The organism is Alcaligenes sp. Lyrl_28, assembly GCF_051948705.1.
GTDB lineage: Bacteria > Pseudomonadota > Gammaproteobacteria > Burkholderiales > Burkholderiaceae_B > Alcaligenes > Alcaligenes ammonioxydans.
The window spans coordinates 1-46,253 of the sequence record NZ_JAYJLG010000009.1; the positions used below are offsets into that span (position 1 = coordinate 1).

32 protein-coding genes are annotated in these 46,253 nt (G+C 57.8%); 11 read left to right on the top strand and 21 right to left on the bottom strand.

The genetic code is table 11. The annotated features are described in order from the left end of the window. Window positions 1-104: 104 nt before the first annotated feature. Window positions 105-2,363, bottom strand: coding sequence for a xanthine dehydrogenase family protein molybdopterin-binding subunit (locus VF694_RS15930; protein WP_003802268.1), 2,259 nt, complete (start codon window positions 2,361-2,363; stop codon window positions 105-107). A 396-nt stretch (window positions 2,364-2,759) separates the two neighbouring features. On the opposite strand from VF694_RS15930, the gene VF694_RS15935 reads away from it, so the two are divergent. Continuing rightward, complete coding sequence (locus VF694_RS15935) at window positions 2,760-3,236, top strand: (2Fe-2S)-binding protein (RefSeq protein ID WP_003802266.1); 477 nt, start codon at window positions 2,760-2,762, stop codon at window positions 3,234-3,236. Continuing rightward, window positions 3,233-6,085: a c-type cytochrome gene (locus VF694_RS15940; protein WP_440164894.1), complete on the top strand. Its 2,853-nt coding sequence runs from the start codon at window positions 3,233-3,235 to the stop codon at window positions 6,083-6,085. Before VF694_RS15935 ends, VF694_RS15940 begins: the two co-directional genes overlap by 4 nt. 392 nt (window positions 6,086-6,477) lie before the next feature. On the opposite strand, the gene VF694_RS15945 is transcribed toward VF694_RS15940, so the two are convergent. The 6 genes from VF694_RS15945 to VF694_RS15970 all read right to left on the bottom strand — a co-directional run bounded on the left by VF694_RS15945 (window position 6,478) and on the right by VF694_RS15970 (window position 12,797). Beyond that, a complete protein-coding gene (locus tag VF694_RS15945) occupies window positions 6,478-7,026 on the bottom strand; it encodes a DUF924 family protein (RefSeq protein ID WP_003802262.1) in 549 nt (182 codons plus the stop codon). 45 nt (window positions 7,027-7,071) lie between these two features. Further along, the gene (locus VF694_RS15950; protein WP_003802260.1) at window positions 7,072-7,851 is read right to left on the bottom strand and encodes an ABC transporter ATP-binding protein; all 780 of its coding nucleotides are present in this window, start codon (window positions 7,849-7,851) and stop codon (window positions 7,072-7,074) included. After that, window positions 7,848-8,615 carry an ABC transporter ATP-binding protein gene (locus VF694_RS15955; RefSeq protein ID WP_131070872.1) on the bottom strand — a complete coding sequence of 256 codons (768 nt, stop codon included), beginning with the start codon at window positions 8,613-8,615 and terminating at the stop codon, window positions 7,848-7,850. Before VF694_RS15955 ends, VF694_RS15950 begins: the two co-directional genes overlap by 4 nt. Further along, the gene (locus VF694_RS15960) at window positions 8,612-10,507 is read right to left on the bottom strand and encodes an ABC transporter permease (RefSeq protein ID WP_059318872.1); all 1,896 of its coding nucleotides are present in this window, start codon (window positions 10,505-10,507) and stop codon (window positions 8,612-8,614) included. Before VF694_RS15960 ends, VF694_RS15955 begins: the two co-directional genes overlap by 4 nt. Before the next feature lie 67 nt (window positions 10,508-10,574). Next, window positions 10,575-11,750 carry an ABC transporter substrate-binding protein gene (locus VF694_RS15965; RefSeq protein ID WP_100214854.1) on the bottom strand — a complete coding sequence of 392 codons (1,176 nt, stop codon included), beginning with the start codon at window positions 11,748-11,750 and terminating at the stop codon, window positions 10,575-10,577. A 459-nt stretch (window positions 11,751-12,209) separates the two neighbouring features. After that, entirely contained in the window at window positions 12,210-12,797 is a 588-nt protein-coding gene (locus VF694_RS15970) for a hypothetical protein (RefSeq protein ID WP_440164895.1), read from the bottom strand. 185 nt (window positions 12,798-12,982) lie between these two features. Between VF694_RS15970 and VF694_RS15975 the strand changes: the two genes are divergently transcribed. Then, entirely contained in the window at window positions 12,983-15,418 is a 2,436-nt protein-coding gene (locus tag VF694_RS15975; protein WP_440164896.1) for a penicillin acylase family protein, read from the top strand. Window positions 15,419-15,464: 46 nt separating this feature from the next. Here the strand turns inward: VF694_RS15975 and VF694_RS15980 are convergent, their stop codons facing one another. Next, entirely contained in the window at window positions 15,465-16,598 is a 1,134-nt protein-coding gene (locus VF694_RS15980) for a GGDEF domain-containing protein (RefSeq protein WP_240209530.1), read from the bottom strand. Between the two features lie 114 nt (window positions 16,599-16,712). After that, window positions 16,713-17,627 carry a LysR family transcriptional regulator gene (locus tag VF694_RS15985; protein WP_440164897.1) on the bottom strand — a complete coding sequence of 305 codons (915 nt, stop codon included), beginning with the start codon at window positions 17,625-17,627 and terminating at the stop codon, window positions 16,713-16,715. 106 nt (window positions 17,628-17,733) lie between these two features. On the opposite strand from VF694_RS15985, the gene VF694_RS15990 reads away from it, so the two are divergent. Both VF694_RS15990 and VF694_RS15995 read left to right on the top strand, forming a co-directional pair. Beyond that, complete coding sequence (locus tag VF694_RS15990) at window positions 17,734-19,323, top strand: sulfatase family protein (RefSeq protein WP_440164898.1); 1,590 nt, start codon at window positions 17,734-17,736, stop codon at window positions 19,321-19,323. A 37-nt stretch (window positions 19,324-19,360) separates the two neighbouring features. Then, window positions 19,361-20,332 (top strand): Bug family tripartite tricarboxylate transporter substrate binding protein, encoded by a 972-nt coding sequence (locus VF694_RS15995; protein WP_003802244.1) that lies wholly within the window; start codon window positions 19,361-19,363, stop codon window positions 20,330-20,332. Window positions 20,333-20,639: 307 nt separating this feature from the next. On the opposite strand, the gene VF694_RS16000 is transcribed toward VF694_RS15995, so the two are convergent. From VF694_RS16000 to VF694_RS16010, 3 genes are all read right to left on the bottom strand, one after another. Continuing rightward, on the bottom strand, window positions 20,640-21,614 hold the full coding sequence (locus VF694_RS16000; RefSeq protein WP_003802242.1) for a Bug family tripartite tricarboxylate transporter substrate binding protein: 975 nt from the start codon (window positions 21,612-21,614) through the stop codon (window positions 20,640-20,642). Between the two features lie 21 nt (window positions 21,615-21,635). Next, window positions 21,636-22,529, bottom strand: coding sequence for an MBL fold metallo-hydrolase (locus tag VF694_RS16005; protein ID WP_039943477.1), 894 nt, complete (start codon window positions 22,527-22,529; stop codon window positions 21,636-21,638). Between the two features lie 218 nt (window positions 22,530-22,747). Next, complete coding sequence (locus VF694_RS16010; RefSeq protein WP_003802239.1) at window positions 22,748-23,503, bottom strand: GntR family transcriptional regulator; 756 nt, start codon at window positions 23,501-23,503, stop codon at window positions 22,748-22,750. Window positions 23,504-23,699: 196 nt separating this feature from the next. Here VF694_RS16010 and VF694_RS16015 point away from each other — a divergent pair, with 196 nt between their 5' ends. Next, on the top strand, window positions 23,700-27,308 hold the full coding sequence (locus tag VF694_RS16015; RefSeq protein WP_440164899.1) for a BTAD domain-containing putative transcriptional regulator: 3,609 nt from the start codon (window positions 23,700-23,702) through the stop codon (window positions 27,306-27,308). A gap of 83 nt (window positions 27,309-27,391) precedes the next feature. On the opposite strand, the gene VF694_RS16020 is transcribed toward VF694_RS16015, so the two are convergent. Beyond that, entirely contained in the window at window positions 27,392-28,996 is a 1,605-nt protein-coding gene (locus VF694_RS16020) for a phospholipase D family protein (protein WP_440164900.1), read from the bottom strand. 153 nt (window positions 28,997-29,149) lie between these two features. Between VF694_RS16020 and VF694_RS16025 the strand changes: the two genes are divergently transcribed. Beyond that, entirely contained in the window at window positions 29,150-30,073 is a 924-nt protein-coding gene (locus VF694_RS16025; RefSeq protein ID WP_059318868.1) for an EamA family transporter, read from the top strand. Window positions 30,074-30,076: 3 nt separating this feature from the next. Here VF694_RS16025 and VF694_RS16030 read toward each other — a convergent pair whose 3' ends face one another. The 8 genes from VF694_RS16030 to VF694_RS16065 all read right to left on the bottom strand — a co-directional run bounded on the left by VF694_RS16030 (window position 30,077) and on the right by VF694_RS16065 (window position 40,830). Further along, window positions 30,077-31,501 (bottom strand): NAD(P)H-hydrate dehydratase, encoded by a 1,425-nt coding sequence (locus VF694_RS16030; RefSeq protein ID WP_440164901.1) that lies wholly within the window; start codon window positions 31,499-31,501, stop codon window positions 30,077-30,079. Window positions 31,502-31,748: 247 nt separating this feature from the next. Beyond that, entirely contained in the window at window positions 31,749-32,771 is a 1,023-nt protein-coding gene (locus VF694_RS16035) for an XdhC family protein (protein WP_440164902.1), read from the bottom strand. Between the two features lie 24 nt (window positions 32,772-32,795). Continuing rightward, window positions 32,796-34,466, bottom strand: coding sequence for a TRAP transporter large permease (locus tag VF694_RS16040; protein WP_039943474.1), 1,671 nt, complete (start codon window positions 34,464-34,466; stop codon window positions 32,796-32,798). Window positions 34,467-34,477: 11 nt separating this feature from the next. After that, window positions 34,478-35,086: a TRAP transporter small permease subunit gene (locus tag VF694_RS16045; protein ID WP_039943468.1), complete on the bottom strand. Its 609-nt coding sequence runs from the start codon at window positions 35,084-35,086 to the stop codon at window positions 34,478-34,480. A 204-nt stretch (window positions 35,087-35,290) separates the two neighbouring features. After that, the gene (locus VF694_RS16050) at window positions 35,291-36,469 is read right to left on the bottom strand and encodes a xanthine dehydrogenase family Fe-S subunit (RefSeq protein ID WP_440164903.1); all 1,179 of its coding nucleotides are present in this window, start codon (window positions 36,467-36,469) and stop codon (window positions 35,291-35,293) included. A gap of 3 nt (window positions 36,470-36,472) precedes the next feature. Next, entirely contained in the window at window positions 36,473-37,309 is an 837-nt protein-coding gene (locus VF694_RS16055; RefSeq protein WP_059318866.1) for an FAD binding domain-containing protein, read from the bottom strand. Next, the gene (locus VF694_RS16060; RefSeq protein ID WP_059318865.1) at window positions 37,306-39,708 is read right to left on the bottom strand and encodes a xanthine dehydrogenase family protein molybdopterin-binding subunit; all 2,403 of its coding nucleotides are present in this window, start codon (window positions 39,706-39,708) and stop codon (window positions 37,306-37,308) included. Before VF694_RS16060 ends, VF694_RS16055 begins: the two co-directional genes overlap by 4 nt. Before the next feature lie 24 nt (window positions 39,709-39,732). Then, on the bottom strand, window positions 39,733-40,830 hold the full coding sequence (locus tag VF694_RS16065; RefSeq protein WP_336580163.1) for a TRAP transporter substrate-binding protein: 1,098 nt from the start codon (window positions 40,828-40,830) through the stop codon (window positions 39,733-39,735). A 381-nt stretch (window positions 40,831-41,211) separates the two neighbouring features. Between VF694_RS16065 and VF694_RS16070 the strand changes: the two genes are divergently transcribed. The 4 genes from VF694_RS16070 to VF694_RS16085 all read left to right on the top strand — a co-directional run bounded on the left by VF694_RS16070 (window position 41,212) and on the right by VF694_RS16085 (window position 44,723). Next, window positions 41,212-41,526 carry a non-heme iron oxygenase ferredoxin subunit gene (locus VF694_RS16070; RefSeq protein WP_003802212.1) on the top strand — a complete coding sequence of 105 codons (315 nt, stop codon included), beginning with the start codon at window positions 41,212-41,214 and terminating at the stop codon, window positions 41,524-41,526. 31 nt (window positions 41,527-41,557) lie between these two features. Continuing rightward, window positions 41,558-42,835: an NAD(P)/FAD-dependent oxidoreductase gene (locus tag VF694_RS16075; RefSeq protein WP_440164904.1), complete on the top strand. Its 1,278-nt coding sequence runs from the start codon at window positions 41,558-41,560 to the stop codon at window positions 42,833-42,835. Between the two features lie 66 nt (window positions 42,836-42,901). After that, on the top strand, window positions 42,902-44,191 hold the full coding sequence (locus tag VF694_RS16080; protein ID WP_003802208.1) for an aromatic ring-hydroxylating dioxygenase subunit alpha: 1,290 nt from the start codon (window positions 42,902-42,904) through the stop codon (window positions 44,189-44,191). Window positions 44,192-44,204: 13 nt separating this feature from the next. After that, window positions 44,205-44,723, top strand: a complete 519-nt coding sequence (locus VF694_RS16085) for an aromatic-ring-hydroxylating dioxygenase subunit beta (RefSeq protein ID WP_003802207.1) — start codon at window positions 44,205-44,207, stop codon at window positions 44,721-44,723. Window positions 44,724-46,253 lie beyond the last annotated feature (1,530 nt).

Consider the following 46,253-nt stretch of genomic DNA (forward strand, 5'->3'; position numbering starts at 1 on the left):
GTAAAGAAAGGTACTCATTAATCTGTCCTTGGATTGAAACCGTCAGGTCCAAAGCCCGGTACTGCTAAAAGGCCCTGAACCCGATCCCTGAAAATTGCTGCTGCCTACACCGTTTGGGGCGTAGCAGCCAGCGCGGCCCGGACCACATCCGGTGTAAAGGGCACCTGCCGAAAACGTCGGCCAGTTGCATCAAACAAAGCATTGGCAATCGCCGAGGCACAGGGCACGGAGGCAGACTCGCCCGACCCCATCGGCGGTTCAGACTGCCTGTCCATCAAAATCACCTCAATGGGCGGGATGCGCGGGAAATCGATAATCGGGTATGCCCCCCACTCCGCGCTGACCACCCCTTGCGCGTCAAAACGCACCTGTTCATACAGGCTGCGGCTCAAGGATTGAATGACATTGCCGTGAATCTGGTGACGCACTCCCGCAGGATTGACCATCTGGCCCGTGTCCTGACCGACGTAAATCTGCTGAACCTCGATCACTCCCGTATCCTGATGCACTCGCAGGTCCAGCAACCAGGCCGACCAGGCTGCGCCAAAACCGGGAAACTTGCTGTGTATATAACGGGCATACGCCAGGCCACGACCATACAGATAGCCCTGCGCATCGGGCTGCCCGCGCGAACCACGATGTCCAATCTGCCACTGGCCTTTGTCCGCGACTGCCTGCAGCAGCTCCTGGGCGCGCACATCCTGATCCAGATAGCGCAGGCGATAACTCAGCGGGTCTACACCCGCCTCCACCGCCAGCTCGTCCAGAAAGCAGTCATGCGCAAACGAATTGGGCATGGCCGACACGCCGCGCAACCAGGAGGCACGCACAATCGCGGGCATGTCCTGGCACACAATGCGCTGCTTGGGATAGCTGTAAGGCGGCACCGCCGTGCGATCGCCCATCTCCAGTTGCCGGGGCGCCGCCGACTCCCGACCGGTCAGCAACAAAGCCAGATTCGGCGCATCATTGGAGGGGTAATGGGTCACGAACTCGTAGTGACGCAGTTGCCCCTCAACATCCATGGAACCGACCACGTCCATCAACTGAGCCGCACCTTTAGGCTCCCAACCGTGCTCCTGTTCACGCGTCAGTTGCACGCGTACCGGCGCCCCCACCGCCTGTGACAGCAAGAGGGCATCGGCACACACGTCGTCAGCGCAATTGCGACCATAACAACCCGCCGCTTCATGACGGATAATCTCCAGATCCGCCTCGTCCTCGCCCAGCAACTGGCTCAAGTGAACGCGCAACATATGCGGGTTCTGTGTGCCCGACCAGATCCGACTATGGCCTGGCTGATAGTGCGCCACTGCGCAAGAAGGGCCTATCGACGCATGCAACTGAAAAGGCCAGACATAAGTACGCTTCAAGCGTTTGCCTTCGGGCGGCAATGCATCAAAGTCCGGCCCTTTATCGACAAGCAAGCGCTCCGTCATGGGCTGACGACGAATCAACTGCTCCAGATTATTCATATCCTCCAAAGGAGGAATCGCTTTCCAGCGCACTTTCAATTCACGGGCGGCACGCATGGCGTGTTCTTCACGAGCCGCGACCACCCCAATAAAGTCGCCAATCACCACGACACGCACATCGTCGGCAATATGACGGATGGACTCCTCGTCCACGGATTCCAGGCTGCAACCGATGAAGTCGCCACTATCACGTCCGGTATAAGGAGGGCGCACAACACGGCCATGCAACATGCCGGGTACACGCACATCGTGTACATAGACCCACTGCCCCGCGACCTTGCCCGGAATATCGACACGCGCCTGGGCGGTCCCGACAATGCGCAATTGCTCGGCCGGTTTGGTGGGAGTTTCCTTATCCAGATAGGCCCGCAGTTCCTGACCTTCCAGCAATTGCCAGTACGTCAGGCTGCGCCCGTCCGGAGCAATGACTGTGCCGTCATCCACACGCAATTGATCGGCGGGCAGCGTCCAGCGTTGCGCGGCTTGTGCTAGCAGCAATTGACGTGCCTGAGCCGCCGCCTTGCGCAGCGGTACAGCATGAATCTGAATGGACGCGCTGGCGATGGTGGGACCCTGGTTGGGCACTGCATCGGTATGCCCCAGCACCATTTGCACACGGGCCATGGACACATCCAGCTCATCTGCCACAATCTGGCTCAGTGCGGTCTGAATACCCGTACCCAGATCCACATGTCCATGAAACGCGCGCACCCACCCCTGCTCGGACACCGCGACAAAAACATCGTCGTGCGCCTGCAAATATTCGGACACCACGCCGGGCTGACCGGGCGAAGGCTTGGGAGGCCGTACCGGTGCCGCTAAAATCAGCAAGGTGCCGCACGCCCTGAGCAAATCCTGCTGCTGGTGACGCGGCGCATCGTAAGACATCACTCTCTCCTGGCTGGGCTCTTTATAGAGGGTCTGGCACGGGACAGTCCGGGTTCGGCCCCTGACAATCCACCCAAGCGCTCGACAAACCTTCAATTACTAGCGTACACGCCCTAATAAAACAAATAAACCGCAACAGATCTTATTTTCCACAACTACTATAAAGATAAAATCAAGGGCCCAATAATCAGTGTAAACCCTATACTAAATGAGATTTCGCGGAATTTTTCATGACTTCCCACAAGGCCTTTGATTGATACCTCAAGGGAGTAGTAGAATCTATTTACTCAATAAATTAAAGTGTATACACTTAATTTAAGCATATCAATACCGAACTGATAAAAGCACCGCCCATCCTGTCCGACAACAAGGTGCGATCTACCCAAGGTGAAACCCATGAACCCTTGTACTCGCCCGCACACTTTGCGGGTCAATCAAGAGACCCACATCATCGAGGTGGAACCCGATACCCCGCTGCTTTATGTGCTGCGCAACGATCTGGAGCTCAACGGCCCCAAGTTTGGTTGCGGGCTGGGCGAGTGCGGCGCTTGCACCGTTCTGGTCGACGGCGTGGCCGCCCGCTCCTGTGTAGTGCCCGTCAGCCTGGTGGAGAATCGCCAGATCACCACGCTGGAAGGCCTGACCCACAACGGACAAGCCAATGATGTTCAGCAGGCATTCATTGATTGCCAGGCGGCACAATGCGGCTATTGCCTCAATGGAATGGTCATGACTGTCCAGGCTCTGCTGGACCGTAATCCGCAAGCCACGGAAGCACAGATTCGGGATGAACTGCGCTATAACCTGTGCCGTTGCGGCACCCATGTAGAGATCATGCAGGCCGCCCTGCGTGTTGCAAAGGCCCGGCAATGAGTCATTCAGTACAGGACTTTTCCCGAGCGCTGTGGCCCGAGCTGCCCAGTGACACCCGCTTGCTGCATGGCGTTGTTGTGCGCCCTCCTTACTGGTCCTACGAAAACGGCCAGTATCTGGGTGCGGAATTACAGACCGTCGACAAACAGGCCGCCCTGCACGTGCCCGGTGTCGTGGACTGTGTACATATCGGTAATTTCCTGGGCGTGCTGGCTGTTCAAGCCGAGCAGGCCCAACAAGGCGCCGCCTTGCTGGATGCTCGCTGGGTCACGCCCGTCGCGGCAAGCCAAGCCGCTCTGCCAGCGGATGACGCCCGCGCGCCCACGCTTACCTCCCCCGACCAAGGCTATGAGTGGCAGTCTGCCCTCGAGCACCCGCATACTGCCTGGGCCCGCGCTTGCTATCACAACAAGCAGCTTTTTGTTTGGGCGCACACCCGGCGCCCCGCGGCTCTGCTGATAGAACTGCAAGCCTTGAGCGGCCTGCCAAGTGAGCAGATCCATCTGCACGATACGGCCGACAATCAAGCCGATGCCTACGACTGCGCGATGGATGCAGCGCTCATGGCCTTTGGCCGCCCCCAGGCCGTGCAAGTTCGGGCCAGCCAAAGCGAAACCAGCATTCGCCTGAGCGTCTATCAAGGCGCCGCCGAGCCAAACGATCTGACTGCCCACTTGCAGGCGTGCCGTTGGCAATTGAACACCTTGTCCGGTGTGCGTCCTTCCCTGGCCGCCATTCTTTGCGGCCAGCAAGGCTTGCCCAGCAGTGGCCTGGCAGTACAAAGCGACTACTTTTCCGCCCCCCTTCCTAATAGTGATGGCGCTGCCGCCAGCAGTGACCCCGACAGTCTGGCCCAGGCCACCGTCTTTGCCCAAGAGTCACAGTTCGATCAGGCCTGCCACCAGTTGGGACTGGACCCCTTGGAGGCACGACTGGAGCATGTCCGCAGCCCGCAAGGGCGCGAATTGCTGCAACGCGTTGCGCAACAGTCAGATTGGTCCGGACCCCTGCCGGCTCACCAGGGGCCGATACGCAAAGGTCGCGGGCTGGCCTACAGTCATACTGTGGAACACATCCCTGGACAGGCAGCCCGTGAGCAGTGGTCAGCGTGGGCTGTAGACGTGAGCGTCGACACCCGCCAGGGGACGTTAAGCATAGACAGGCTGACCGTTGGACACGACAGTACGGAACAGGACAACCCGGAACGAGTACCGGAATCGGCCCCTGCCCTGGCTGACAGATTGGGGCGGTGGGCGCAGCAACTGCTGAACCAGGATCTGGGCAAAAGCGGTGCTCATAGCAGCAAGCCCCCTGTCACGGAAGCGATAAATAAATCTGCCGGCAAACCTACCGTCCAACTGGTCAAACGAGAAGCGGCCGTCGGCCAGCCCTTGGCCTGGAATCAGGGCGTGGAGCTACCCGCTGCGGCCGCCATTGCCAATGCCATTTTCAATGCCAGTGGCATCCGCCTGACCAGTGCTCCTTTTAACGAACAGTCTCTGGCACTGGCTTATCAGGCCACCACCAGCGCCAGCAGTAAAAAACGCAAAGCCTGGTGGGGAGCCTTAGCCGCGGTGGCAACCGGCACCATCCTGAGCGCCCTGCCCTGGCGGCCCGCCATTGCTCCAGTAGGGCACGTGGATACATCCATCTTTTCGGAGCGCGCCATCGAGCGTGGGCGGCTGGTTGCCATTGCGGGCGACTGCATGGTCTGTCACACGGCTGAAGGCGGCAAGCCCAATGCGGGCGGCCTGGGTCTGGAGACCCCGTTTGGAACGATCTACACCACCAACATCACCCCAGACAAAGAAACCGGCATTGGGGGCTGGAGCTACAAAGCCTTTGAACGCGCCATGCGCGAGGGCATCCATCAGGATGGTCGTCATCTGTACCCGGCCTTTCCTTACACCGCTTTTGCCAAAATCAGCGACGAGGACATGCAGTCGCTCTACGCTTATTTGATGACACAAGAGCCGGTCAAGGCCAAGCCACCCGAAACCAAACTGCCTTTCCCCATGAATATGCGGCCTTTGGTAGCGGGCTGGAATCTGCTGTTTCATCGAGACCCCAATGCGTATGTGCCCGACCCGACGCAAACCGTGCAATGGAACCGCGGAGCGTACCTGGTCAACAGCAGCGGACACTGTGCCGCCTGCCATAGTCCGCGCAATATGCTGGGCGCAGAAAAAAGCGGTGAAGCAAATTTCCTGGCCGGCGGTTTTGCGGACAACTGGGAGGCACCTGCGCTCAACAGCCTGTCCAAAGCCCCCATCCCCTGGACAGAACAGGAGCTGTACCAATACCTGCGCACCGGCTACTCCCCCCGTCATGGCGTGGCCGCCGGGCCCATGGGCCCGGTAGTCGCAGGACTGGCTGAACTGCCTGAGTCGGACGTGCGTGCCATGGCCCATTACTTGAGCAGCCTGAACCCGGTCGATCCTGAACAGGAACAAACCCATGCTGCGCAGGCTGCATTACTGGAGCAAAACAGCCGCAGCAATCAGGAAGTGATGGTGATGCCGGGCGAAAACCTGTTCAACGGCGCTTGTGCAGTTTGCCATGACCCGCGAGGTGGCCCGGTGCTATTTGGCGCCCGTCCGTCTCTGGCCCTGAACAGCAATCTGCACAGTGAGCACCCCGACAATACGATTCAGGTACTGATGCACGGCATTACCCGTCCGGCGCAGCCCACCCTGGGTTCCATGCCCGGTTTCAAGAACAGCATGAATGATGAGCAGATGGAAGACCTGCTGAACTATATGCGGGCGCGTTTTGCACCGGACAAACCGGCCTGGACGGGATTAAAAGACAAGATTGCGACCATACGAGAACAGAAAGGTCACTTGTAGACAGGGCGTGTCCGTCGATTGTGTTCAGACACACGGCAGATGAAACAAAGGCGGCTTCAAGCTTTCACTTGGCCGCCTTTGTTTTGGGCTCATTGCCGTCAAACTGGATAAAACCAGGAACTCTCAAGGCAGGCTCTCGACCAGCACGCTGAAGGATTGATCGGGAGCTTGAGTTTACGTAGATATTTGGGTTTGGGTTTGGGTTTGGGTTTGGGTTTGGGTTTGGGTCAAAGCATGGGCCAACAATCGAAACTTGTGTTCCCAGCAAGCCTAAGCTCCAGCGCCAATCACAATCCTGGCTCAGTTCTAGGCCCAGCCCAAATCAGCATCAGGCCCCGAATCCAAACCAAGACCAAGACCAAGACCCCAGCCTAGCCCAGACTCAGCACCCATCAACCCGAAAAACCACCAGTCTCCAGAAACTTTTGTTCTTCCGCTGTCGTAGTACGCCCCAGAATCGAGTTGCGATGCGGAAAGCGGCCAAAGCGCTCCACCACATCCAGATGCTCTTGGGCATGATCCAGCCAGGGACGGCCAATTTCCTGATTCAGGCGCACGGCCTCTTGCTGATCGGCCAGATTCTCGGCATGGGAATACGGCAGGTAGCAAAACACACGACGCTCTGCCGGAATGTGTTTATCCAGCCCCTTGGCCACCATCTCCTTGGCAATCGCCAAACCCTTTTCGTCGGTCGCATACATGCGAGGAGTGTGCCGAAAGGCGTTGCGTGGGAACTGGTCCAGCAAGATCAGCAAGGCGTAGGCCCCTTCTGCGGTCTGCGCCCAATCGTCCAGCTCGCCCTTGGCCGCACGCTCATGCCAGTCCAAAAATCGTTCGCGAAACTCCTGATCGAAGTCATCGGACTTGCGAAACCATTTCTCTGGCCCTGATTCGACCCAGAAGGCTATCACTGCCTGAGGATGGGGACGTGCATCTGCCATGGTGTTCTCCTGGAAACGGTACGCCCTCCTAATCGGAGCGTGACCTTAAACAGACAGGTAAGTGCGCCGCACCTGCTCGTTGGCGCTTAACTCCTGCATCGTGCCACTGTACCGTATTTGCCCTTTTTCCAGCACATAAGCCCGATCCGAAACCAGTTCGGCAAAGTGCAGGTTCTGTTCGGACAACAAGATACTGACACCGGCCTGCTTGAGTTCCAGAATCATGTTCACCATCTGCTCCACAATCACAGGCGCCACCCCTTCAGAAGGTTCGTCCAGCAAGACCAGATACGGATTACCCATCAAGGTCCGAGCCACGGTCAGCATTTGCTGCTCACCCCCGCTCATTTGTCCGCCAGGCCTGTCTTGCATCTGGCCCAGATTGGGAAACAGGCTGTACAAACGTTCGGGCTGCCAGTGAGGAGCTGCCGAGCCATCCGGCCAGCGCCGAGCCGGCTGACGGCCCACCTCCAGGTTCTCCGTGACGCTCAGGTCAGTAAAAATACGTCGATCTTCGGGCACAAAACCCAAGCCGGCACGTGCAATTTCGAAAGGCTGCTTATCGTGGATGACTTGACCCATAAACTCGATATGGCCTTTGGCGCGCTCCATCAAACCCATGATGGACTTCAAGGTCGTGGACTTGCCCGCGCCGTTACGGCCCATCAGCGCAACAACTTCGCCCCGCTGCACGGTCAAGGCAAGGTCAAACAGAATATGCGCCGCGCCATACCAGGCATTCAGGCCCTCAATACGCAGCAGGGCTTGCCCGTTCGCCCCATTTTCGCCAGCCCGTTCAGAACCGGCCCACACAGCCTGCGTCATGCTGACTCCTTGCTCTCGAATGTTTTACCTGTACCAAAATACACTTCCTGCACCTTGGGATGCTGACGGATATAGTCTGCATCCCCTTGTGCCACCAGTCGCCCCCGAGCCAGCACAAGCATGCGGTCCGAGTGCTCGAACACCACGTCCATGCTGTGTTCGGTAAACAGCACGCCCATATTGCGTTCGATCACCAGTTTCTTGGTCAGACGCATCAGCTCATTGCGCTCTTTGGGCGCCATGCCGGCTGTGGGTTCGTCCATCAGCAAAAGACGCGGATCATTGGCCAGCGCAATCGCCAACTCCACCCGCTTCACATCCCCGTAAGCCAGCTCGCTGCAGGGCCGCTCGGCCTGGCTCAGCATGCCCACCTGATTTAACAAGTCCAACGCTCGCGCACGCTCGAACTGAGCCGCCCGACGCCAGAAAGAGAAGAGCTTTTTCTGATGCGCCAGCAAAGCCATCTGCACGTTCTCCACCACGGTCAGGGACGCAAAGGTGGCCGCAATCTGAAACGTGCGACCCACGCCCATGGCCGCGATCTTGCGGGGCGCCAGCCCCACCAGTTCCTGGTCGCCCAGTCGCACTGACCCGGCCGTGGGCGTCAACTGCCCCCCTACCATATTGAACGTCGTCGTCTTGCCTGCGCCATTGGGCCCGATCAAGGCCAGAAACTCGCCGGCCTGCACATCGAACTCGATACCGTCCACGGCCAGATTGCCGCCAAACGCTTTTTTCAGCCCCCGTACTTGCAACAAACTCATGACGATGCCTCCGATGCCACGGGACGATGCGCCCAGCGCTTGAAAAAGCCAGCAATGCCCTGCGGGAAAGCCAGAACCAGCAGCAAAATCACGCCACCGAACAAGGCCCGCCAATACTGCGTGACGCCCAGAAAGAAATCCTGCAACAAGGTAAACACCGCTGCGCCTACCACCGGGCCAACCAGCGTTTGCAAACCGCCCAGCAACACCATGACCAGGCCGTCCACCGACTTGTTCACCGCAATCACCTCGGGCGATACGCTGCCTTTGGAGAAGACGAACAAGGCGCCGGCCAGCCCTGCAAATGTGCCCGCAAGAATAAAGGTCAACCACTGCACCCGCTTGACAGGTATGCCGATCGCCTCGGCCCGCAAGGCCGAATCACGGCTGGCACGCATGGCATAGCCAAAGGGCGAGAACAAAATACGCCGCAGCAGGAAGGCGGCAACCGCCACCAACAACAAAGCGAAGTAATAGTAGCGATCACCCGACAACCACTCTGCCGGCCAGATGCCCACCACGCCGTTGGAGCCGCCCGTAAAACTGTCCCACTGATACACGATTGACCACACAATCTGCGCAAAGGCCAAGGTCAGCATAGCCAGATAGACCCCGGACAGCCGCACGCAGAACCAGCCAAAAACCAGCGCCCCCAGACCCGCAACGGCCGGAGCCAGGATCAGGGACCAGCCCATGGACAAGGCCGCAGCCTTGAAAAGCAGGGCCGCCGCATAGGCACCCAGCCCAAAGTAGGCGGCATGACCAAACGAGTTCATCCCACCTGGCCCCATCATGAAATGCAGGCTCAAGGAGAACAGGGACAAGACCAGAATATCCAGGGCCAGCACAGGCGCGTAGGGGAACCAGTCGCTCAGTAAGGGCAAGGCAGCCATCACGACCAGAACCAGCAGCACCATGATCTGGAAGGCCGTGCTCCCGGCCCGCAGAGGAGCTTCAATCGGAGCCGAATTACGGCTGACCGCCTGGGCGCGACCAAACAAGCCCCAGGGCCGGAACACCAGCACCACGGCCATGAAAATAAACTCCACCACCAGCGTCAATTTGGGAAAGGCAAAATCCACGCCAAACATGGTGACAGTACCCAGAGCGATACACAGCGCCTTCAATTCAGCAACGATCAACGCCGCCACGTAAGCACCGGGGATGGAGCCCATGCCTCCGACCACCACAATCACAAAGGCGTCACCGATCACGCTCAAGTCCAGCAACAGATTGGCGGGCTGACGCGGCAACTGCACGGCTCCCCCCAAACCAGCCAGAAAAGCCCCCAGGGCAAAGACGCCGGTAAACAGCCAGGCCTGATTGACACCCAGCGCGCCCAGCATTTGCCTGTCATGCGTGGCAGCACGCACCAGCACGCCCCAGCGGGTACGGGTCAGCAACAACCACAGCAAGCCCAGCACCACCGGGCCGATCACAATCAGCACCAGGTCATAAACCGGAAAGAAGCGTCCTGCAATGGAAATGGAACCGGTCAGGCCCGGGGCCAGTGGCCCGAGCAGATCCTCCGGTCCCCATACGGCAAGAGTCGCATCATTGATGACCAGCACCAACGCAAAGGTAGCCAGTAACTGGAACAACTCGGGCGCTTTATAAATACGCCGCAACAGCACGATTTCCAGTAATGCCCCCAGGGCGCCCACCAGCAGCGCCGCCACAATCAGGCCGGCCCAGAAACCCAGGGCTGAACCGCCCAGAAATTGCACCGTGGAATACGCCAGGTAGATACCCAGCATATACAAGGAGCCATGTGCAAAGTTGACAATGCGTGTCACCCCAAAGATCAGAGATAAACCCGCCGCCACCAGAAACAAAGACGATGCCTCGGCCAGCCCGTTAAGGAACTGCACCCATAAACCCGATAAGGCCATTACTGCCTCGCGTCAGAAGTGGCGCGCCAGACGGCGCGCCGATCTACGAAATACTGCGTTCTTGGAATTATTGATTGGCCGCGGCAGGACGCCACTGGCTGACCTGCTCATCCGTAGGCTGTACATCTTTGCCATCGGCATAACGGATATGGGTCATGATGCCCTTGCCATCTTGCTTGGCCAGCACACCCACATACGCCCCTTGCGTGGACTGATGATCCTGCGTGCGGTAGGTAATGGGGCCAAAAGGCGTCATCACATCCAGACCACGGAAGGCCTTGATCATGGCCTCTGTGTCCGTAGAGCCGGCTTTTTCAATCCCGGCAGCAATCGACACAATGGTGCTGTAGCCAATAATGGTGCCCAGGCGCGGGTGCTCGTTGTATTTGTCCTGATAGGCTTTCAGGAACGCATTGTGTTCAGGGGTGTCGATGGCATACCAGGGGTAGCCTGTCACGATCCAGCCCTCGGGGGTTTCCTCGCCCAATGGGTCAAGGTATTCCGGCTCGCCGGTCAACATGCTGACCACGGGCAGGGCCGGGCTGAAGAACTGACGCTGATTGCCCGCCCGTACCAAACGAGCCAGATCGGAGGCAAAAAGCACATTAAAGACGGCATCAGGCTTGGCCTCGGACAAGGCCTGCACCACAGCACCCGCATCCACTTTGCCCAGCGGCGTGGCCTGCTCGGCCACAAACTCGATATCGGGCTGGGCTTCTTTCATCAAGGTCTTGAAGGTGGCAACAGCCGACTGACCATATTCGTAGTTGGGATACACAATCGCCCAACGCTTCTTGTTCAGCTTGACCGCCTCGGGCACGAGCATGGCCACCTGCATGTAGGTGGAATTGCGCAGACGGAATGTGTAGCGGTTGCCATCGGCCCAGACGATCTTGTCCGTCAGGGGTTCACTGGCCAGGAAAAAGACTTTCTTGTGCTTGGCAAAGTCCGTAATGGCCAGACCGATATTGGACAGGAAAGTCCCGGTCAGCACATCCACCTTCTCACGCGAGATCAATTCCTCGGCAGCGCGTACTGCATCGCCGGGATTGGAATTGTCATCCTTGATGATCAACTGCAACTGCTTGCCGTGAATCCCCCCGGCCTGATTGATCTGCTCAACCGCCAGCTCCATCCCGTTTCGATACGGCCCCAAAAATGCAGGCTGGGACTTGTAGCTGTTCAGCTCCCCAATCTTGATCACGTCTTGGGCAACAGCGGCGCTCCCCAAGGTTTGCAACATCATCGTTCCTGCCAGTGCTACCCCTGCAAATGTCTTGTTCATTGTCTTCTCCGTGGGCTTGTGAGGCGAAACACGACTCAGCAACTTGTCTTGTTTTAGTGATTTAAAGTGTACACATGGTATTTTTGCGAGTAAATCGGCCAAGACCTAGGGATATACCCTTGAACACTTTAAACATAAAACACAACAAGCCACGCAGAAAGCCGATAAAGCAAGGAAACCGAGAAGAAAATGAGCAGAAAAAGCTGTTTGCCCCAGGCTCGAGAAATTGCCGATATACAGTGACTACACTCAATAAGCCCAAGGATTACAACACTAGCACCCCGCTTCGTTCCTGCACGCGCCGAATCATGGATTTCATAAACTGCTCCATCATATCCGGCAATGGGGCATTAATCGGCTAAAAAACCCGGGATGAGGGGGGCGACCCGACACGTCAGCCACGGTTTGGGCCCGATCTCATCCACTGCGTGTCTCATGCACGTTTTGCCCCGCGGAAGGCAAATCATAGAGTTGGGGGGTACGGGTAGGATTGAAGTCCTGCCATTGGCCCTCGCTCCAGGTGCCATCCGCCCATTCGATGGCATAACCACCGCCCTGCTGCATCTGACGCACCAGCGCGGCCTCAACGGCCTGCCCCAGGCGCACCGCCAGCATGACTCCGGAGACTCGGTTCAAGGGTTCTCGGCCAGGTTTGCGGCCTCCCAGTTTCACAATCCCCCCCACCATGGCACCCACATACGCCCCCAGCGCCAGAAAGGCAATCAGCACAAACTGTGGCCAGCCCGTCATGCCAAGCAACCACCAACCCACCGCTAAGCCGAGCACGGCCCCCACCACCCCGCCCACCATGGCTCCCAGCCCGCCGCCACGCGCCGCCTTGTCCAGGGTCCTGTCGCCTCCAATCGGGTATTGGGCATGCTGGCCTCCAGGCTTGAGATAGAAAATCTGCCTATCTCGCTCTTCCACACCCTGGGTTCGCAGCATTCCGGCCACTTGCTGGGCTTGCTCAAAAGTATCGAACTGCGCGGCGATAATGCGTTCCATGACTTGGCTCCCTCAGGAAAATAGACACCCGTGACCCAGCAACTTCTGTTCCTGTCCGTCTTCGGATACTGGGGAAATCCTCTATAAAGCTTCAACTGGAAATATCAATACCTAAAGAATTTTGACGTTATATTCTCAGAATATAAAAAAACGTGCGCCTGCAAGGCAGCTCATGAGGAGACCTGATGTTGACTTCCCCCCGTCGCTTCCCATCCCGGCTAGGCCTGGGTCTGCTGACCACCAGCCTGCTACTGGCCGCCTGCGCCACCACGCCTCCTGCGGATCGCAGTGTCATCATCAAACGCGATCACTACGGCACACCGCATATTTATGCGGACAGCACCTACGGCCTGTTTTATGGCTATGCCTATGCAGTGGCCACTGACCGTCTGTACCAGATGGAAATTGCCAAGCGCTCGGGCTGGGGAACGGTAGCCGAAGTGCTGGGACCGGACTTTCTGGAGCTGGACAAAGTCACCCACACCAATATCGACCCGGACTCCATCCGCCAGCAACTGGCCGCCCTGTCCAACGAGGATCGCGCCATGTTTGAAGGCTATGCCGCCGGGTTTACCCAGCGCGTGCGCGAGGTGAAAGCCCAGCCAGATACCTTGATGCCCAAGGAGTTTCTGGATAAGGGCTTTGAGCCGACCGAATGGCAGCCCGAAGACATTGCCATGGTTTGGGTGGGCCTGATTCTGAACCGCTTCTTTGCCGGGACGGCAGAAGTGGCCAATCTGAATCTGCTGGAAACCCTGAAGGCTGATCAGGGTGCGGAGCGTGGCGAACAACTGTACAAGCAATTGCGCTGGCTGAACGACCCCACCGCCCCCACCATCATTCCCCAGCCCGAGGTCAAGACCGCGCTGGCCGATCTGCCCAGGCATTTGCAAGCCCTGTCCTCGCAAGCGGCGCAAGACTATCTGCATAAGCAAGCCCTGGCCCTGGGTCCCACCGTGGCCGCTGGCACGCCTACGGCCAGCAATGCCTGGCTGCTGGGCCCCGCAAAGACGACTCATGGTCATGCCGTGCTGTACAACGGTCCTCAACAAGGCTGGTACACCCCGTCCATTACCTATAGCGTTGGCCTGCACGGAGCCGGTTACGATCTGACAGGCAGCACCGCCGTTGCCCTGCCCGCTATCCTGTTCGGTACCAATGGCCAAATTGCCTGGGGCTCTACCGTCGGTTCGCTCGACACCAACGACGTCTACCAATTGCGCTTGAAAGAAGGCGACCCGCACCGTTACTGGTACAACAACGCCTGGCGTCCCATGGAGCACAAGCAGGTGCGTATCAAAGTGCGCGGGCAAGACGATGTGATGCTGGATGTATACCGTGCGGCTCAAGGCTATGTCAGCAGTTGGGACCAGAAAAACAACACCGCCTACGCCAACCGCCGCAGTTGGGAGGGTCGGGAAATTGAAACCCTGCTGGGCTGGGCTCATGCGGCCAAAGCCAGGAACTGGGAAGAGTTCATGGCCCAGGCTGCCCGCGTCAGCGCCTCCATTACCTGGTTCTATGCGGATACCAAAAACAATATCGGTGCCGCCGCACTGGGTCTTTTACCCCAGCGCCCGGCCAGGCAGGCCATTCAGTTCCCTGCCGCCGGCGATGGCAGCATGGAATGGCAGGGCTTTCTGAGCTTTGACCACAACCCCAAAATCCTGAATCCGCAGCAAGCTTATATTGCCAGCTGGAACAACAAGGCCTATAGCGCCTTGCTGGCAGACAACTCCAACTTTTCCTATGTGGACCGCGTGCAGGAATTGCTGGCTCCTTTGCAAGCCAAACAACGCCTGAGCGACGAAGAGATCTGGGGTATCGATTCCCTGGGCGCTCGCTCTGACCTGAATGCGCGTTACTTTGTGCCCTTCATTCAGGAGGCGGCCCAACTACCCCACGCCAGTGCCTTGGCTCGTCAAGCTGCCGAACAATTGAAAGGCTGGGATTACAAGCTGCACGTGAGCAACGATGGCAAGCACTACGAAGGCAGTGCCCCGGCCATCATGCAAGCCTGGATGCATGCCGCGGTGCCCGTCTTTCTGCAAGATCGTTTGCCTGACAGCATCTACAAGACCTACACGCAAAACCTGTATCCCGCCATGGATGACCCGCGCAGCGCGCAGCCAGCCGCTGCGGCCAAACTGATCTGGAATGCGATCCAGGGCCCGGCTGCCGGTGTCCCGCAAACAATTGATTTTCTCCAGGGCCGCCCTGCCCCGGAGCTGGTCCTGGAAGCGTTGGAGAAGGCCGTCGTCCATTTGCAAAAGTTGCAAGGCGCACAGCCCGCACAATGGCGTGCCCCGGCAGTTTCCATGCTGTTTGCAGCTCGCAACGCGATCGGGGTGCCGTGGTCTGACCCCGCCTATGAGCATCGTGTGACGCCGTATCTGAACACCGGCAGCGCTCGCTTCCAGTACGTAATGGACCCAAGCGGGGTGCGTATGTGCTCGATCATGCCGCCAGGACAAAGCGGCTTTATCACCCCCAAAGGGCAAGCCGATCCGCATTACTCGGATCAGCTGGACATGTTTGCCTCGTTCAAGTGCAAGCGCGATGCCATCAGCGCATCAGACATAGACAGCGCCAGTGAAACTACCCAGACCTTGCACTACTAACACGGCCATGAAAAACGGGACCTGAACCACATCAGGTCCCCTTGTCCTATGAGCCGACGGTAGGGATCGATTCCTGGGTCACCACCTGATTGCGTCCCGCCCGCTTGGCCTGATACAAAAGCTGGTCAGCCCGCATTAAGGCCTCTTCAATGGCCTGCCCAGGCTGACACGGCGCCAAGCCTAGGCTGGCCGTAATCTGAAAAGGCTCACGGTCGTGGTTATAAAAGGTTTGTCCCTGGACCTGCTGCAAAAGAATATGGGCAAAGCTCAAAGCTTGCGCGTCGCTGCGGCCAGCCAGAATCAAGACAAACTCTTCGCCACCATACCGGGCCGCCAGATCATGGGCTCCCAAATGCGCCTTGAACAAAGCCGCAGTGCGCGTCAGGACATCATCCCCTACCGAATGGCCGTGCGTATCGTTGATCTGTTTGAAATGATCCAGGTCCACCATCAATACATGCAAACGCTCCTGTACCGGGCCCTGCCCCAGTTGGCGGCTAACCGCCCCCCGGTTCAGCAAGCCGGTCAAGGTATCGTGCGTGGCTTGTCGATACAGCCGCAATAACAAGCCAAGGTGAAAGTAATTGGCGGTCAGGGCCACCACCAGCAAGGCGCTCAAGAGCCAGAGGTCCTGCAAGCCTTTCGCGCTGAGCCAGGTCCCCGAGCTGACGCTGGCCAGAATCTGCAGGGCAATCAGGGCGCCCCCCACCAAAGCGGATTCAAGCAGCGTAAACGGAAAAATACTTAACGTGGCCACCAGCAAAAAAGGGATAAAGCCATACCCCAGCACGACATAATGCGCGGCCCCTGACAGGGTCAACAACATATATGCATAAAAGGAAGCTGGCAAAATAAACACCAGGCCACTCAATACATAAATACGGGTAATGCGTTGATGGCCGTGGAAGGCCAGCCAGACACACGCGATCAGGCCCGCCAGGCTCAGGATACGGACTGCCATCAGGTGAGCAGGCCAACTGGGCAAAACCAGCCAGTCCATCAAGGTCCACAGCGGGGTGAGCAACGCGAACAGCAAACCGACCAGAACTACCCGGCTGCGCAAATACTCCATACGGGCATGAATGAAGTCACGAGAATGATACTTCCCGCTCAGTGTGTCGCGCACCGAGCTAATACTGATTGCTTGCAAGTTTTTCCAGCCTTTCAGAACTGTTCCCATCAATCAATTCGCCAATAAGAAACAAAGTAACATAACGGCAATTTTTAGTTACACGGATATAAAAAACAAGCTGTCAGTTCTTTCAGGGTCGGCCAGCGCCGACCCCTTTTACATTCACGCTGCTTGCGCCTGTTGACTCATCCAGCTAATCACTTCTTCCAACATCGGTTCGCCCGAATCCTGCGGGCGCCACAACAGGCCCAACTGACCGTGCAAACGCTGATCACTCCAATCCAGTTCCAGGATGCACAGTTCCGGGTAGACCGGCACCATGCTGCGCGTCATGGGGACTAGAAAATCACTGCCTACCGCCACACGTGCATTGGTATGTGCGTAAGCCGATTCAATGGCACAAGTGGGATAAACCAGACCCTTGGCATCCAGACTCAACTCGAAACTGCGTCGCATAGGGCTATTCCGAGGAGGCAGTATCCAGGGATAGTCCAGCGTTTGCTCCCAGGTAATCTCCTTTTGCTGGGCCAGCGGATGCTCGCGCCAGGCGGCCACGCCCAACGGCACCATGCCTAGCGGCAAATAGGCCATTGCCGGATTGCGCCCGGCCTCATCCACCCGGCCAATCACCAGATCCAGCTCGCCCTGTTCCAGATTGCGGCTCAAGACATCCAGGGTGCCCTCCTGAATGCGAATATGGCACTGGGGATCACGCTGGTGCAAATACACCAATAACTGTGGCAAATAAACTGCGGCCACCATCGGTGAAATACCCAGCGTGAACTGCTGACGAAAACCCTGCCGGTATTGTTCCAGCGTGGCATTCATGCGATCGAGGCGATTGAGCACACCCTGCGCCTGGGAAACCAATGCCAAGGCAGCGGGCAACGGTTCAATACCCCGCGCATGGCGCTCAAATAAGGGCATGCCTATATTGTCCTCAAAATCCTTGAGCCATTTGGACAAGGCAGGCTGAGTCATATTGGATTGCCGGGCGACATCGCTCATGCTTTTTTGTTCACACAAACGAATTAAAACCTGCAAATGCTTCAAGCGAATGCGTTCACTCCAGCTCATGACTTACCTATATGAAAGGGGTATAGATACCTGCCAGTTATTCAATTTAACATTATGGCCACAGCTTCCATAATGGGTATACCCAAAGCTACAAAATAGGCAATGCATGTCTCAATCCGTACCCAATTTTTTACTGATCATCGCCGATCAACTCCGCGCGGACCATTTGGCTTGTTATGGCAATAAAGAAATAAAAACACCCAATTTGGATGCATTGGCAGCCCGCGGCTGGCGTGCTGACCGATTTTACGTCGCCACCCCCATTTGCATGCCCAATCGTGCTTCGCTGATGACGGGCCGCATGCCTTCCTTGCATGGGGCCCGTCACAACGGCGTTCCCCTGCCGCTGGAATCCAATACCTTCGTCGATGTATTGCGCCAGGCCGGCTGGGGCACCGCGTTGGTGGGCAAGGCACATCTGCAAAATATAACGGATACTCCGCCCTTGTACCCACGCCCGGCAGATCCCCCTACCCGGGGCGAGGCACGCGCACCTTTAGCGACCAACGATTACGGACAGGAATGCGGGCAATGGTGGCGTGATCGCGCCGATCACGGTGTGCAACTGCCGTTTTACGGCTACGAGCACGTAGATCTGGCTATCGATCACGGCGATCAGGTCTGGGGCGACTATGGACGCTGGCTGCAAAACGAACACCCTGACATCGCCGCCCTATCTGGCCCTGAAAACGCCATCCCGACCCCGGACTATGCGTTAAGCCGCATTGGACAGGCCTGGCGCACCCGCGTGCCAGAAGAGTACAGCACCACGGCCTGGATTGGGGAGCGCACCCGCGCCATGCTGGATCACTATGCACAGGAACAGCAACCTTTCTTCATTCAGTGCTCCTTTCCCGACCCACATCATCCCTTCACCCCCCATGGCCAGTACTGGGATATGTACAAGCCGGAAGACGTCAGCCTGCCCGACTCCTTCCACCTGGGCTCGCACCCCTTGCCGGCCCACCTGCAACTGCTTCATCAATTGCGCGATGAAGGCAAGGCAGTCAAACATACCCCTACGCTGTTTGCCTGCACCGAGCGCGAGGCCCGGGAGGCCATCGCCCTGAATTATGGCTCCATCACTCATATTGATGCCGAGATCGGTCGCATTCTGGACCATCTGGAGCATACGGGACAGGCGGACAACACCATCGTCATGTTCATGAGCGATCATGGTGACTTCATGGGCGATCATCAGTTATTGCTCAAGGGCCCCTTGCACTACCAAAGCATTATTCGCAGTCCCTTTATCTGGTTTGATCCCCGAGCTGCGCAAACGCAAGGCACCAATGCAGCGGTCTGCTCTACCATTGATATCGCGCCTACCGTGCTGGAGCGTGCAAACCAGTTACCTTACAACGGCATTCAGGGCCGCTCCTTGCTGAAACTCATGCACAATGACGCCCAGACCTGGCGCAGCGGCGTGCTGATCGAAGAGGAAAACCAGCGCAAACTGTTTAATACCCCGATCCGCACCAAACTGCGTTCACTTGTGACGCCACAGCATCGCATCAGCTTGTATGAGGGTGGACAGATCGGCGAGCTGTATGACCTGCACGCCGATCCGCTGGAACAACATAATTTGTGGAATGAACCCGATGCGCAAGCCTTGAAAACCAGGCTTTTGTGTCAATTGATCGATACCATGATGGCTCACAGTGAAACCAGTCCCTTGCCTTTGGCGATAGCGTGAGCTGACTACTCTTAACCATCCTTATCTGGAGACATCTATGCCCACCCTTTCCTTGCTGCGCAACGTAAGCATTTGTGCGCTGATCCTACCTTTGGCTACACCCGTCCAAAGTGCCGAGGTGGCCACCATTGTGGTCAGCTCCGTAGCAGGCGGTCCGCTGGATGTCCTGGGTCGCATGTTGGCCCGCGAGGCCAGCGAAACGACGGGCCAGACAATTGTGGTGGAGAACCGTGCCGGTGCGGCCGGCACCATCGCGGCCGAAGCGGTAGGGCGAGCCAAACCGGATGGCAATACCTTGCTGTTGACGCTCGATACGGTGGCCACGGCCAACCCGCACATTTACGTCAACAGCAAGTTCAAGATTGACGAGTCTCTGGAACTGGTTTCCTTGCTGGGCACTTTTGACCAGGTTCTGGTGGTACCCAGCAAAACCGGCATCAAGTCTCCGGCAGAGTTCCTGGAGCGCGCCCGCGAGAAACCGATGAATTATGGCTCCGCAGGCATGGGGTCGCCCGGTCATTTGATGATGTCTGCCCTGACACAGGACAGCGGCATCAAGCTCGATCACATTCCCTATCGCAGCAATAGCGCGGTGGTCAACGATATGTATGGCGAGCGCCTGGACAGCGGTTTTCTGACGATTGCCGGTGTTTTAGGCCCCATCAAGGAAGGCCTGTTGACGCCCCTGGCAACCTCTGGCGGCAAGCGCAATCCTTTGCTGCCCGAGGTCCCGACCTTGGCCGAAGCCAAATTGCCAGGTTTGGAAAACTTTGACGAGAGCTTCTCGTACCTGGTTTTCACCACCAAGGGTTCGCCCCCAGAGAAGGTCAAGGCCTGGAACGCGCTGCTGAGCGATATCGTCAAGCGTCCTTCTACCGCAGAAACCTTGCGGATGCTGGATATTCAGGCGTACGACTCGTCCAAGGTGTCTGCGGCCCAGTGGGTGCAGCAACGCAGCGCTCGCTGGGAGCAGATCGTGCGCGACAACAATATTCGCTCTGATCAGTAATCATTGAGCTTAGGGCCCCTGATTTCAGGGGCCCTTTTTTATGGGCAGACTAGTGCAAAGACATGACTGAGGGCCTGCTTGCTTCGTTGCCTTGTCTTGAGGTGAAAACACAAGGGATGGTCACGATGCCGCTCATCATCGCTTCCGTCTACACAGCACCACACCACGTTTGAATGGCCTGGGCATGAGCCCTTGGAGGCCGGGTGCGACGTGGCGCCCGACCCAGCACGCTGACCAGGGCAACCATGCGCGGCGTGGGCAAGCGCCCTGCCAAGACACGCCAAGCCCCGGATCAAGCAGCACTCCATCAGTCCAAACTAATCCCAGCCTTAGTGACGATGTCATGCCAGTAATCCGCCTCCGCAGGCAATCCCTTGCGAAACTCCTCGGCAGAAACCTTGGACAGCAGATAGCCCTGATCCAATAGCTTTTGACGAATCTCGGGATTTGCCAGCACGTTCTCCAAGGCAGTTTCAATCTTGCCCACAATGTCCGTATCCGTCCCTGCCGGAACAGCCAGGGCCCACCAGTTGCTGATCACCACATCTTTGTAGCCCAGCTCGTCCAAAGTCGGCACATCGGGTAAGACCGGGAGACGCTCTGGCAAGGCCACCGCCAAGGCCTTCAGACGCCCTTCTGGCAAAAAGGCGGCGCCCAGTCCATAGCTGCTGACAAACATCTGCACCTCATTGCTCAGCAAAGCCTGAATACCCGGTGCCGAACCCCGGTAATGAATGCCCAGCATGTCGCCCTCCATCACCTCGGACAGCTTCCAGGCCGACAACTCGGGGGTGGTTCCCGCTCCTGGTGTTCCATAATTCACCTGGCCTTTGCGCTGCTGAACATACTCCCGGAACTCGGCCATGTTGTTGACCGGCAATTGCCCATTCACATAAACCAGCGCCGCCGCATCGGCCACCTTATTGATCACATACAGATCCTTGAAAGGGTCGTAACCCATGTTCTTGTACAAGAACTGATTGATCACAAAGTTATTGGTCGCCGAAAACAACAAGGTGTAGCCGTCCGGCTTGGAGCGGGCCACCATTTGCGTGCCGATATTACCGCCCGCCCCGGTTTTGTAATCCGTAATCACCGTCTGCCCCAACTCGCGGGAGAGTTCGGGCTGCAAAATACGAAAAATAATATCCCCCGCCGCGCCCGGAGGGTAAGGAATCACCACCCGCACAGGGTGATCGGGATAATCCGCCCAGGCCGGCGCCGCCGCCCCCATGCAAAGCGTGGCCATCAGGCCCAAAACTGTTTGTTTGATTACCTGCATTTTGTCTCCCCCGCGTGCCTTTTACAGGTCTATACGCATCAAGTCTGTTGCCAGTCGCAAATCGCCTTTATAGCTCTTGCGAATATCCCGAGCCACCTCGTCCAGACGCTCCGGGCCCATCAGATCAACCGGCAGGTGATTCGCGGCCGCACGTTTAATCACTGGACTGGTAGAGTCGTAATGCCCGAAATGCGTGGCCACTAAACTCTTCACATTGGCACGGCGTGCAATTTCCCCCAATTGCAACGGACTGGTATGGGCAAAGGTGCCCACCCCGGACTCGGCGCGATGTTTCAGGAAGGACTCGGGGAAGGTGCATTCGTGAATCAGCAAATCGGCATCCTGCGCCAAACGGATCATGGACTCGCACGGCGCGGTATCGCCACTGAATGCCACCACCTTGCCTTCGGCTTCCATACGAATGCCAAAACAGTCCGTAATTTCGCTGGGGATATGGTCAACCACGTCAATGTAGATCTTGACGTCCTCATCTTCATACATCAGACCTGGCTCCACCTCGAACACCTCGGGGCGCACAGCCTCGATGTTCTTCTGACGAGCCGGGTAAGCCGCACGGGCCTGGATATCCACGCGAAACGCGCCGTTCTCGAAAGAATGATCCACAAAATCCTGAGTGCCTTTCGGGCCGAAGACCTTGAGCTTGCCTTCGCGGTTAAAAACCCAGCTGGACAGCACAAAAAAGGGCAGTCCGCAAACATGGTCATAGTGCAAATGGCTTAAAAATACCCAAGGCACATCCGCCGGATTGATATTGGCCTTGACCATCTGGCGCGTGGAGCCTTCGCCGCAATCGAACAAATAGTTCTTGCCGTTTTCCAGGGTCACCAAAATGGACGACTGGGCACGGTCGGGATCTGGCAGCGCAGCGCCGGTGCCAAGCATGGTTATCTTCACGTCAAACTCCTTCAAACTGATAAAAATATCCGGCACCTGAACCGTGCCTCTTCCATAAAGTCATAAAGTCATAAAGTCATAAAGTCATAAAGTCATAAAGTCATAAAGTCATAAAGTCCTATTTTTAGGACTTTATAGGAAAAGTGTACACTCCGCGCTCACGACGAATAACTTGGTGTTTTTACCTAGAAGGCGGACAGACGCGCGCCACGCCTGGATTAAGGAGCGTAAAGTCCGGGGGTCAACTCAGTCTGAATGCTGAGATACTTGGCCGGATAAAAGACCTGCGCGGCATAGACCAGTTGATTGTCACGATTCACAATCAAACGAATGACCCGCACTACGGGCATGCCTATGTCCATATGCAAATGACGGGCCAGATCCGCATCGGCTACCCGGACCGTCAAGGTCTGACGAACCGTATGGATCTGCTCACGCGCCAGACGGTTGAGCACCAAAAGCACCGGCTCCTTGCTCAAATCAGGCTGCAAGGTCTGAGCCAAGGAATCGAGCACATAGACCGTATTGAGACTATAGGCCACCCCGTCGGTATAGTTAACGCGGCTGGTCCACCAATAATCATCAGGCAGGGACTGGCCAGTAATCTCGATAGGCAAGGGCCCCCGGCCCTGGCCCAGCTCCACCATCATCGAATCCAGACGCGTCAGATGCTCAATCAGGGCCTGCCAGTTGGTTGGCAACATCAGCCAATGATCCTGCGCAACGTCGCCAATCACAAAGGTGCCCTTGCCTCGGGTGCGTTCGATCAGGCCTTCTTGCTCCAGCTCGTCCAGCGCGGCACGGACCGTGGCACGAGAAACGCCATATTCCTCCATCAGCTCTTCCAGCGTGGGAATGCGGGTTCCCACAGGCCACTCCCCCCGTTCCAGGCGCGCCCGCAAGGTATATTTCACTTTCAGAGAAAGAGGCAATTTGGACTGCTTGCGCAGTGAAGAGCGTGTAGGGTCCACCATACAAATAGGCATGCCAGCCCAAGAAAATAATCAGCCCACATCATAGCCTGCGATGTGCGGGGTCGCCGATAGGGCAAAAAAGGTTTAATGCAGGACAGCCAAGGCGTTTATTTTTGCAAAATTTCGTAAACGAAAATTAAACGGATCGGATACATTATCCCAATCATTGCTTAACTCTTGATACGAGCCCGAGCCCATGGATGTTCTGCCCTCCTCTGCCTCGCACTTGGCCCAAATTTACCTACTCGGCACCTACCGATTACGGGTTCAAGGACAATGTCGCGCCAATATTATCAATTACGATAAAGCGCGGATTCTGCTGTCCATGCTCGCATTGGCGCAGGGCAAACCCATCAGCCGCAGCCGTCTTGCGGAAACAATCTGGCACGAAGACCCCATCAGCGTCGGGCGTGCCCGTTTGCGTCATGCACTGCATGCCTTGCGCCGGGCCTTTGAAGGGTGCGATCAGGTCTTGCACATTACCAATGACACCTTGGCACTGGACCCCTGTCACGCCCAGGTAGACGTACTGAGTCTGCTGCAACACCCCAGCCAGCCAGCCTTAAGCGATCTGGAACGCCTGAACCTGTATCAGGGTCCTTTGCTGGGACAGGTCAAACTGCATCATGGCGAGCAATTGCAAGACTGGCTGCAAGAGACGCAACAAACCATTCGCCAAACCCTGTCGCACTGCCGCGACCGGTATATCGAGTCCGGGCTGGACACGCTGCCCCCCGCGCAAGCGATCAGTTATCTCAAACGCTGGCTGCTGATCTGGCCCGAAGAAGAGAAACTGCATCAAGCGCTGATCCGCCTGCTCAAGCAAGAAGGCCAACACGAAGCCGCGTTGCAAGCGTATGAACAGTGCTCGGTCTTGCTGGCCGATCGTCTGGGGTGCGAACCCAGCGCCCAAACACGCAGTCTGGTCGATCTGCCCGTGCGCTCGGCTCCCCATGCCAAAGCCTTGTCCACCACCGTCCAATTGCGCCTGCGTCCCTTGGCCGCGGTCGGCTTTTGCCTGCGCTTTGAACCCGGCCATCGTCATGCCCGTGAAAAAGGCGGTCAACTGCTCGAGCAAAGCCGCCAGACCCTGCTCCAGTTGATCGAGGATCATGGCGGCTGGGCCAGTGAGGCGGGCCCCAGTCAAGTGCTGGCCTATTTTGGCTACCCGGACCTACTGGAGTCGCCCATCACCCAGGCGGCGACCTTGGCACGGGTTGCGGCCACCGTGCGCATGGATGAACATATCAAGCTGAGCATCGCCATTCATGCAGACCTTGTCATGGACGATCAAAGCCCCTGTCCAGACCCGTGGGGACAATTGGCCCAGGTGGTCTTGCCCTTGAGCTGGGAGGCGGCCCCCGGGGCGCCGCGCGTCACCTTTCAGGCCGCATTGCGCCTGGAGCCCAAAGATGTACAAGGCCCGGTGGGTCGCCACAATGAAGCGCTCTGGCTCAACCTGAGCCCCTCAGACATTGACGCTGTACGGCTGACCAGCCGTGTCTACGGCCGCTCTCAAGAGTTCGATCATCTGGTGCAGGCCTGGTCGTATATAGGCCCCAACCGGTCCCTGCATCACATTGCCATCCATGGCCGAGCCCATATTGGTAAAAGCCTGCTGGTCCAGTCTCTGGCAGATTATGTACAAAAAACCGCTCATCACTGCATCGTCCTCCATTGCCGCGAAGATAAGCGCCGTGTCGCCTGGCACCCCATCCGTCTTTGGCTGCACGAGCAAATTGCCAATTACATCACCGCACAAACCGGTAAACAGCGCGACCCCTTTTCCATTCAAACCCTGCAAGAAGCGCTTGAACTGAGTCCCAAGCAAGCGCAATCCCTGCATGAGTGGCTAAACAGCGGGCCAAACGAACAGGACTTGAACGAGCCCTCTACGGCGCATACCGACCTTCTTTTCAATCTGCTCAGCGGCCCAGGCAGCGCCCCGCGCCGTCGCCTGCTGATTATCGAAAACGTGCAATGGGCCGACCCGCCCACCCAGCGTCTGATCCGACTGCTCTCGCATACCACGCCCCGTCATCCAACCTTGCTGCTGACCACCAGCCGCAAACCGGGCCACGGCATGGAACGCGCCGAACACCTGAATCTACGGGCACTGGACCGCTCCAGCATCAACAGCCTTCTGAGCGGGCAGCGCGGGCAGCGTCTGGCACGCGACAAACGCAGCCGGCTGGTCAAGCTCAGTGCCGGCAACCCGGGCCATGCCAATGAACTGCTGCGCTGCCATGAGCTCAATTGCGAATGCAGCCACGCGCTGCGCCTGACTGACCTGATCTGCACGCAATACCACAGCCTGTTGCCCGCGACGCGACACATCCTGACCAGCATTGCCCTGCATGAGCAGGCTATTTGCATCAACGAGCTTGGCCTGATGCTGCGTCTGGACAATACGGCCCTGAGTAGCAGCCTGGATACACTGGCCACGCTGGACCTGATTGATTTAGACGGCAAACACGTATCCTGCCTGCCGCTGATCGCCCAGGCGCTGGAGCGTGTGGCCATGCAGGAGGAGTTGCGTCAGGCTCACTATGCCATTGCCCAACACGGCATACGCCGTCGCCAGGCGCCCGCCCATATTGCCCTGCACCTGTGCGAGGCGGAAAGCCCTGAAGCGGCCTTCTGGTGGCAGCGTGCGGCCCGCGAGGCCCTGGCACAAAGCGATCTGCGTCAGGCCAGTCAGTATTTGCAGCGTTCACTCAACCGCAGTGAGCTGATTGAAGACCTGCAGGTGCGTCAAACCCTGCAATTTGAATGTCGCATGTTGCAAGGCGCGATTGAATCGTCCCTGTACGGCCCGGCCTCGGCCTCGACCGCCATGGCCTATGAATTGGGTCATGAGCTTCAGGACGAGCAGGATTCCGACCAGGTCATGATCAGCCTGTGGACGGCCTGGTCGGCATTGCATGCACAAGGCAACTTTGAGCAGGCTTTGCACAAAGCACGCCAACTGCTGGCGCTGGCCAATGAAACCAACCATGACCAGAACCGCAGCTGGGCCTTGTACGCGATCGGTCAACACGAACTGTGGAAAGGAAACATCAACAATGCCATTCAGACGCTGAATCTGAGCCTGGCCGTCTTTGATGATTTGAAAGAGCAAAACAGCCGACGCGCGATTGCCGAGCATTTTCCCCAATCGATTACCTTCGGAACCTTGAGTGTGGCCCTGGCCCTGAAGGGCGATCAGGATGCCTCTCAACAGCACGCGCGCCTGGCCTTGCAAAGCCTGCGTTCGGACACCATTTTTTCGCTACGCGCCATCACCCATTTGTTCGTGATGCAGGCCTACTACCTGATGGAGCAACTGGAAGACTGCCTGCAAGTGGCCGAACTATCCTTGCACGAGCTTCAGAAGTCACACAATCCCGAGCCCTGGTCGGCGCTGAGCCGCTCGTTCCTGTACTACTGCCAGGTCATGTTGTACGGACGGGAAAGCAGCATGCAGTTCCTGCTCGATTGTGTGCAAATTGCCCAATACGGCCTGCCCATCAGCACTGATGGACTGATGAGCCGGATTGCCCGCGCCATGATTCGCCTGGGACGCAGCAATGAAGCCATGCCCTGGCTGGACAAGGCTGCCGCTCAGGGGCTGCGCTATGACACGGGCAGCATGGGGGCCGAGTTGCATTGTGTGCGTGGCGACGCCTGGATGGCGTTGGGGGAAAACGCACAGGCCTTGCAGGAATGGAATCTGGCTGAACAGCAGATGGAAAAACACGGCCTGTATCGCTACGCCGACTGGATTCGGGACCGTCGGCAAGCCGTTCAAAAGCTCAAGGTCTAGCCCCACCTTGCCGGTGCGCTTGCCAGCAGCAGCCTTGCGCCGTTTAAACAGGATAGCGGAGCTCGCACTGGCAGGAAAACGGCTTACAGCAGCCACTCAATCGGCAGGACGGACAACACACCCACGCCCGCGCGCCGCCAGATGCTGGCATCGGGTTCGGACGTGAACCGGCGCTGGGTGCCGTCTTCATTGAGCTGAATCCACACCAACTCATCCTTGTCGTCCAGTTCCACCCGATAACTGCGGTAAGGCAGCACTTGTTCAAAACTTCTGGACAGGGCCTGCGCCATTTCAGGGCTTTCAATGATGAAACCCAGCTCAGTATTCAAATTGACCGAGCGCGGGTCGAAATTAAAGGAGCCCACAAACAGACGTTTGCCATCAACGGCAAAGGTTTTGGCATGCAAGGCTGAGCCAGAGCTGCCAAAGGGGCCCGAGCCATGACGGGTCGGCTTGTCCATCGTGGGACGCAACTCGAACAACTGCACACCCGCTTCCAGCAAGGCTCTACGCCGCTTCGCGTAACCGGCGTGCACAGCCGTGACGTCCGTGGCGGCCAGCGAGTTGGTCAGAACACGAATCTGCATCCCTGGCCGCTGCATCAGCCCTTCAAACGCCCGCACCCCCGCAGCGGTAGGGACAAAATACGAGGACACCAGATCCACCTGATGAGCGGGTTTGCCCAACAGCTCATCCATTTGCCAAACCAGCAGTTTTTCCGGACTGACCGGCCCGAGGGCCTTGGCCGGATCATCGCTAATCATGGTGGTACGCGCCCACTGAAAATCCAGCTGGCCTTGCACCAAAGCGCTGACCAGATTCGATTCACGTAATATTTGCTGGTACTTTTTGGCGCGGGGCTGTACTTCGGCATCCTGCAACTGCTCCTGAAACGCCGCAAGGGTTTGAGAGCTTTCAGTCTTTACGAGCCGATCGATGGGATACGCAGACTGGCTGGCCCAATAAAGATCAAAGTCCTTGGAGACCTCCTGCACCACCGCCCCAATCGCCATCACATCCAAATCTGCAAACAGAATGTCCTGCGTGGCGCCAAAATACTCATCACCCACGTTGCGGCCGCCAATAATGGTGACCTGATTGTCCACGGTGAACGATTTGTTGTGCATGCGCCGGTTCAGACGCGAGAAGTCAGTCAGGAAGCCCAGGGGCTTGGGCCAGCGCAACACAAAGGGATTGAACAGGCGCACCTCGATATTGGGGTGGGCATTTATGGCCGCCAGCGTGTCGTCCAGGCCCGTGATGCCATTGTCATCAATCAACAGGCGCACCCGTACACCCCGCTCGGCCGCCTGCATCAACATGCCCAGCATCAAGGTGCCGGTCGTATCGCCGCGCCAGATGTAATACTGCACATCCAGCGTTTTTTGAGCCGCAAACGCCAGCAGGGCACGGGCGGCATACGCATCGTGCGGGTCGAACAACGGATAAATACCCGATAAACCGGGATGCTGCTGTGCCAGAGGGTCCACCGCCCGGCCGATCGCAGTGTCACGAGCCTGCTCCAGAGGCAGCGCTTCGCTGTGGCTGCGTCCTTCCAGAGAGGGCAAGGCACAGCCTGTCAAAGCGGCCAGCAAGGCTCCCCCCGCAATCAGGGTACGCCAGACGCTGGACGCAGCCTGCCCCCGCAAGCGGGGTAACGTTGGCTTTTTGACGGGGTCGATTTTCATGAAGGCATCTCTGTGAACATGGGCATCGTTCCACATAGTAGCACCGCCCTGGCGCCCCAACCGCCAGCCCGTGTCACAATCACCACTTGCAGCCCGTGACAGGGCGGACAACAATAAAGCATCCGCCTATTCTTTAAGCCTGAAACAAGTAGCATGCCCACCGCCCAATCTTCTGCCTTACTGCCCCGCCACCTTGCCATTATGTTGCTGTTAATGCTGGGCAGCTCCTTTGCCGCCAACCATATTGCGGCCAAAGTGGCACTGGACCATGGCACCGGACTGATCATTTCTGTTATTTTGCGCTCGGCTGCCGCCACCCTGGCGCTGAGCGTGCTGCTGATCTGGCGCAAGCAGGCCCTGTACGTGCCACGCCCCTACCTGGGCTGGCAACTGCTGCTGGGCGCACTGATCACTGTGCAATGCATGTTGATCTATTCCTCCATTGCCCGCATCCCCGTCGCCCTGGCATTGCTGGTGGCCAATATGTACCCGATATTGCTGGCTTTGCTTACCTGGGTACTGGGCGGACACCGTCCCACTCGCAAGACAGCCATCATCATGGTGGCCATTCTGGCAGGCCTGCTGCTGGCGCTGGACACGCCCAGTCTGATCAAAGGCGCCACCGTTGATGCCCAGTGGATTCTGGGCGTGGTGTGCAGTTTGCTAACCGCACTGGCCTTTGCCATTGGCCTGTGGATTACCGAGAACAAACTGGCACCGCTGCCCGGCCTGGTGCGCAGCTTTTGTACGATTAGCCAGACGCTGGTTTGCCTGATTGCACTCAGCCCCCTGGGCCTGCTGCCCGGCGGCTCTTCCCTGCCCCACGATGCGGTAGGCTGGATAGCCCTGTCGTTGGTCTGTGTCCTGTACACCACGGGTTTTGTAACGCTGTTTGTGCTGGCACCCCGCCTGGACATGACCCGCAATGCGCCCTTCATGAATATGGAGCCGGTCGCCTCCCTGATTCTCGGCTGGCTGATCCTTAAGCAGACCCTGAACTCCACCCAACTGCTGGGCGGAGCCATCGTGCTCAGCGGTATTGTCGCCCTGGCCTACCGGCGCACGCCCCGCACGTAAGAATCAGGCGCTGGACAAAAGTCGCTGCCAGACACGCGGCAACACCGCTAGCAGGTCCTCCGGAATCAGCCCAGGACCGAATTCCAGTGCCGCTTGTGAGTGCAGCCAGACTGCGGCCCCCGCCGCTTCAAAAGCTGGCATGCCTTGCGTCAGCAAACCACACACCAGCCCGGCCAGCACATCTCCGCTGCCGCCGGTAGCCAGCCAGGGCGGTGCGCAGGCATTGATCAAGGCCCGACCGTCGGGGGCGGCAATAATCGTATCCGCGCCTTTGAGCACCACCACGGCCCCGCATTGGGTGGCCGCCAGCCGCGCCGCTTCCAGACGATCAGGCGCCACGTCAAAGACACGGGCAAACTCGCCTGAATGGGGCGTGAGCACACATTGTTCGTGCAACGCCGCCCATAACGGCTGCGGCTGTTGGGCAAAGCTGCTGATGGCATCGGCATCCAGCACACAAGGACGCTGGGTTGCCAGCAGGGCCAGTGTCAGACGACGGGTTTGTTCTCCCAGGCCCGCTCCCGGCCCCACCAGCCAGGCTCGGATGCGTTGATCGGTGGTCAAGGCGTCATCCCAAGGCGCCACCATGATGCTGTCCATCGCACTGGCATACACCGGCCAGACTGAAGAGGGGACCGCCATGCTGACCAGCCCTGCTCCTGCCCGCTGCGCTGCGCGGGCCGCCAGTCGGCTGGCACCCGTCATGCGTTCGCCCCCCACCACCAGCGCGTGTCCGCGTGTGTACTTGTGACTTTGTGCATTGAGCTGGGGAAGATCGGCCTGCCACAGGGCTGGCTCATTCAACCAGGTATCGGGCTCGGGCAAGGACGGGCCCGGCATGCCAATATCGGCCAGTTCCAACTGACCACACAAAGCCCGGCCCGGATACAAAACGTGACCGGGCTTGTAACGCACAAAACTGACCGTCACCGTCGCGGGAGCGGCCACTCCCCTCACTTGTCCACTGGCACCATCCAGCCCGGAAGGGATATCGATGGCGCAGACGGGCACTTTGGAGTCGGCCAGAGACTGAATCAGCCCTGCCGTCTCACCTTGCACATCCCGATCCAGACCCGCACCCAGCAAGCCATCCACGACGACGGAAAAGCGCCGGAAATCCGGGCACTGACTCTCCCAACGGCCCTGCCATTGGGATTGCGCCCAGGCTGCCGTTCCTTGCCGTCGGGATGGGTCTACCAGGCTAAAGACTGAAACCTGTCTTCCCTGCTCACGCAAAATCTGCGCGGCCACCAAGGCATCTGCACCGTTATTCCCCGGCCCACATAGAAACAGCACCGCACCTTGCGGCCAATGGCGCTGCACGGTGCGCGCCACCGCGCCTGCGGCCGCCCGGATCAGTTGCTCGACCGACACTCCAAAACCCGGGGCCGCCCTATCCATGCGGGCGCACTGAGCAGGACTGTACAAGGCCTGTTTTCCTGGGGGCGCGCTCAGGGGCAAAAAACCATATTGGGACACAAAAGGCATAGCGGGCTCACAAAAACAGAAATCAAATCCATTCCTGAGGGCATAGGCGACTCTTGGTCAGCAAAGTTCCAGCACCATGATTCCCAGGTCCGGGGCGGGCCATCTAAAAAAAAAAGAACGGGTCACCGCCCGTTCTCTTATCTTAGTGCCAATTGTCCGAATACAACACGATGGCAGCGCCACCTTCTTAAGCGGAAGTCTGCTCCTGCCTGTCTTTGACAGAAGCTACCGACAGCTCCCGTGGCACCTGCACCCCGTTTTTAACAGCGATAATTTCCGCCATGATGCTGACCGCAATCTCTGCCGGCGTTTTGCTGCCTATATACAAACCAATCGGACCTTTGAGCTTATCGATTTCCTGAGGCATCAGGTCAAAGTGTTCGGCCAGACGTTCACGACGGCTCTGATTATTGCGCCGCGATCCAATGGCCCCCACGTAAAAAGCACTGCTCTTGAGGGCTTCCAGCAACGCCATATCGTCCAGCTTGGGATCATGCGTCAGGGCCACAATAGCGGTTCTTCGATCCGGCACGCAGGCAATCACTTCGTCGTCGGGCATGCCGCGCACTACCCGTGCTCCGGCCACACTCCATCCCTGAATATGTTCGCTACGCGGATCGCACACTGTCACGTCAAAACCATTGAACAAGGCAATGGTGGCCACGTACTCGGACAACTGTCCGCCGCCGATCAGCAAGAGCCGGTAAGACGGCCCGAACGTCACGGACAAGCAATCTTCGCTTACATGCAAGGCCGCCGGCACACGGGCAGCACTGCTCCAAGCGCGGCCCGTGTGCAAATCCACGTGCCGCTGCACCAAATGGCGCTGCTCCAGCAAGGTCAGCACCTGCGCCAATGCCTGCGGACAAGGGTTGAACTCGACCAGCAGACGGATTGTGCCGCCACACGGCAAGCCAAACCGGTGTGCTTCATCAGCACTGATGCCATAGGTCAGCAGTTGGGGACGATCCTCATCCTGCCAGCGCTTATCCGCCCCGGCAGTCTCGTGGTAAGCGCGGATCAGATCGTCCTCGATACAGCCACCCGAGACCGACCCGACCACCGCCCCTCCTTTTTCCAGAGCCATGATGGAGCCCTCCGGACGGGGGGACGAGCCCCAGGTCTGCACGACGGTGACCAATATCGCGTCCCGTCCCTGTGCGCGCCATTGCTGTAACTGGCGCAAAACCCTGACATCCAGGCTCTCCATACGTGTCTCCTGTCTTTCCCGTGTTTACTTGAATACCGGCATGCCGCCACCCGAATCATCAAAGGGATTCAGGTCGGAACCGTATTCATCCTGCATTTCAATCGTGACCGTACTCGGATCAACTTTGGCGCCGGTTCCCTTGTAGTGCGTGACCATGCCCGGAAACAGAAGCACCACGGCAATCATCACAATCTGGATACCAATAAAGGGTACGGAGCCCCAGTAAATGTCGCCTGTGGCCACACCCGGGATCTTCTTTTTCGTCACTTTGTCGATGTAATCATCCTTAGGGGCCACCGAGCGCAAATAAAATAGTGAGAAGCCAAATGGTGGATGCATAAAGGATGTTTGCATATTAACGGCTAAGAGCACGCCAAACCAGATCAGATCAATACCCATCTTGTCGGCAACCGGCCCCAGCAAAGGCACGATAATGAACGCCAGCTCGAAAAAGTCCAGGAAAAAGGCCAGCACAAACACCAGTACGCTAACCAGTACCAGAAAGCCGTACTCACCGCCGGGCAGATCAATCAGCAGATGCTCCACCCACAGGTCGCCGTCCACACCCCGGAAGGTCAACGAGAAGATCGTGGAGCCGATCAGAATGAACATGACAAAGCAGGACAGCTTGGCCGTGGTATCCATGGCTTGCTTGAGCAGATCAACACTCAGACGCCGACGACTGACAGCCATCAGAATCGCACCGACCGCTCCCATGGCCCCACCTTCCGTAGGGGTGGCAATGCCCAGAAAAATCGTGCCCAGAACCAGGAAAATCAGTCCCAGGGGAGGAATCATGACAAAGACCACCCGTTCGGCCAGGGTCGACAACAAGCCCAGCTTGAGCCACTTGTTGATCAGGGCCAGCACAAAGGCCACGCCGCCCACCAACAGGATGCAGATAATGACTTTTTCGTCGACTGGCCCGTTCGGGTCTACCCAGTACTCGTCCAGCAGATAGCCGGCCACCAGCGCGATCAACAGCAGCACACACAAAGAGCGTGCGCCGGAACGACCATTGGCCTGGGAGTAAGTGCGGTGCTCTGCCGGAATCGGGGGCACGTCTTTGGGACGCAACACGGCCAGAATCAGAATGTAGAGCAGGTACGAGCCGGTCAACACCAGGCCGGGTACCATTGCGCCACGGTACATATCGCCTACCGAACGTCCCAACTGGTCAGCCAGCACGATCAGCACCAACGAGGGGGGAATGATCTGCGACAAGGTGCCCGAAGCCGCGATCACTCCCGTTGCCAACCTGCGGCTATAACCGTAGCGCAGCATGATAGGCAAGGAGATCAGGCCCATGGAAATCACCGAGGCCGACACCACCCCCGTGGTTGCCGCCAGCATGGCGCCCACAAACACCACCGCAATAGCCAGGCCACCGGGCATGGAACCAAACAGCTGGCCAATCGTATCGAGCAGGTCTTCAGCCATGCCCGAACGCTCCAGAATCAACCCCATGAAGGTGAAAAAGGGAATGGCCAGCAACGTGTCGTTGGCCATGATGCCGAATACGCGCAGCGGCAGTGCCTGAAACAAGGACCAGTTAAACAGGCCCAACTCCACACCAATCAGGCCAAATACCATGCCGTTGGCGGCCAGCGCGAAGGCAACTGGAAAGCCCAGCAGCAGAAAAATAATCAGTGACACGAACATCACTGGCGCCATATTGGCGACAAATAAATCCATCATGATCGGTTTCAGCCTTTGTGTTGTTGCGCTAACTTGGCCTGGGCTTGCCGTGCAATGTCTTCAGCGAGCAATTCCTCAGGCGTTTTTTCCAGCAACTTCTTGTTGGGATTGGGGCAGGCCCCGCGCAAGAAGCCGATGCACTTGATCAGGTGCGAGATTCCCTGCAAGGAAATCAGGGCAAAACCGATGGGAATGATGAGTTTGGCAGGCCAACGGATCAGCCCTCCCGAGTTGGAGGAGACTTCCTGGCTCAGGTAAGAGTCCATGAACACCGGCCAGGACAAGGCCATAATGGCAAGGCAGGCGGGCAGCATGAACAACACCACGCACACGGCCTCAATCACAATTTGCGTGCGCTCGGACAGGCGCGAAGCCAGCACGTCCACCCGCACATGCTCATTGCGCAAGAAGGTATAACCGCCAGTCAGCAGAAAAAGGGCACCAAACAGATACCACTGCACCTCCAGCCAGGCATTGGAGCTGGTATCGAAGAATTTACGTGCGAAAGCGTTATAGGAGCTGATCACGACAACCAGCAGAACCACCCACATGACCACCCGGCCACAGAGCTGATTCAGGCTGTCAATCGCCCTTGATAGTTTGAGTAGAAATTGCATCAATCCCCCAGATTTTCTGCGTTGACGTTAGTTGGAATCTCATTGGACAGGAAACGGGCTGCAGGCTTGTGCGGGGCGCGATCCGCCATCCCTCTGGCGCCGCCTGCTGGCGGCCCCGGTCAGGGGGCGCACGCGCCCCCCGAAGCGATGCGCTCTGTCATCTCCTCAGTCCCGTTTTATTAATCGTTTTGCCTTGTCCAGCGCCTAGGCGCGTCGGAAAAGCCCCTTGAAGCGGTCCCACAAAATGCTGAAAAACATTTTGACCGGATTGAACTCGGCCACCACTGGCTCCTGCCCTTCAGCCAAGGGGTTTTCCAGACGCAGGTTCACGTTTTTGCCGAACTCCGCAATCATGCGACGCACGAAATCCCGTACCAGCCCGGAACGCGAGAACTGCGCCAGCGGCCCTTGCAACGAATACACCAGCTCCACGTGCACGCGGCTGCGCTCTTGACCGTCTGGCTGAACCTGATAGCTGACGTCACCGCGCGCGCGCGATTGACTCAAGGAGTCCACCCCTTCGCCCCGCAACACGGCGGCACGACGCTCGTTGTCTTCTTCCAGCGTGGCATTGCCCTTGAACGCAGCCGACATGGGGCCAAACTTGATCGCGATTTTTCCTTGTACCGTGGCCCCTTCCTGAGACTCGATGATCGCCCCCGGCAGACAAGCCGCCACTTTGGGCAGATCCTTCATGAAAGCCCAAACCTGATCGGCCGGGAAACGGGCATCAAAACCACCTTGAATGGCTTGCCCCTTGCCCTTGTCGGCATTACCGGGCGCAGCCGCAGCCACCGGAGCGGGCATCTGCGCTTCTTCCTGGACAGCGTCAAACGTCGTAAAGCTGTTCTGGTCCCAGTCTTGCGGCACGTTCTGCACGACAGCCGCGCGCAAGGCTTCCACCTGGGCATCGGGCTGATCGCGCAAGGCCTGCAGCACGGACAAAATGGCGGCCGTAATGCCTTGATAGCCAGTGCAGCGGCAAATATTGCCGGACAGCTCAATACGCACACGGGCTTCGTCCGCGTCGGGCAAACGCAGCACAATGTCGCGGCTGGTGGCCAGCATGCCAGGCGTACAGAAGCCGCATTGCAAGGCGTGTTTTTCCGAAAAAGCCGTACGCAGACGGCTCATGATCGGATCGTCGTCGTAGCCTTCTACGGTGGTGACTTCGTGTCCATCACAAGCACCGGCAAACGTAATGCAGGAGCGCACCGGACGGCCATCCACCAGCACCGTACATGCGCCGCACACACCGTGTTCACAGCTCAGATTGGTGCCGGTCAAACGACTTTTTTCACGTATGAAATCACCCAGATGGGTGCGTGGCTCGGCCTCGTGCTTTTGCTGGCGACCGTTAACTTGAATCGAAATTTCTGCCATGTCTTAACCTTTCACGCCCAGCGCCTGCTTCAGGCTGCGCTCTACGACCGTACGGAACAGCACCTGATGGGCCTCATCCCGTTGTGCCAGATACGGCTGCAAGGCCGCTGCAATCGTGTCCCCGTCCAGAACGGCCGCTCCTTGTGCCGCCACCTTGACAGCCAGTTCGGGCACGGAGCGCGGCGCGCCTTCCATTGCCCCCATCACCACTTTGGCGATGCGCGTGGCCGGATCGAAGTAACAGGCACAACTGGCATCGGCAAACTCGCCCACTTTACGGGTGAACTTGTAATAGCCCCAGCGAGCCGAACCTGATACCTCGGGCACATCCACGGACTCGATGAACTCACCGGCCTCCAGCACCGTGGTATAGGCGGCCAGCATGAATTCACTCATGGGCACGCTGCGGCTACCGTGGGGACCACGCACATTAATGCGTGCGCCCAAGGCGGTACAGGTCAGCACCCAATCGGCAGCTGGGTCTGCATGCGCGAGACTGCCGCCCAGGGTGCCACGATTGCGCACGCCCCGGTACGCGATACGACCGGCCACTTTCTGCATCATGTGACCGCGCAGCAGCTCGTGGACCCCGTCCTCAATCTCGGCATGCGTGACGGCGGCACCAATACGCACCCATCCCTGTGCAGCCTGTACCTGACGCAGCTCCGGCACAGCCGACACATCCAGAACACGGCCGGGACGCACCAAACGCAGATTCAACATAGGGCCCAGAGACTGGCTGCCCCCCATCAGGCGCAGCGCCGACGGGTCGCTGCCATAGGCTTGCTGGATCTGTTTCAGGCTGCGGGCCTGTTCGTATTCAAACTTGGCGGCCTTCATGCCTGCACCTCCGACACGGGCTGTTTGTATTGCTGAGTGGCGCACGGGGCGGCGGCGCGAATGGCGCTCAGCAGCCGATGCGGTGTCACAGGCGTATGCGAGACCTGTGCCCCCGTCGAGCGCAATGCATTATTGATGGCGGACATGATGGCGGCCGGCGGCGCAATCGCCCCACCCTCTCCCATGCCCTTGGCACCGAACTCGGTATTGGGCGAGGGGCTTTCCATGTGTTCGATATGGATATTGGGCACTTCGCAGGCACCTGGCATGACATAGTCGGCCAAGGTCGATGCCAATGGCTGCCCGAACTCGTCGTAAGGCATCTCTTCATACAAAGCGGTGCCGATCCCCTGGGCAATCCCGCCAATCGTTTGCCCTTCCACAATCATGGGGTTGATCATCACGCCACAGTCTTCGACCACCACATACTTGAGCACCTCCACCCCGCCCGTGCGCGGATCAACCGCCACCACCACGGCATTGCTGGCATAGGTAAAACTGCCGGTATCGACCTTGGGCTTGTAACCCACGGACAGTTCCAGACCCTGCGGGTCCACATCCTCTGGCAAATACTGCGGGTTGATGTACCAAGCATCAGCCACTTGAGCGATGCTGACCTGACGACCCTGGGCGCTGAACGTGTCGCCCTGATGCTGCAGACTGTCCTCATCGGCATTGAGCATATGGGCGGCAATCTTGCGCACACGCGGCAGCAATGCCTTACAGGCTTTCGAGACTGCGCCGCCCGACATCACCAGCGAGCGCGAGGCGTAAGTGCCGGTGGAAAACGGCGTGCGGCCGGTATCCCCATGCACCACTTTGATGCGTTCTACGGCAATGCCCAGGATTTCGCTGGCGATTTGAGCAAAAGAGGTTTCCATACCCTGGCCATGCGAATGCACTCCCACGCGCACCTCCAAACCACCATCCGGCGTCATGCGGACAAAGGCCTGGTCGAAACCGGGAATGACTGCTGTCCCCCAGCTGGCAAACACAGAGGTGCCGTGCGCGGACTGTTCGGTGTAGGACGCCACCCCCAGACCAATAAGGCGGCCATCCGGTTCGCCCTGGGCCTGACGCGCCAGTACCCCATCCACATCGACGGCCGCCAAGGCGCGGCGCAGGCTTTCCGGGTAATTGCCCGAGTCGTAGTGCTTATTGGCCACGTTGACATAAGGCATTTGTTCGCCTTGCACCAGATTCATCAGGCGGATTTCCCACGGGGTCTTGCCTACCGCCAGCGCGATCTGATCCATCATCTGTTCAATGGCCAGGCAAACACCCGTGCGGGCAACGCCGCGATACGGCATAAAGCCCGGCTTGTTGGTTCCCACGCCGCGCGTGCGGCAGCGGTACCCCCGAAAATCGTAAGGGCCGGGCAGATTGCCCAAGGCTTGACCAACCTCCAGACCCACCGTAAAGGGCCAGACGGAATACGCTCCGCCATCAATATCAATTTCGGCATCCAGAGCCAGCAAACGGCCTTCATCGCTGATGTGTGCTTTGAGCCGGTACTGGTGCTCCCGGGTATTGGCCCCCGCAATCAAATGCTCGCGGCGGTCTTCCATGAAACGGAACGGCTTGCGAAAGGTCTTGGCCAGCCAGGCCACACACAGCTCTTCCTGATGCAGCACGCACTTATAACCAAAGGCACCGCCCACATCAGGAGAAATCACACGCACCTGCGCCTGATCCATCCCCAGGAACTGGGCAATACCGGTGCGGTGCATGTGAGGGATCTGACTGCCGCAATACACCACCAGTTGATCGGCCTGGAAGTCCCAGTACGCCAGTACCGCTTTGCCTTCCATCGGCAACATGCACTGTCGCGACAGACTGACCGAATGCTCGATCACGCGGTCGGCACGGGCGGCATGCTCTTCAAAAGCAATGTCTGAGCGCAAGGTCACAAATACATTGTCCTGCCAGCCTTCATGCAACAGCTCACCTTGCGCGGCCAAGGACGCCTGAACGCTGCCATAGACCGGCAACTCATCGTACAGAGCCTCTATCTGCTCCAGAATGTCCTCAGCCACGGCCCGGCTTTCACCAAAGGCCAGGGCAACGGGTTCGCCAACATAGCGCACGCTGCCCAAGGCCAGCGGCGGCATGCGGGAGGACTGATAACTGGGCAGGGTGGAAGCGGCGTAAATATCCTGACAATCGGGCATATCGGCGCGGGTAATCACCTGCGCACGTGCCCTGTCTTCAATATTGATCTGACGAATTCGGGCATGGGCCATGGGACTGCGCAAGAAGGCGACTTCCTGCAGCCCCGGCATGGTCATGTTGCCGATGAAGTTGCCCCGGCCATTGAGATGGCGCGCATCCTCCTTGCGAAGAACGCGCGCGCCCACTCCTTGGCCACCCAGGCTTGACGGGTGACTGTGCTGACTCATTTCACTACCTTAAGAATGTACTGCTTAACCGCGCTTGCCCAACTCGCTGAAAGTGAAGTTGTCCAGGGCGCTTTCTGCCACCCGGAACCAACTGGCTTCCTGCTCCTGGAAGGTCTTCCAGCTTGGATAAATCTTGGCAAAATCGGCGTTGCTATCCGACAACTCCTTCCACAGCTCCTGAGACTTGTCGTAGGCAGCCTTCATGACGTCTTTGGGGAAGTAGCGCAGTTTGGCGCCATCGGCCACCAGCTTGCGCAGGGCGCCGGGGTTCAGGGCATCGTATTTGGCCAGGCACAGCATGGACTGCTCGTTACAGGCGGTCTCGAAAGCAGCCTTGAAATTGGCAGGCAATGCTTCCCAGGCATCTTTATTGACCATGGAGGTCAAGGACGCACTGCCTTCAAACCAACCGGGGGAATAGTAGAAGGGAGCAACTTTGTTCAAGCCCAGCTTTTCGTCGTCGTAAGGCCCAATCCACTCGGCAGCGTCAATCGTGCCTTTTTCCAGCGAGGAGTAAATATCGCTGGGAGGAATCTGCTGAGGCACCGCGCCCAGTTTGGACAAGACCATGCCGCCAATTCCACCGATGCGCATCTTCAGGCCCTGCAGACTTTCCAGGTCCTTGATTTCCTTGCGGAACCAGCCCCCCATCTGCACGCCCACGTTACCGGCTACAAAGTTCACGATGTTGTATTGGCTGTACATGTCACGCAGCAATTTCAGGCCGCCACCGTAGTGGATCCAGGAATTGTGCTGACGGGCATTCATGCCAAACGACAGGCCAGTGTCAAACGTCACGGCGGTGTTCTTGCCCACAAAAGCGGTACTGAGCACGTGATTGCATTCGACGGTACCATTGCTGATGGCATCCATATTCTGCGCGTAAGGCACCAGTTCACCACCGGGAAAAGCGCGAATCTCGAATTTGCCCTCGGTCAGTTCGCTGACACGTTTGCACAGTGCCTCGGCCGAGCCATAAATGGTGTCCAGGCTTTTGGGCCAGCCGGTGGACATGCGCCAGCGCACGGTGGGACTGTTTTGTGCAATTGCAGGGGCAGCTACCGCTGTCAGACCCGCACCGGCGACCGTTGCCGATTTCAACAGAAAACTACGACGCTCCATCACTCACCTCTTTGTATTTTTTAATGTATTTACACCCCTTGCTCGACAGGGGTCTGGGTTGTGCCCGCCAGTCTGGCCTGATGCCCGGACAGCAGCGGTCCAAACCTTGCCAAACCGTCCCCCCCGAGGGGCCAGACGGACGTTCCAAGCGGTGTAACTGCCCTGTGAAATTCACACTTACCGCTTCGATAATAGTAAGTGTGCTGATTAATTAATTTTTGGTCAAGCAGGGAAACTACTGACGCATGTCCTTGATGGGATAAAGGAAAGACGCATCAATAGCTTAAGCCTCAACTAGCGCAATCCCTTATAAAAACGATATTTTATTTTTCAATTTATACAGTATACTGACTAAATTGAATGCATAATCTGGAGACGACTTTGAACTGGATAAAAATTTCCGAAACCGACGCCATCGACAACGAAGAGTCCCTGGCTATCGACTGGCAAGGCAAGAAATTGGCCCTGCATAAACTGGACGACGAGTTCTACCTGACCGACAACGTCTGTACCCACCAATATGCCCTGCTCTCTGACGGCTATCTGGAAGATGGCTGTGTGGAATGCCCCCTGCATCAGGCCAAGTTCTGTTTGCGCACGGGCAAGGCCATGAACGCGCCGGCCACGGTGGATATCAAGGTCTATCCGTTACGCATTGAAGGCAATGATATTTTGGCCGACCTCAGTCAGGCCTGAGTTTTTTCCAGCGGACGAAACCAGCAACATCATGGCACACTACACCTCCGTACTGATCATCGGCGCAGGCCAAGCGGCGTCGGTACTGGCACGCGAACTGCGCGGCCTGGGCTATAGCGGCAGCATTACCGTGGTAGGGGAGGAGACTCACCTTCCCTACGAGCGCCCGCCACTGTCCAAAGACGTGCTCAAAGCCAGCGCGTCCACCGAAAGCGTTTTCCTGCAAAAGGCCGAGTTCTATCAAGAACAGAATATTGAGCTTGTACTGGGCACCTCGGTGCACTCTCTCGATTGTGCGTCCCGCCAAGCCCACCTGAGCAATGGGCAAACCTGGAGTTTTGAACACGCCGTGCTCGCCACGGGCGGCGCGGCCCGCGAACTGGCACTGCTGCCTGCGACCCAGGCTAACGCCTTGTACCTGCGCACGCTGGATGATGCCTTGCGTCTGCAGGCCCGTTTGCATCCAGGCGTGCGTGTGCTGGTGATTGGCGGAGGCTTCATGGGTCTGGAGCTGGCCTCGACCGCCCATGAAACCGGCGCACAGGTCACCGTGGTTGAGGCAAACGAGCGCTTGCTGGCCCGCAACGCCCCTGCCCTGCTATCGCATTGGTTGCTGGAGCGCTTTGAATCGCAAGGTATCACGGTGTGTTTGGGCCAAGGGGTAAGCCAGGCTCATTTTGCAACGGACAAGGAACATCCGGTTGAACTGGAGCTTAAGGATGGTCAGCGTTTACAGGGTGATGTAGCGCTGGTCGCCGCTGGCCTGACCGCCAACTCCGCCTTGGCCCGAGCCAGCGGCATTGCCGTAGACGAGATGACCGCCGGGATTATTGTGGATCGTCAGGGCCGCACCAGTGTGGCGGGCATTTATGCCGCAGGCGATTGCACCACACAGATTTGCCCCGAGACGGCGGTGCGCACTCGCACGGAATCCTGGCAGAACGCCAACGAGCAAGCCCGTCAGGTGGCCCATGTGATTGCCGCACAGCCAGCGCCTGCCGCGCCCGTGAGCTGGTTCTGGACAGATGTGCTCGGTTGCAACATTCAGATGCTCGGTCAGGGCAGTCCGGATCTGGACTATCAGGTACGCGGCGTCATGGACAGCCAGGCCGATGCCATCAGCTTCATGCTATTGGCTTTCGAAGGCCCCTATTTGCGACATGCAATCGCCGTCAATGCCGGAGCGGACTTGCGCGCCTTGCGCAGCATCATGGAGCAGAACGTGCCCGTCGATCCAGCTATCGTGCTGGACCCATCGACCAAGCTGCGCCAGTACGTGAAAGAAGCGCTGCGTACAGCCCACGTCTAAAAAACAGAAGCGGCCTGCGCCGCCTTGTCATCACGATTCATTAAAGAGTTATCAGAGGAGAACCCCATGTATCAGACGCAAACGGTGATAGGCCAGACGGTCGGGTCCAAAGACCGCCCTGTCGAGCAATGCACCTGGCCCGAGGATGTACTCAACACGATTCCCGATTGGGTCTACACCAGCAATGACATCTACAACCGCGAGATGGAGCGGATTTTCCACGGTGACACCTGGAATTTCGTGGCCCTGGAGGCCGAAATTCCCGATTCGGGTGACTACAAGCGCTCGTATGTGGGCGCCACACCCGTGGTGGTCGCTCGTGCCGAAGATGGCAGCATCAACGTTTTCGAAAATCGCTGTGCACACCGTGGCGCTGAGTTCTGTCGCCACAACCAGGGCAACACTAATGAGTTTGTGTGTCCCTACCACCAGTGGTCCTACAGCCTGAAGGGCGACCTGCAAGGCATTCCCTTCAAGCGCGGCGCTAATAAAGAAGGCGGCATGCCGCGCAGTTTCAAAAATTCCGAGCATGGCCTGAAAAAGCTGCATGTGACAACGCACAATGGCGTGATTTTTGCGTCCTACAGCGATAAGGTCGAGCCGATTACGGAGTACCTGACCCCTGAGATTCTGAAGGACTTTGAGGCCGTGTTTCCCGGCAAGAAACTCAAGATTCTGGGTTACTACCGCAACGAGCTGCCTTGCAACTGGAAGATGTACCACGAGAATCTGAAGGACCCCTACCACGCGACCTTGCTGCATTCGTTCCTGGTGGTCTTTGGCCTGCTCGTAGCGGGCAACAAATCGCAGATGTATGTGGACCCTGTGCATGGCCGTCATGGCTATATGGCTTCGGCCAAGTCCGAGGACAAGTACGCCGAGGTCAGCGAGGACAACAAGAAGGAAATGCGTTCCTTTGTGGACGATATGCGTCTGCGCGACGAACGTTTCCTGGACTACATCAAAGAGTTTGATTCGCCTTGGTCAGTAACCATGCAGACCATCTGGCCCAACCTGATTGTTCAGCGTGAAATGAACACCTTGGGCGTGCGTCAGATTGTCCCCAATGGCCCCAACAGCCTGATCATGCAATGGACCATGTTCGGCTATGAGGACGACACTGAGGAGATGACGCGACATCGTCTACGTCAGGGCAACCTGATGGGACCGGCCGGTTTCCTGGGCCTGGAAGACAACGAGGCCATGAAATTTGTGCAAGAAGGCGTACGTCGTTCCAGTAGCGAGGTGAACATCATCAAGCTGGATGAGAGCAAGCTGGGCACGTCCAATACGCTGATCTCGGAAGCGGCCATTCGCTCCATGTACCAGTACTACCGCCAAGTGATGGATCTGTAAGACGAGCTGACTTATGAAAATGGATTTTTCTTTCAAACCTGCCCAGGTGCCTCTTGAGCGTGCTGTGACCCTGAAGGCGGAAATCGAGCTGTTCAATGCCGAGTACTGTGCCACCTTGGATCGGGGCAATGTCGAAGACTGGCCAATGTTTTTTGTGCAGGATGCCTTGTACCGGGTGACCTCACGCGAGAACGCAGATCTGAATCTGCCCGTGGGTCTGGTTTATGCAGAAGGTCGCGACATGATGCACGATCGTGCCGTGGCGATTGCTCGCACGCAGATGTACGCCCCGCGCTACATGCTGCATCTGGTCACCGATGTACGAGTCATCAGCGAGGCTGACAATGGCGATCTGGAAGCCGAGGCCAATTTCATGCTGATGCAAACGCTGGTGGAAGGGCCTTCTACCGTGCATCTGGTGGGCAATTACTTCGATACGTTCACACGTGTGGACGGTCGTTTGATGCTCAAGGAGCGTCAGGTGATTTTTGATACGTCCATTCTGGCGAACGATCTGGTGTTCCCCGTCTAGACCTGGTGTCTGCCTGTATTTTTAAAACCGTTTTTTGTGTGCTGTTTCCGAGCCACTTGAGTCAGAGGGTTTTCTGATTCTTTTAAGCACTCTTCTTTGTTGAGGGGTGCTTTTTTTTGCTTATTTACTGGGCACAGGGCTTATGGCTGGCGCAGTGTCAGAGATATGAGTCTTTACGACGGGTAGCGCAGGCTTGGGAGGACTATCAGACCTGGGGACATTCAGCTTAGTCAGGGTCGGGAATAAAAGGTCTCTGTGAAAACGCCATTCAGTCGGTCTGCTGGGGTATCCGGGCTGAGCACTTGCCGGTGCTGCGCACCGGTGCCCTTGTCAGGAGATAGCTACGGGCGCATCCTGAACTCGCGGGGTGATCCGTCCCCCGGACGGACCACAAACGCCCCGCTCAAACAGCAGGATGCTTGCACCCCTACGCTATCTCCTGCCCGCGGCAAGTACTCTGATCCGCCATGACACCCCAGCAGACCGACTGAACGGCTCACGATGGCTTTTTATCTACCCATCTCTTACAGGCTCTTTGAACAAATAGGGCCCTTTACCTTGCTCTTCTGCGTTTCCTAAGCGCCTAGCGATCTGCTTCGCGTAATAAGCCATAGGCAGTAAGCAGATGAGCATAAAGAACATTAGCTCTCTCCCACACGCAACGATCACCTCTCCCCCAAACACTCCACTGTCACGATGAGTTTTACATTCCCTCCAAACACAAAGAAACCATCAAAAGCCCCGCAATTTAAACTGACAAGCTGCAAGCCTTTGGCCTTTGGTCTTTGCCAAAGCAAACCCCATCTCCCCTTCCGTTCTCCACCCATCCAATCTGAGTCCCTACCCTCCACTCCCCTCTGCCAGTGTCGTTTGGGCTTTAAACAATGTTGCTTGTTTTCTTGTGGGGCCCGTGTTCGGCTTGGCGGGCGAGTCAGGGCCCTTGCCGCGGGCAGAGTACCGGGGTGGGAGGCAAGGGTCGCGCTGTTTGAGGAGCACGCTTGCGGTTTGTCCGGGGGACAAACCGCGCTCCGAGTTCACGACCCGCCCGCCCCGGGACTCTGACAAGGGCACCCACGAGCAGCGTGGGCAAGGGACCCGCCAAGACAAGCCGAACACGGGCCCCACAAGAAAGCTCCCCCTCTCTGACACAAAGCCCAAACAGCAACGTCCAGAAGAACTCCTCTAGTGCTCCCAAAGCTCCACCAGACCCTTCTTAAAAAGATTCACAAGACAGCCCTCCCGACAGACAATCTGTCGATATACCATCCCCTTACTCAAGTCCGGTGACAGCAAGCCCTGCAAACCCATAAGGCGACCAGAAATAAAAAAGCCCCCGAGAGCCATACGGCTCCCAGGGGCACAGGTCCGATGGCCCGCCCCCAAGCGGCAGACCATCGATACTCAATCACAAGACTATCGAGACAGACTTGTTAACGACGACTCATGTCCATCAAGCACGGACGCCCATCCAGGCCATGATGAACCATCTTGTTCTTCTCAAACATTCAAGAGCTTGAATCGCTTTAAAGA

Coding starts and splice junctions, on each gene's coding strand:
- VF694_RS16065 (WP_336580163.1), bottom strand. CDS start 40,830: ATGGAGCGTCGTAGTTTTCTGTTGAAATCGGCAACGGTCGCCGGTGCG.
- VF694_RS15955 (WP_131070872.1), bottom strand. CDS start 8,615: ATGAGTTTGTTGCAAGTACGGGGGCTGAAAAAAGCGTTTGGCGGCAAT.
- VF694_RS15940 (WP_440164894.1), top strand. CDS start 3,233: ATGAGTCATTCAGTACAGGACTTTTCCCGAGCGCTGTGGCCCGAGCTG.
- VF694_RS16050 (WP_440164903.1), bottom strand. CDS start 36,469: ATGGCAGAAATTTCGATTCAAGTTAACGGTCGCCAGCAAAAGCACGAG.
- VF694_RS16015 (WP_440164899.1), top strand. CDS start 23,700: ATGGATGTTCTGCCCTCCTCTGCCTCGCACTTGGCCCAAATTTACCTA.
- VF694_RS15965 (WP_100214854.1), bottom strand. CDS start 11,750: ATGTTGCAAACCTTGGGGAGCGCCGCTGTTGCCCAAGACGTGATCAAG.
- VF694_RS15935 (WP_003802266.1), top strand. CDS start 2,760: ATGAACCCTTGTACTCGCCCGCACACTTTGCGGGTCAATCAAGAGACC.
- VF694_RS16020 (WP_440164900.1), bottom strand. CDS start 28,996: ATGAAAATCGACCCCGTCAAAAAGCCAACGTTACCCCGCTTGCGGGGG.
- VF694_RS15990 (WP_440164898.1), top strand. CDS start 17,734: ATGTCTCAATCCGTACCCAATTTTTTACTGATCATCGCCGATCAACTC.
- VF694_RS16060 (WP_059318865.1), bottom strand. CDS start 39,708: ATGAGTCAGCACAGTCACCCGTCAAGCCTGGGTGGCCAAGGAGTGGGC.
- VF694_RS16085 (WP_003802207.1), top strand. CDS start 44,205: ATGAAAATGGATTTTTCTTTCAAACCTGCCCAGGTGCCTCTTGAGCGT.
- VF694_RS15995 (WP_003802244.1), top strand. CDS start 19,361: ATGCCCACCCTTTCCTTGCTGCGCAACGTAAGCATTTGTGCGCTGATC.
- VF694_RS15930 (WP_003802268.1), bottom strand. CDS start 2,363: ATGTCTTACGATGCGCCGCGTCACCAGCAGCAGGATTTGCTCAGGGCG.
- VF694_RS16055 (WP_059318866.1), bottom strand. CDS start 37,309: ATGAAGGCCGCCAAGTTTGAATACGAACAGGCCCGCAGCCTGAAACAG.
- VF694_RS16035 (WP_440164902.1), bottom strand. CDS start 32,771: ATGGAGAGCCTGGATGTCAGGGTTTTGCGCCAGTTACAGCAATGGCGC.
- VF694_RS15945 (WP_003802262.1), bottom strand. CDS start 7,026: ATGGCAGATGCACGTCCCCATCCTCAGGCAGTGATAGCCTTCTGGGTC.
- VF694_RS16025 (WP_059318868.1), top strand. CDS start 29,150: ATGCCCACCGCCCAATCTTCTGCCTTACTGCCCCGCCACCTTGCCATT.
- VF694_RS16075 (WP_440164904.1), top strand. CDS start 41,558: ATGGCACACTACACCTCCGTACTGATCATCGGCGCAGGCCAAGCGGCG.
- VF694_RS16045 (WP_039943468.1), bottom strand. CDS start 35,086: ATGCAATTTCTACTCAAACTATCAAGGGCGATTGACAGCCTGAATCAG.
- VF694_RS15980 (WP_240209530.1), bottom strand. CDS start 16,598: ATGGGAACAGTTCTGAAAGGCTGGAAAAACTTGCAAGCAATCAGTATT.
- VF694_RS15985 (WP_440164897.1), bottom strand. CDS start 17,627: ATGAGCTGGAGTGAACGCATTCGCTTGAAGCATTTGCAGGTTTTAATT.
- VF694_RS16040 (WP_039943474.1), bottom strand. CDS start 34,466: ATGGATTTATTTGTCGCCAATATGGCGCCAGTGATGTTCGTGTCACTG.
- VF694_RS15975 (WP_440164896.1), top strand. CDS start 12,983: ATGTTGACTTCCCCCCGTCGCTTCCCATCCCGGCTAGGCCTGGGTCTG.
- VF694_RS15970 (WP_440164895.1), bottom strand. CDS start 12,797: ATGGAACGCATTATCGCCGCGCAGTTCGATACTTTTGAGCAAGCCCAG.
- VF694_RS15950 (WP_003802260.1), bottom strand. CDS start 7,851: ATGACGCAGGCTGTGTGGGCCGGTTCTGAACGGGCTGGCGAAAATGGG.
- VF694_RS16010 (WP_003802239.1), bottom strand. CDS start 23,503: ATGGTGGACCCTACACGCTCTTCACTGCGCAAGCAGTCCAAATTGCCT.
- VF694_RS16000 (WP_003802242.1), bottom strand. CDS start 21,614: ATGCAGGTAATCAAACAAACAGTTTTGGGCCTGATGGCCACGCTTTGC.
- VF694_RS16080 (WP_003802208.1), top strand. CDS start 42,902: ATGTATCAGACGCAAACGGTGATAGGCCAGACGGTCGGGTCCAAAGAC.
- VF694_RS15960 (WP_059318872.1), bottom strand. CDS start 10,507: ATGGCCTTATCGGGTTTATGGGTGCAGTTCCTTAACGGGCTGGCCGAG.